The organism is Erythrobacter sp. SDW2 (assembly GCF_021431965.1).
GTDB lineage: Bacteria > Pseudomonadota > Alphaproteobacteria > Sphingomonadales > Sphingomonadaceae > Parerythrobacter.
Window position 1 is genome coordinate 1354218 of sequence record NZ_CP090370.1, and the last position, 56427, is coordinate 1410644.

Consider the following 56427-nt stretch of genomic DNA (forward strand, 5'->3'; position numbering starts at 1 on the left):
CAACCCGTCGCTGAACAAGAAGATCCGCGCTCTTGGCCTCAAGATGGCACTCAGCACCAGGGCGAAAGCCGGTCTGGTCGTCGTCGACAGCCTCGAGCTCAAGGACGCCAAGACCAAGGCGCTTGTCGAAACCTTCGGCAAGAACGGCTGGAACGGCAAGGTCCTGGTGATCGACGGTGAAACCGTGAACGAAGGCTTCCGCATGGCAGCCGGCAACATCCCGGGCGTGAATGTGCTGCCGGCGATGGGTGCCAATGTTTACGACATCCTGAAGCACGACACGCTGGTCCTGACCAAGGACGCTGTCGCCAAGCTGGAGGCGCGTTTCAATGGCTAAGTCGAAGCAGATCGATGCCCGTCATTATGACGTGATCGTTGCCCCGCACATCACCGAGAAGTCGACGCTGCTGTCCGAGCACAACGCGACGGTCTTCAAGGTGGCAGGCGACGCGACCAAGTCGCAGATCAAGGAGGCCATCGAGGCCATCTACGATCGCAAGGTCGCTGGCGTGAACACGATTGTCGTCAAGGGCAAGACCAAGCGCTGGAAGGGCAAGCCCTACAAGCGCACCGACATGAAGAAGGCGATCGTGACGCTGGCCGACGGCCAGGATCCGATCGACTTCACCAGCGCGATCTGAGGGCAGGAACCATGGCACTCAAGAACTACAACCCGACCAGCCCCGCACGCCGCGGCCTGATCCTCGTCGACAAGTCGGCGCTCTACAAGGGCAAGCCGGTCAAGGCGCTGACCGAAGGCAAGCGCAAAACGGGTGGCCGCAACAACAAGGGCCACGTGACCTCGCGCGGCATCGCCGGCGGTCACAAGCAGAAGTACCGTTTCATCGACTTCAAGCGTCGCAAGTGGGACGTCGAAGGCACTGTCGAGCGGATCGAATACGATCCCAATCGCACCGCCTTCATCGCGCTCATCAAGTACGCCGACGATGAGCTGGCCTACATCATCGCTCCGCAGCGCCTCGCTGTCGGTGACAAGGTGATCGCGGGCGAGAAGACCGACACCAAGCCGGGCAACGCCATGTTGCTGGGCCAGATGCCGGTCGGCACGATCTGCCACAATGTCGAGATGAAGCCGGGCAAGGGCGGCCAGATCGCCCGTTCGGCCGGCGCCTATGTCCAGCTCGTCGGTCGTGACCGCGGGATGGTCATCGTTCGCCTCAACTCGGGCGAGCAGCGTTACCTGCGCGCCGATTGCATGGGTACGGTTGGCGCGGTGTCGAACCCCGACAACCAGAACCAGAATTTCGGCAAGGCCGGCCGCACCCGCTGGAAGGGCCGTCGTCCGCTGACCCGCGGTGTCGCCAAGAACCCGGTCGATCACCCGCACGGTGGTGGCGAAGGCCGCACCTCGGGTGGCCGTCATCCGGTTACTCCGTGGGGCAAGCCGACCAAGGGCGCCCGGACCCGCAACAACAAGGCGACGGACAAGATGATCATCCGCTCGCGCCACGCGAAGAAGAAGAGGTAATCCGACATGGCTCGTTCCGTCTGGAAAGGTCCCTTCGTCGAACTCAGCCTTCTCAAGAAGGCCGAGACGGCACAGGAAAGCGGTGGCCGTGCGCCGATCAAGACCTGGTCGCGTCGCAGCACGATCCTGCCGCAGTTCGTTGGCCTGACGTTCAACGTCTACAACGGCCACAAGTTCATCCCCGTCTCCGTTTCGGAAGAAATGGTCGGTCACAAGCTCGGCGAGTTCGCACCCACGCGCACTTTCCCGGGTCACGCTGCCGACAAGAAGGGCAAGCGCTAATGGGCAAGGCAAAAGCACCCCGCCGCGTCGGCGATAACGAGGCTCTGGCCGTCGGCACCACGATCCGTGGTTCGGCACAGAAGCTGAACCTCGTTGCCGCGCTGATCCGTGGCAAGAAGGCCGAAGAAGCGATGAACATCCTCGCTTTCTCGAAGCGGGCGATGGCACGCGATGCGAGCAAGGTGCTCGCTTCGGCAATCGCCAATGCCGAAAACAACCACGACCTTGACGTCGACGCTCTCGTCGTCGCCGAGGCTTCGGTCGGCAAGTCGATCACCATGAAGCGGTTCCACACCCGTGGCCGCGGCAAGAGCACCCGCATCCTCAAGCCGTTCAGTCGGCTGCGGATCGTCGTGCGCGAAGTGGAAGAGGCGTAAGATGGGCCAGAAGAGCAATCCGATCGGTCTGCGCCTGCAGATCAACCGCACCTGGGACAGCCGCTGGTACGCCGAAGGGCGTGACTATGCGCAGCTGCTCAAGGAAGACATCGAGATCCGCAACTACATCATGGAAAGCCTGCCCCAGGCAGCTATCTCCAAGGTTGTGATCGAGCGTCCGGCCAAGCTGTGCCGCGTTTCCATCTATGCCGCACGCCCTGGCGTGATCATCGGCAAGAAGGGCGCCGACATCGAGAAGCTGCGTTCGAAGCTCGCCACGATGACCGCCAGCGAAGTGAAGCTGAACATCGTCGAAATCCGCAAGCCGGAAATCGATGCCAAGCTCGTCGCCCAGGGCATCGCCGACCAGCTGATCCGCCGCGTCGCCTTCCGTCGCGCCATGAAGCGCGCCGTGCAGTCGGCTCTCCGCCTTGGCGCGGAAGGCATCAAGATCGTCTGTGGCGGCCGTCTCGGCGGTGCTGAAATCGCCCGCGTCGAGTGGTACCGTGAAGGCCGCGTGCCGCTGCACACGCTGCGCGCCAACGTCGATTACGCAGAAGCTGAAGCTCTGACCGCTTATGGCATCATCGGCATCAAGTGCTGGATCTTCAAGGGCGAGATCCTCGCTCACGATCCGACCGCACAGGACCGTCTGATGATGGAAGCGCAGACTTCCGGCGTGCGTCCGGCTCGCTGATTGCAGGATTAGGAAAGAACCATGCTGCAACCGAAGAAAACCAAGTTCCGCAAGGCGTTCAAGGGCAAGATCCATGGCAACGCCAAGGGCGGCACCACGCTCAACTTCGGGTCCTATGGCCTGAAGGCGATGGAACCGGAGCGTCTGACCGCGCGTCAGATCGAAGCCGCCCGTCGTGCCATCACCCGCGCCATCAAGCGTCAGGGCCGTCTCTGGATCCGCGTCTTCCCGGACGTGCCGGTCTCGAAGAAGCCGGCCGAAGTGCGTCAGGGTAAGGGCAAGGGCTCGATCGAATACTGGGCTGCCCGCGTCAAGCCGGGTCGTATCCTGTTCGAACTCGACGGTGTTCCCGGCCCGATCGCCGCGACCGCGTTCGAACGCGCCGCGATGAAGCTGCCGATCAAGACCAAGGTCGTTGCCCGTCTCGGCGACACCTCGCACCTGGGAGGCGAATAATGGCTAAAGTCGAAGACCTGCGCCAGAAGAGCGACGACCAGCTCGCCGAAGAGCTCGTCGAGCTGAAGCGCGAGCAGTTCAACCTGCGCTTCCAGGCGGCAACCAACCAGCTGGAGAAGCCGGCCCGCATCCGCGAAGTCCGCCGCTCCATCGCCACCATCAAGACGCTGCAGGGCGAACGCGCCCGCGCCGCGAAGGCTTGAGGAGTTAGACAATGCCGAAGCGTATCCTGATCGGGACTGTCACCTCCGACAAGACCGACAAGACCGTGACCGTGCTGGTCGAACGCAAGGTGAAGCACCCGCTCTACGGGAAGATCATCCGCCGTTCGAAGAAGTACCACGCGCACGACGAGAACAACGAATACACCCTGGGCGATGTCGTCCGCATCGAAGAGACCAAGCCGATCTCGAAGACCAAGACCTGGCTCGTCAAGGACCGCGTGACCGCGGGCGGCGTGCAGGCGGTCGAGGCCGATCTCGATGTGGCCGAAGCCACCCCGGGCAACTGACCCTTCGACGGGCTCAGGACAAGTTTAGACGGTAGGAACTGCCGGGCCCCAGTCGGTTTGGGTGTCTCGGCAAGCCAGTGAGAAGGAACCGGATCGATGATCCAGATGCAATCCAATCTCGACGTCGCGGATAACAGCGGCGCCAAGCGCGTCCAGTGCATCAAAGTACTGGGTGGCTCGAAGCGTCGCACCGCGAGCGTCGGTGACGTGATCGTGGTTTCCGTCAAGGAAGCCCAGCCGCGCACCAAGGTGAAGAAGGGCGATGTCCATCGCGCTGTCATCGTGCGCACGAAGAAGGACGTCCGCCGCCCCGATGGCAGCGTGATCCGCTTCGACAGCAATGCCGCCGTGCTCGTCAACAAGAACGAAGAGCCGATCGGTACCCGTATCTTCGGCCCGGTGGTGCGCGAACTGCGCGGCCGCGGGTTCATGAAGATCATCTCGCTCGCACCGGAGGTGCTGTAATGGCTTCCGCCAAGATCAAGAAGGGTGACAGCGTCGTCGTCCTGTCCGGCAAGGACAAGGGCAAGACCGGCACCGTCGCGAAGGTCATGCCGAAAGACGGCAAGGTCGTCGTCGAAGGCGTCAATGTGATCGCCCGTCACCGCAAGCCGAGCCAGGCCAACCCGCAGGGTGGCATCGACCGCTTCGAGGCGCCGATGCACATCGCCAAGGTTGCCGTGGCTGACCCGAAGACCGGCAAGCCGACCCGCGTCCGTATCGAAGAGAAGGACGGGAAGAAGGTTCGCGTCGCCGTGAAGAGTGGGGAGACCATCGATGGCTGATAAGTCGAACGCCCCGGCCCCGCGCATGCGTGCCAAGTATGACGACCAGATCGTCAAGGCGATGACCGAGAAGTTCGGTTACAAGAACCGCATGGAAGTGCCGAAGCTGGAAAAGATCACGCTCAACATGGGTGTGGGCGAAGCCAGCCAGGACAAGAAGAAGGTCCAGACGGCTGCCGAGGAAATGGCGCTGATTGCCGGCCAGAAGCCGGTCATCACCAAGGCCAAGAAGTCGATCGCGCAGTTCAAGCTGCGTGAAGGCATGCCGATCGGTTGCAAGGTCACCCTGCGCCGCGAACGCATGTACGAATTCCTCGATCGCCTGGTGACCATCGCGATGCCGCGTATCCGCGACTTCCGTGGTCTCAACCCCAAGTCGTTCGATGGCCGTGGCAATTATGCCATGGGCCTGAAGGAACAGATCATCTTCCCGGAAATCTCGTACGACCAGATCGAGAAGGTTCGGGGCATGGATATCATCGTGACCACCACCGCCAAGACGGACGAAGAAGCGCGCGAACTGCTGCGCCTGTTCGGTTTCCCGTTCCCGGCGGAAGCGTCTGAAGAGAAGGAAGCGGCGTGAGCCGCTAACAGAGGAACTTAAGTCCAATGGCGAAACTGAGTTCGATCAATAAGAACGAAAAGCGCAAGAAGCTCGTCGCGCAGTACGCTGCCAAGTACGAGAAGCTGAAGGCAATTGCGGATGACAAGTCGCTCGACGAAACCGAGCGTCTGATTGCGCGCCTGAAGATGGCGGAACTGCCGCGGAACGCTAACCCGACCCGCGTGCGCAACCGCTGCGCCACCACCGGCCGCCCGCGCGGCTATTATCGCAAGTTCGGCATCAACCGTATCGAGCTGCGTAATCTCGGCAACAAGGGCCTGATTCCGGGCCTGACCAAGTCGAGCTGGTGAGGAATCGATAGATGGCTATGACCGATCCCCTGGGTGATATGCTCACCCGCATCCGCAACGGCCAGCGTGCGAAGAAGGACAGCGTCCTGTCGCCCGCGTCGAAGCTGCGTGCAAATGTCCTCGAAGTGCTCCAGCGCGAAGGCTACATCCGTGGCTACAGCGACGACGCTTCGGGCAAGCACCCGCAGCTGCGCATCGAGCTGAAGTATTTCGAAGGCGAGCCGGCGATCAAGCACGTCGCTCGCGTCTCCAAGCCTGGCCGCCGGGTCTACTCGGGTTCGAAGGAACTCCCGGTGATCCGCAACGGCCTCGGCATCACCATCGTCTCGACGCCCAAGGGCGTGCTTTCCGACGCGGAAGCCCGTTCGCAGAACGTCGGCGGCGAAGTGCTGGCGGAGGTGTTCTGATGAGCCGCATCGGCAAGAAGCCGGTCGCGATCCCGAGCGGGGTCGAGGCCAAGATCGAAGGCGATACGCTGACGGTCAAGGGTCCCAAGGGCACCCTGTCCATGGGCCTGACCGACCTGATCGAGTACAAGCTCGAAGACGGTGAAATCAGCGTCAAGCCGGCGAACGACACGCGCGCTGCGCGCAATCACTGGGGCATGCAGCGCACCCTGGTGTCGAACCTGGTCGAAGGCGTCACCGACGGCTTCACCAAGATCCTCGACATCAAGGGCGTCGGCTACCGCGCCAATGCGCAGGGCAAGAACCTCAAGCTGCAGCTCGGCTACAGCCACGACGTCGATCTGGCCGTTCCGGAAGGTCTCGAAGTGAAGACCCCGGACCAGACCACGATCGAGATTTCGGGGATCGACAAGCAGGCCGTCGGCCAGTTTGCCGCCGAAGTCCGTCGCTGGCGCAAGCCGGAGCCGTACAAGGGCAAGGGTATCGCCTATCGCGGCGAATACATCTTCCGCAAGGAAGGGAAGAAGAAGTAAGATGGCAAAGCTTTCTCTCTTTGAACGCCGCCGTCGCCGGGTCCGTACCGCGCTGCGCAAGCGTGCGGGCGGCAAGCTGCGGCTGTCGGTCCACCGCACCGGCAAGCACATCTATGCCCAGGTCATCGACGATGCCGACGGCAAGACCGTTGCTGCCGCTTCGACCCTTGGCTCGAAGGCCTCGGGTGCGAACGTCACTGCCGCTGCGCAGGTTGGCAAGGACATCGCCGCCGCCGCCAAGAAGGCGGGTGTGACCACTGTCGTGTTCGATCGCGGCGGGTTCCTGTTCCATGGCCGCGTCAAGGCGCTGGCCGACGCCGCCCGCGAAGGCGGGCTGGAGTTCTGATGATGCCTGAGAACGAAAACACCGAAAACAACAACACCGAAGCGCAGGTCGAAGCGACCGCCGCTGTCGAAACCCCGGCCGTTGCCGAGACCCCGTCGGAAGCTGCGGATACGCAGTCGGCCGACTCGGGCGATCCGGGCGAGCCGCGCCGCGGGCGCGGTGGTCGTGGCGGCGAACGTGGCGAAGGCGGCCGTGGCCGTGGCCGCGGTGGCCGTGACGATCGTCGCGGCAAGCGTGAGGAAGAAGACGACGGCATCATCGAGAAGCTCGTCCACATCAACCGCGTCTCGAAGACGGTGAAGGGCGGCAAGCGCTTCGGCTTCGCGGCGCTGGTCGTCGTGGGTGACGGTTCGGGCCGCGTCGGTTTCGGTCATGGCAAGGCACGCGAAGTGCCGGAAGCCATCACCAAGGCAACCGCCGCTGCGCGCAAGAAGATGATCCGCGTTCCGCTCAAGGAAGGCCGCACGCTGCACCATGACGGCAATGGCCGTTTCGGCGCCGGCAAGGTAACCGTCCGCACGGCTCCTCCGGGCACCGGTATCATCGCCGGCGGTCCGATGCGCGCCGTCTTCGAAAGCCTGGGCGTCGCCGACGTGGTGACCAAGTCGGTCGGCACTTCGAACCCCTACAACATGATCCGCGCCACCTTCGACGCGCTGACCAACCAGACTTCGCCGAAGTCGGTGGCCCAGCGTCGCGGCAAGAAGGTCGCAGACCTGCTCGGTCGCGGTGGCGCGAGCGCAGCCGAGGCGGAAGCCGACGCCGCTGCGATGGCGGAGTAACTTAGATGGCTACCATCAAGATCAAGCAGATCGGTTCGCCGATCCGTCGCCCCGAAAGCCAGCGCCAGATCCTCATCGGTCTCGGGCTGAACAAGATGCACAAGGTCGTCGAGCGCCAGGACACCCCCGAGGTGCGCGGCGCGATCGCCAAGATCCCGCATCTGGTGACGATCGTCGACTAACAATCATGGGCCCCGCTGCGGCGGGGTTCATCATTTCCAGCGCGAACAAAGCGAAAGCGAGTGCAAGACTATGAAACTCAACGACATCCGTGACAACGACGGTGCCCGGAAGGGCCGTATGCGTGTCGGCCGGGGCATCGGCTCGGGCAAGGGCAAGACCGCGGCGCGCGGCCAGAAGGGCCAGAAGAGCCGTTCGGGCGTGGCCATCAAGGGCTTCGAAGGTGGCCAGATGCCGCTGCACATGCGCCTGCCGAAGCGCGGGTTCAACAACCCGTTCGGCAAGGACTACGCCGAAGTGAACATCGGTATGGTGCAGAAGTTCATCGACGCCAAGAAGCTCGACGCCAAGGCTGACGTGACCGAAGACGCGCTGCGTGCGGCCGGTCTCGCTCGCGGCGGCAAGGACGGCATCCGCCTGCTCGGCAAGGGCGAAATCACCGCCAAGGTGAAGTTCGTCGTCACCGGCGCGACCAAGGGCGCGATTGCAGCGGTCGAAAAGGCCGGCGGCAGCGTCGAAGTGGCCGCTCCGGCCCAGCCCGAGCACGAAAAGAAGGCGGCCCGCGCCGCTGCGAACAAGGCCGCCAAGGTCAAGTAGTAGAGAAAATCGGGGAGCGGGGGTTCGACATCGGGCCACCCGCTCCCTATCTATCCGGTCTGAGCCGGGACGGGCTGGCTCCAACCCAGGATTGACAGCGTATCATGGCTTCACGCGCCGACAATATTGCGAGCAACCTTAGCCTCGCGAACTTCTCCAAGGCCACCGAGCTGCAGAACCGTATCTGGTTCACAATCGGTGCCTTGATCGTGTTCCGCTTCCTCAGCTTCGTGCCGCTCGCCGGGATCAACCCCAAGGCGCTGGCGGCGTTCAACGAGCGGACTTCGGGCACGCTGATCGACATCTTCAACACCTTCACCGGTGGCGCGCTGGCCAACATGAGCCTGATCGCGCTGGGCGTGATGCCCTATATCACGGCCTCGATCGTGGTGCAGATGGCCGCCTCGCTCCATCCGGCACTGATGGCGTTGAAGAAGGAGGGTGCCAGCGGGCGCCAGAAGCTGAACCAGTACACCCGCTACGGCACGGTGTTCCTGTGCGCGCTGCAGGGCTACTTTATCGCGCAAAACGGGATTGCGCAGAACCTGATCGTGATCCCGGAAAACCTGTTCATGGTCAGCGCCATCATCAGCCTGATCGGCGGGACGATGTTCCTGCTGTGGCTGGGCGAGCAGATCACCAGCCGCGGTATCGGCAATGGCGTGTCGCTGATCATCATGGCGGGCATCGTGGCCCAGTTCCCCGGGTTTGCCGTCAACATGTTCGAAGGCGGTCGGACCGGCTCGATCAGCGCATTCCTGATCATCGCCTTCTTGCTGATGATCGTCGGCCTGATCCTGTTCATCTGCTTCGTCGAGCGGGCCCAGCGCCGCCTGCTGATCCAGTATCCCAAGCGCGCGACCCAGCGCGGTATGATGCAGGCTGACCGTTCGCATTTGCCGCTCAAGCTCAACACGGCGGGCGTCATTCCCCCGATCTTCGCCAGCTCGCTGCTGCTGTTGCCGCTGACGATCACCCAGTTTGCCGGCAACAGTGTCGATACCACGACCCAGTCAGGTCAGATCCTCCAGTCTGTGCTGCAATATCTGCAGCACGGTCAGCCGATCTACATGACGCTCTATGCCATCGGCATCATCTTCTTCTGCTTCTTCTACACTGCGGTTGTGTTCAACCCCGAGGAGACGTCGGAGAACCTGAAGCGCAATGGCGGCTTCATTCCCGGCATCCGCCCGGGCAAGCGGACCGCCGACTATCTCGATTACGTCCTGACCCGCATTACGGTGGTTGGCGCGATCTATCTGACGATTGTCTGCGTGCTTCCGGAGTATGCCATCGCCCAGACCGGCATCCCGCTGTTCCTTGGCGGCACCAGCCTGCTGATCGTGGTCAACGTCACTGTGGATACCATCAGCCAGATCCAGTCGCACCTGCTGGCGCACCAGTACGGTGACCTTATCAAGAAGGCCAAGCTCAAGGGCCGCATGCGCTAGGCGCGCGTGCAATCTGGGGGTATTGCGCAAGTGAACATCATCCTTCTGGGGCCTCCGGGCGCGGGCAAGGGCACGCAGGCCCAGCGTCTGGTCGACAACCATGGCATGAAGCAGTTGTCGACCGGCGACATGTTGCGCGCCGCGGTCAAGAACGAGACGCCGACCGGGCTCAAGGTCAAGGCGATCATGGAAGCGGGCGAACTCGTCAGCGACGAGATCGTCTCGGCACTGATCTCCGACGAGCTGGCGTCGATGGGTCCGGAAACCGGCGCTATTTTCGACGGCTATCCGCGCACTGCGGCTCAGGCACATGCGCTGGACCAGATCCTCGAGGCGCACGGACGTACGCTCGACAAGGTGATCGAGCTCGAAGTCGATGAAGACGCGCTGGTCGACCGTATCACCGGTCGTTTCACCTGCGCCAGCTGCGGCACCGGCTACCACGACCGGCACAAGCTGCCGAAGGTCGAGGGCGTGTGCGATGTTTGCGGCGGGACCGAGTTCAAGCGCCGCCCCGACGACAATGAGGAAACCGTCCGCACGCGGATGCAGGAATATCGGTCCAAGACCGCACCGATCCTGCCGATCTACGAAGAGCGCGGCATCGTCTCGCGGGTGGACGGCATGGCGTCGATGGACGAAGTGACCTCTTCGATCGAGGCATTGCTGGCCTAGGCTCTTTCCCTCCGCGCCTGTCCGTGGAATACGGCAGGGAGTATGGAGGGACACCCATGAACCGATTGACCGCCGCCGCATTTGCGGCCGCCTGCCTGCTTGCCACCCCCGCGCAGGCCGAGATTGTCGAGCTCGCCGACGGCGGCTTTGTCACCCGCGATGCCGCCGCCGTCGGCGCTGACCCGCAAGCGGTGTGGCTGGCGCTCATTTCGCCAGGCGACTGGTGGAGCGACAACCACACCTGGTCCGGTGATTCCGCCAATATGATGATTACGCCGCAAGGCGGCGGGTGTTTCTGCGAGCGGATCCCCGCGCAGGAGAAGGACGGTGCCATCGGCCTCGATGGCAGTGTCCAGCACATGATCGTGCTCCAGGCCAACCCGCGCAAAGTGCTGCGGATGCGCGGCGCGCTGGGGCCTTTGCAGAGCGAGCCGGTCACCGGCGTCCTCACCATCACGCTCAAGCCGATCGAGAAGGGCACCCGCATCGTCTGGGAATATGTCGTAGGTGGTTTCATGCGGTACGAACCCGAGGTGATTGCCAAGGCTGTCGATGGCGTGATGTCGCAACAGCTCGCCGGCCTAGCGGGCAAGCTTGGCCGTATTCCCGATCCGGAAGCGAAGCCGGCACCCGAGCCGGCTGAAGCAGCGCCAAAGGAGGGGGCAGCTCCAGACAAGGAACCTGCGGAGAAGCCAGCGCGCGCCATCGGCGAGGATTTCCTCGATGACGGGGCCGCCGGGGAGGATGCCGAAGCCAAGGTGAGCCCGCCCAAGCCGGCGCCGAAGCCCGGCGATGGGGATGCGGGGTGATCCGGTTCATCCGCGCTGGCGTGCTTTCAACGGCATTGGCTACCGTTGCGATGGGGTTGGCATGTTTTCCCGTCGCGGCCGCCGGCACCCCGCTTTGCCGTCTGGCAACCAGCGAGGTCGATGGATATCGCGGCCAGATCGAGCTGCGCAAGGGGTCGGACGGGCTGCTGCTCGGAGGGTATCTGTCCTACCGGGTCCCCGAGACCGACGTTACCCTGCGAGAGATGGCCTTCGCCCCCAAGGTGCCGATGAAGCTCGGGGTCCTGCTCGATTTCGCGATTGACGCCGACCAGAGCGACAAGGCGCTCGATGCGCTGGGGCAGGGTGGGGTGACCGACCTGCGGATATTCGTCGGCAGGCTGACGGGAACGTCCGAGGAGGTCTCCAACAAGGGTGCCGATATCCTCGAAAGCTACAAGCTCGACTTCAGCGTTACCGGGCAGGGCAGCGCAAGCGATCGTTATGTCCCGGTGCCGCAATCACGTATCGGGGCCGATACCTACAGTTTCGGTGGAGGAGGCATCGGTATCGCGCGCCGGATCGCCGGGCCGCTTCTTGCCGGCGAAGCAGGAGGAGGCCGACAGGGCGTCTCGATAAAGTTCGTCGCTGGGGCGGCCGCCCTTGAAGCCGAAACCGAGATTACGGGTTATCGCATTGCGGCCGCACGGCTGTTCGGCGGGGCCAATGCGCTCAAGGAGCGTGCCGCTCGGGGGCAGTGCAAGGCCGTTTGAGGCGGGAGCAAGGCATCTTGCGGCAGGGAGTTTTGACACGCTCGCTGCACTGGGTTACACCCCTTGAACCAGATCGCGCGGTGCCTATCTCGGCACTCGCGTCGTTTTGCGCGTGTTACGGTTGACGGCTAGCCCGAATCTCCCTATGCGCGCCATTCATTCGACAGTTTCGGACGAGTCCGGCAGGCGGCAGCCTTCAGCGCGCGCCATCCGGACCTTTTGCTGTCATGGCATCCGACCGGCCTGTCGATTGGATTTGAGCGATGAGATAGGGGCCGCGTGGCAACACGCAATTCCCTGTGGAGCATGGAGAAGTAAGTGGCTCGTATTGCCGGGGTCAATATCCCCACCAACAAGCGCGTGATCATCGCGCTCACCTACATCCACGGGATCGGTCGCACGACTGCCGTGGAAATCGCCAACAAGCTGGGCATCGACCATGCTCGCCGCGTGCAGGATCTTTCCGACGAGGAAGTCCTTCGCCTGCGCGAGACGATCGACGCCGATTACACCGTGGAAGGCGACCTGCGTCGCAACACCGCGATGAACATCAAGCGGCTGATGGACCTCAAGTCCTATCGCGGCCTGCGCCATCGCGCCGGCCTTCCCGTCCGTGGCCAGCGCACGCACACCAATGCGCGCACCCGCAAGGGCAAGGCGAAGCCGATCGCCGGCAAGAAGAAGTAAGCAGCGGCTCAAGCCTTTCGGCACCCGCTTCTCGCTTTCTGATCTGATTTAGGGGAATACCACCATGGCACGCGAACCAGGCCGCATCCGGCGCCGCGAGCGCAAGAACATCACCAGCGGTGTTGCGCACATCAACGCCAGCTTCAACAATACCATGATCACCATCACCGACGCACAGGGCAATGCCATCAGCTGGTCCAGTGCCGGCATGATGGGCTTCAAGGGCAGCCGCAAGTCGACCCCCTATGCCGCCCAGGTTGCCGCCGATGATGCCGGTCGCAAGGCAGCCGAGCACGGCGTCCGCACCCTCGAAGTCGAAGTGAAGGGTCCGGGCTCGGGCCGCGAGAGCGCTCTGCGCGGTCTCGCTGCCGTGGGCTTCACCATCACTTCGATCCGCGACGTCACGCCGATCCCGCACAACGGGGTCCGGCCGTCGAAACGGCGCCGCGTCTGATCCGAACCTGCCCGGCGGCCCTCGGGTCGCCGACACCTCTCTCGGACCGGACGCGCTTTCAAAGGCGCTGCCGGTCCTGCCCGCATCCGAACCCCAGGGGAAATCCATGTCCGTGAACACCAAGAACTGGCAGGAACTCAAGAAACCCACTCAGCTCGAACTGAAGGACAGTGGCGACAAGGCCCGCAAGGCGACCTTCGTTGCCGAACCGCTTGAGCGCGGCTTCGGCCTCACCCTCGGCAACGCGCTGCGCCGCGTGCTGCTCTCGTCGCTCCAGGGTGCGGCGATAACCTCGATCAAGATCGAGAACGTGCTGCACGAATTCAGCTCGCTTGCCGGCGTGCGTGAAGACGTGACCGACATCGTCCTCAACGTGAAGCAGATCGCGCTGAAGATGGAAGGCGAAGGCCCCAAGCGGCTGCAGCTGTCCGCCACCGGCCCGGCTGAAGTCAAGGCCGGCGACATCGCCGTCTCGGGTGACATCGAAGTGATGAACAAGGATCTGGTGATCTGCCATCTCGACGAAGGCGCGACGCTGAACATGGAACTGACCGCCGACACCGGCAAGGGTTACGTTCCGGCCGTTCAGAACCGCCCGATCGATGCGCCGATCGGCCTGATCCCGGTCGACTCGCTCTACTCGCCGATCCGCCAGGTCAGCTACAAGGTCGAGAACGCCCGCGTCGGCCAGGAACTCGACTACGACAAGCTGAGCCTGACCGTCGAAACCGATGGCACCGTCACCCCTGAAGACGCGGTGGCCTATGCCGCGCGCATCCTGCAGGACCAGTTGACGCTGTTCGTCCACTTCGAAGACGGCATCCCGCAGCCGCAGAGCACCATGATCGGTGTCGCTGCCGAGCCGCAGGAATCGGACGCCAACCAGCTCAACCGCTACCTCCTCAAGAAGGTCGACGAGCTGGAACTGTCGGTCCGTTCGGCCAACTGCCTCAAGAACGACAACATCATCTACATCGGCGACCTGGTCCAGAAGACCGAAGCCGAGATGCTGCGCACGCCGAACTTCGGCCGCAAGTCGCTCAACGAGATCAAGGAAGTGCTCTCCAGCATGGGCCTGCGCCTCGGGATGGACATCCCGGGCTGGCCGCCGGAGAACATCGAGGAAATGGCCAAGAAGCTCGAACAGGAGCTGCTGGGCTGATGATCAACGTCGTCCCAGCGAAAGCTGGGACCTCTATCCGCCAGCACCGCGCGGGCGACCAGCGATCCCAGCTTTCGCTGGGATGACGGAACAGGCGGTCGGCCTAACCGACCAGCACTGGGCTACCTGACACGGGCCCTTTTCGAACGAAGGAAGATTTGAAATGCGTCACAAGATTTCCGGCCGCAAGCTGCAGCGCAAGACCGGTCACCGCAAGGCCCTGTTCCGCAACATGGCAGCGGCTCTCATCAAGCACGAGCAGATCCTCACCACCGCCGCCAAGGCGAAGGAACTGCGTCCCTATGTCGAAAAGCTGGTCACGCTGGCCAAGCGTGGCGGCTTGTCGAACCGCCGTCTGGCACAGGCCCGCCTGCTCGACGAAACCCAGCTCAAGAAGCTGTTCGACGTGCTGGCCGAGCGTTATGCCGACCGTGACGGCGGCTATACCCGCGTGATCAAGGCCGGCATCCGCGCCGGCGACGCTTCGCCGATGGCCGTGATCGAATTCGTCGACCGCGACGAAGACGCCAAGGGCCAGGACAGCGGCCCGGTGCAGGCCGAGGACGAACTCGAAGACGCGTAAGCCTCTTCGAAGTTAGCAAGATTGAGGGCCGCACGGAGCAATCCGGCGGCCCTTTTCTTTTGGCTGGGCGGGGCTAGGGTACACGGCATGATCCGAACCGCCCTCGCAGCGACCGCGCTGATCCTCGCCGTCCCTGCCGCAGCCCAAACAGCGCAGGACCAACTCGACCTCCGCTACGATCGCGCGCTTACGGCAGGCTACAAGGCGCTGATGCTGTGCGGGGCGATGGCTCACGGCACGCGCACGGTAGAAAGCGTCGCGGCGTGGGAACTGAACGGTATCCAGGCGCCGCTCGATGGCTTGCTGGCCGACCTTCCGCCGGCTGAAATATCCTACGTCGAAGGGACTGCCGCAGGGCCGCTGCCGATCATCCGGACTGTGGCCGTGCGTTTTGCCGACGACATGCCTCCGCGTATCGCGGCGCATACGCCGGGCAGAGGCTGCACGATCTTGCCGGTGGGGATGACAGCAGCGCCGCCGCTCCCGAAGCCCAAGCTGCTGACCGGGCGTGAGGTGTTTCAGCTCGTCTCTCCGGAGTTCGATTTCCCCGCCAACGCGCTTGGTCGGATGGGCTTTTCGACCAGCTACGGTGCGGGTGCGCGCAGCACGGGGGTGGCGATCGTCAAGGACGGCGAGCTTGTCGGCGAGGCCTATGCCGAGGGCTTCACCCAATATACGCCGCAACGCACTTGGTCGGTCGCCAAGAGCCTTGCCGCAACAGTGATCGGTGCCGCCGTGCAGCGCGGCGAGGCAGACGTGACCGGATCGGCCGGGCTGGGCGCAAGCGATGCCGACCCGCGCCGTGCGATCACTATCGACCACCTGCTGCGCATGGCGTCGGGGCGGTACTCCGACACGCCCGGCAACCGCACCGATCCGCTCTATTTCGGCGGCGCAACGGTGACTGAGGTCGCGCTCGACTGGCCGCTGATCGCCGCGCCGGGGGGCACCTATCGCTACGCCAACAACGATACGCTCGCCGCAATCGCCGCGATCGCACCGACTTTCGACGCGCACCCCCCGGCATCGTTGTTCAAGACTTTGGGGATGGAGCGCACCGTGGCCGAAACCGACTGGCAGGGGAACTACATCCTCTCCAGCCAGGTCTGGTCCACTTCCCGCGATCTGGCACGCTTCGGGCAGCTCTATCTCGACGACGGGATCGTGAACGGGAAGCGTCTGCTACCCGAAGGCTGGGTGCAGTACGTCTCCACCCCCTCCGGCCCGCAGCCCGAGGGCGAGTTCGGCTATGGTGCCGGGTTCTGGCTGCTCAACAAGTCCGAAGGCGTTCCGCCCGATACCTTCGCCGCCTTCGGCAATCGCGGGCAATATGTCGTCATCGTGCCGAGCCGCAATGTCGTGATCGTGCGCCGGGGCGAGGACCCCGTCGGCGCGCGTTTCGATATCGCCGCCTTCACCCGCGATGTTCTCGCCGCGCTGGAGGATTGAAACCGCCGCCGCGCGCGCTACACCACTGCCACACGAACCCACTGGAGAGGTTGTCCCACCATGCTTCGCAAGACCCTGCTCGCCGGCGCTGCTGCCGTGCTCGTCGCCACGCTTTCTCCCGCCGTCGGCTATGCCCAGGACCTGAGTGCCCCCGACTATCCCGAAACCCGCGCCACCGAAGTCGCCGACGAACAGTTCGGGGTGACCGTGGCCGACCCCTATCGCTGGCTCGAGAACGACGTCCGCGTCGACCCTGAAGTCGCCAAATGGGTTGAACAGCAGAATGCCGTCACCGATGCCTTCCTCGCCAGGATCCCGGGGCGCGAGGCGCTCAAGGCACGCATCACCGAGCTGACCGATTACGAACGCTTCGGCATTCCCGAGGAGGCCGGCGGGCGCTATTTCTACACCCGCAACGACGGGCTGCAGAACCAGTCGGTGCTGTTCGTCCGCGACGGTCTCGATGGCGCGCCGCGCCAGCTGATCGATCCGAACGAATGGGCGAAGGACGGCGCGACCGCGCTGGCCGAATGGGTGCCGAGCAAGGACGGCAAATTTTTGGCTTACGGAATTCAGGATGGCGGTAGCGACTGGCGCACCGTCAAGGTGATGGATGTCGCCACCGGCGAAGTGCTCGCCGACACGGTCGAGTGGGTCAAGTTCTCCGACCTCAGCTGGGCCAAGGACGGCAGCGGCTTCTACTACAGCCGCTTCCCTTCGACCGGCGAGGGCGAGACCTTCCAGGCGCTCAACACCAACCACACTGTCTATTTCCACGACATCGGCTCGCCGCAGAGCACCGATCAGTTGGTCTACGCGACCCCCGACCAGCCCGAGCTCAACCATATCGCCACTGTCAGCGACGATGGCCGCTGGGTGGTGGTGACCAGCTCCAGCGGGACCGATGACCGATATGAGGTCACGCTGATCGACCGCACCCGCGCCGATGCCCCGCCGCGGGTGATCGTGCCCGGATTCGACCACAACTATTCCTATGTCGGCAATGTCGGCAGCACTTTCTTCTTCACCACCAATGACGGTGCGCCGCTGCAGAAGGTGGTGAAGGTCGAAGTGACCGACGCGCCGGAACTGGTCTGGGCGACCGTCATCCCCGAAGCGAAGGAGAAGCTGGAGGGCGTCTCGCTGGTCGGCGGCAAGCTGGTCGCCAGCTATCTGGTCGATGCCAAAAGCAAGATCGCGGTCTACGGCCTCGATGGCAGCCCGGCGGGCGAAGTGGCGCTGCCCGGCATCGGCAGTGCCGGCGGCTTCGGCGGTTCGTCCGAGCAGTCCGAAACCTTCTATTACTTCTCCAGCTACAACCGCGCGGCGACGATCTACCGCTATGACGTCGCGACCGGCCAAAGCACGGTCTGGGCCGCGCCCGAAGTGGCCTTCGATCCCGACGATTTCGTCGTCGAGCAGAAGTTCTACGCTTCCAAGGACGGCACCCAGGTGCCCATGTTCGTCGTCCGCAGCAAGGCGGTGGCGGAAAGCGGTGAAGCGGTGCCGACGCTGCTCTACGGTTACGGCGGCTTCAACATCTCCATGACTCCCGGCTTCAGCCCCTCACGGCTGGCCTGGGTCGAGGCGGGCGGGGCCTATGTGGTCGCCAATATCCGCGGCGGCGGCGAATACGGCAAGGCCTGGCACGACGGCGGGCGGCTGCTCAACAAGCAGAATGTGTTCGACGATTTCATCGCGGCGGGCGAATTTCTGATCGCCGAGGGCATCACCGCCAAGGACGGGCTCGCCATCAATGGCGGCTCCAATGGTGGCCTGCTGGTGGGGGCAGTGGTTAACCAGCGGCCCGATCTGTTCGCGGCTGCCAGCCCGGCAGTCGGTGTGATGGACATGCTCCGCTTCGATCGCTTCACGGCCGGACGCTATTGGGTCGATGACTATGGCTATCCCGGCAAGGAAGAGGATTTCCGCAACCTGCTGGCCTACTCGCCCTATCACACGATCAAGGATGGCACGGACTATCCGGCGATCCTCGTCACCACCGCCGATACCGACGACCGTGTGGTCCCCGGTCACAGCTTCAAATACACGGCCGCCCTGCAGGCAGCAGACCTGGGCGACAAGCCGCAGCTGATCCGGATCGAGACCCGTGCCGGCCACGGCTCGGGCAAGCCGACCGACAAGGCGATCGAGGAAGCGGCCGATGTTCTGGCGTTCCTCGCCGCCTACACCGGGCTTGAAATCGACGAATAGAGCGGGATCGGCCATATTCAGGAAAGTAGGTACTTTTCTGAATATGGCCTGTAACGCCAGTTCAGCGTGATCTCACGGTCGAATCTCTAGACCCTCATCTGTCAGGGGCGCTCCCGCCCTGAAACACAGTGAGGACGAGTGACATGAAGACCGTTTCCAAAGCCCTGATCGGAACCGTCGCCGCAGGTGCGATGGCGGTTTCCGCTGCAACCCCCGCCATGGCCCGCGACCGCGACCGCGACGGCATCGATGCCGGTGACGTGATTGCCGGCGCCGTCGTCCTGGGAGGCATCGCTATCCTGGCCGGCGCGATCGGCAATGACCGTGACGATTATCGCTATCGTGACCGCTATCGTGATCGGGGCGACCGTTGGTACGGCCGTGGCAGCCCCCGAGCTGCCGTCGAACGCTGTGTCAATGCCGCCGAGCGCGATGCGCGCCGCGCAGGCTACCGTTTTGCCGATGTAACCCAGATCCGCGATGTCGACGATACCCGCTATGGCTGGCGCGTGAAGGGCAATCTGGTGGTCGATGGTGCACGCGGCTGGGGCGGTTACGATCGCTACGACCGTCGCGGTTACGACCGCTACGACCGTCGCGATTACGGGCGCTACGACCGGAGCGACCGCGGCAGCTTCAACTGCCGGATCGACCGCGGCCGGGTTGTCGATGTCGATTTCAACGGCATTCGCGGCCTGCGTTGAGGGCTTCTCGCTAGGGACGGCGGTTCAGGCTGGTGACAGTCTGGACCGTCTATCTCGTCGATCTTGGTGGGGCCTCGTTGCCTTTGACCGGGGGTAGTGGAATGACCAGTTTCCGTAGCTTCGCTGCGTCGGCGGCGCTCTTCTCGCTGGTGGCATCGCCGGCTGCCGCTGCCGAACTGTCGGCTTCCAGCCAGCGCAGCGCCTATGCGCAGAGCGCTTACGATCATGACCGGGATACTGCCGAACGACACCGCCGTTGGCGTGATCGCGATCGGGTTGATGCCGGGGATGTGATCGCCGGGGTGGCGATCATTGCCGGGATTGCGGCGATTGCCAGTGCGGTCGACAGCAGCAACAAGCGCGAGCGTGATCGTTACGAAGACCGGCGCGACACCGACTACCGCTATGACCGGCGCTACGACGAGCCGCGCCAGTATCAGTCGGGCAATCTCGACCAGGCGGTCAGTGCCTGCACCAGCGCTGTCGAGCGCGATGTGCGGGTCGACAGCGTGGATCAGGTCAGCCGCGTGGGCGAGGGCTGGGAAGTGCGCGGTCGCCTGTACAACGGCAGCGGCTTTACCTGTGCCGTCAGCGGTGACGGACGGATCGACCGGATCGACTATGGCGGCGGCTTCCAGGGCTCGTCCGATGGCTATGGCACGGAGGGATATCAGGCCGATACCTATGGTGACGGCGAGGCGGCCCCGGGTCAGTGGTCCGATGATGCCTACGCGCAAGCTCGTGCCGAGCAGGGCGGCGCCTATATAGCCCCGCCTGCTTCGGAGGATGCGCAGCCAGCCTATCCCGGCGGTCCCCTTCCCGGCGAGGAAATCGATGGCGATCTGGCCGGTTAGCCCTCCGCCTTCCCGCCATAGGCGGGGAGCGACAGATTGAACCGTATCGCGGCGCTGCGCAGGACCAATCCTGCCAGCGCTGCAATCGTCCAGACCACCGCGCGCGGACCTTCGAGCCAAGTCCCGAGCACGCAGAGGCTGGCCGAGAGGGCCGCAGCCGTGACGTAGAGTTCCGGCCGCATCAGGATCGACGGGCGGCCGGCGATAACATCGCGGATGATCCCGCCGACGGTGCCGGTGACGATCCCCATCAGGATCGCCGGGACCGGCGCGACGCCATAGGTCAGGGCCTTGGCGCTCCCGAGCACGGCATAGGCGGCCAGTCCGACCCCGTCGGCATAGTCGAGCAGCTTGCCTTCCCACCAGCGCGTCGGCGTGAGCCAGACCAGCAACGCAGTGCCCAGGCACACGGCAGCCACCCACGGATCGGTGATCCAGAACACCGGCGCGCCGATCAGCAGGTCGCGCACCGTGCCCCCGCCGACCCCGGTGACCAGAGCGAAAAAGACCACGGTGACGATGGTTTGCTTCTCCTTCGCCGCGATCAGCGCACCGGACAGCGCGAACACCGCCACCCCCAGCAGGTCGAGCCAGTCGAGCAGCGGGGTCAGGATGACCTCGGCACCGTCGATTGCCGGGTTCATGTCAAGCCGTCACCCGCGCCTTGCGGCGGCGGAACATCAGGATGCAACCCAGCGTCGCGCCGAGCACCGCCAGCGTCGAAAAGACGAGGACCCACGGGTTGGGGCCGGGCTCGCGGGTCTCCAAGTCCATCACATGCAGGCCGAACAGGAAATCGAAGAACCGCCACCAGCGGGTGCGCACGGCTTCGATCACGCCGGTTTGCCGGTTGACATAGATGCGGGTTCCGTCCTCCAACGTCACTTGCCAGACGTCGACAGGGCGGCGGAAGTCGAACGGAACTGCATCGGCATCGAAGCTTTGGACCGAAGCAACCCTGTCGCCACCCTTGATCCCCTCTCGCACGATCATCCGCGCTTCGACATCGGTGATCGGGGCGATTGCCTCACCTGCCGAGTTGTACCGCTCGATGCTATCGTCGGCATAGGTGATCGTGGTCACGACCTTGCCGCGCTCCATGGCGGTCGTCACCGATTTAACCGGGCGGGACGGATCATCGGGCAGGGCCACGGCGATATTGGTATCTGGCGGCAGCGCAGGCTCCTCCACCTCGATCCGCAAATGGTTGCCGCGCACTTCCTCGATCGGGGTGATGACCATCAGCAGGCCCGACACCAGCCACATCACCACCGGCACACCGACCAGCCAGCCCAGCCAGATATGCCAGCGGGCAAAGCGCTGCATCCATACTCCGCGTGCCATCAAACCTCCCGTCAGCCGTGGAGCAGTTGCCCTATGGCCCCGGCAGCGGCGATGCAATCATAGTCGCCCCAGCGCGGTCCCATTACCTGCATCCCGCACGGCAGGTTCCCGGTGCCACCGACGGGGACAACGGTCGAGGGCAGGTTGGGGAAGGTCGCGATCCCGGCCCAGGCCAGCGTATCGGCAAAGGCGCTGTCCCTGCCGTTGATGGTGATCCTCCGTTCCGCAATCGGCGTCGCATCGTGCGGATAGGCCAGCATCGCCAGCGGCGGGGCGAGCACGAAGTCGTAGTGCTCGAACAGCGCGGCCCAGGCATATTCGTTGCGCGCCTGTACATCGAGCAGCTGGTAGTAGTCCGCCAGCGCCATGGTCTTGCCGTCGGCAGACGGGCGCCCGCGCGCCATGGCGACATTGAGCAGGCGCAGGTATTCGGCATGCTGCTGCGCCAGATCGGGCAGCAGGTCGCTGCTGCGGTCGACAATGACCCCGGCACTGGAAAGCACCGCGAGGGCTGTTTCGATCGGGCCGCTCACCGCGACATCCACTTCGCTCACCGGATGCTCCGTCACCGCCAGCATCCGGCAGTCCTTCAGCGCCTTTCCCTTACGCCGCAGCGGGAAGGTTGCCGTCAGTTCCAGCAGTAGCGCGATATCTTCGGCTGTCCGTGCGAGCGGGCCGACGACCGACAGCGGGCCATCATGCACATCGTTGTGCCCCGCCAGCGGATGCGTATGACCGCGGCGGCTGACGAGGCCGAAGCTGGTCTTGTGGCCGTAGATGCCGTTGAAATGCGCCGGGTTGCGGATCGAGCTGCCGATGTCGCTGCCATATTCCAGCGGGACCATGCCGCTCGCCACCGCGACGGCACCGCCCCCTGACGAGCCGCCCGCGACGCGGCTGTGATCATGCGGATTGTTGGTCCGGCCATAGACCGGGTTGTTGCTTTGCAGGTCGGCAAGATCGGGCGGGACATTGGTCTTGCCGATGATGATCGCGCCCGCCGCCTTGAGCCGCTGGACGACGATCGAGTCCTGTCGTGCAATATGGTCCTTGAATTGCAGGTGCCCGAATGTCGTCGGCAGGCCGGCGATGTTGAAGCTTTCCTTGACCGTCATCGGCACGCCGAACAGCGGCTGGCTGTCCTTGATATCGAGCCCGTCCATGGCCTTGGCCATGGCGCGCGCACGGTCGAAATCCCGCACCACGACCGCGTTGAGCGGGCCGTCGAGCGCTTCGATCCGGGCAATCGCGGCATCGACCGCCTCGAGCGGTGACAGCGCACCCCCACGGATCTGCGCGGCGAGCGCGATGCCGCCCGGTTCACGGGTCAATTGCGGATAGGCCATGCTCTTCTCTCCCTCTCCCGCTTCCTGCCACGGGTGAGGGAAGGGCGCAATTACTCGCGCGTGGCGGGCATCTCCGCACCGTTCTGGAACAGCGTCAGGCCCGTAATCACTCCGCCTTCGTCGCGCTGGAAGCGGATCTTGGCATCGACCACCTTGAGGAAGAACACGTCCTCTTCCTCCTTGAACAGGGGGAACGCCTGTTGCCCGGTGGCCTGTGCAACGAGGCCGTTCTCGTCCTGAGTGATGGTGATCTTGAAAGTCGGGGCCAATGCATAGGTGCCCAGATATTCGCCAAGCGTATCGGGATCGGCTTCAACGGCCACCCGCTCGCTCGCCAGTTGCACCGCCCCGCCACGCGCGAGCGTCATCAGTCGTGCGCCGATGGTGTTGGCTGCCCCGCCGTTGAGATTGGCGAGCACCGCAACGGTGAGCTTGCGGTCGGGATCATAGCCGAGCCAGGCGTTGAATCCTTCGATGCCCCCCGAGTGCGAGTACATGGTGCCTTCGTCGCTCCGGGTCACCGCCACGCCGAGCGCGTATTTGCTGTTGTCGCCCATGTCGAATTCGGCCGGGGTGAGGTAGGCCGCGAGGCTCTCCGGCTTGAGCAGCTTGCCGCCGAATAGCCCCTGTTGCCATTTGAGCAGGTCGGCAGTGGTCGAATACATCGCCCCGGCGCCGCGCGGGATGCCCATGAAGACGTAATCGGCATTGGCGACGCCGTTCTCGGTCGGGGCATAGCCTGCCGCGCGCCGGGGCAGGATCGCAGCGCTGTGGTCGATTCCGCTATCGGCCATGCCCAGCGGATTGAGGATGCGTGAACGCAGGACATCCTCGTAGGCCTTGCCGCTCGCGGCCTCGACCACCTCGGTTAGCAGCAGGTAGCCCGAATTGGAGTAGTTCCACTTGCTCCCCGGCTCGAACTCGAGCGGCTCGCCGGCGAAACGGGCAATCATTTCCTCGGGCGTCTTGGGAAGGTATTTCTGGGTCTGGAAATCATCGAAACTGGTGACGTTGGGAATGCCCGAGGTGTGATGCAGCAGGTGGCGCACGGTGACCTTGTCCCAGCTTGCCGGACTGTCAGGCCAATAGGTCTTGATCGGGGCATCGAGCTCGACCTTGCCTTCCTCCGCCAGCAGCAGGATCAGCACGGCGGTGAACTGCTTGGTGACGGAGCCGATGCGGAACTTGGTATCGGTGGTGTTGTCGATATCCCACTCGATGTTGGCATCACCCACTGCCTTGTCGAGGATGATCTGGCCATCCTGCGCCACCAGCACCGTGCCCATGAAACTGCTCGCTTCCTCGGCGATGACCTGCTCCATTCGGCCAGTGTCCTGCGCATGCAACGCGGGTGAGGCACACAGCAGGGCGGCGGTGGCAAAGGCGCGAGTCAGCAAGGCGAGTCTCCCAGGTGAATTACTTGCATAATACACCGTGCAAGAGACGCGGCAAGCTACTTCGCGAAGAGGTTGGCCGGGTTGGCCATGGCCTTGATCTCCAGCGCATTGCCGCTGGGATCGCGGAAAAACATCGTCGCCTGCTCGCCCGGTTCGCCGGCGAAGCGGATGGTCGGCTCGATCACGAACTCGACGCCTGCGGCGGTCAGCCGGTCAGCCATAGCGCGCCAATCGTCCATGCCCAGCACCAGTCCGAAATGCGGCACAGGGACATCGTGTCCGTCGACCGGGTTGGAGGCGCGGTCGCCAGTCTCGGGGGCAAGGTGGGCGACTATCTGGTGGCCGTGGAAATCGAAATCGATCCACTCGTCGGACGAGCGCCCCTCGGGGCAACCCATCAGCCCGCCATAGAACTGCCGCGCGGCGGCAAGGTCATGCACCGGGAAGGCAAGGTGGAACGGCGGAATGCTCATACGTCGGTTCTCTCGATCAGTCCGAGGGCGAAGCCATAGCCGAGAATGGGCGCCGCGCCATAGCCGATCAACACGCTGGGATAGTTCGACAGGATCGCCATCAGCGAGAAGCCGAACAGCGATCCTGCCAGCGCGAACCGCGCATCGCGGCCGAGCTGAACAGCTTTCAGCATCAGCACAAACCCGGCCAAAAGTGTGGCAAACAGCACAAGTGCCAGCAGCGGTTGTGCCAAGGCTGCATCGACCAGCACCCGCTCGACAAAGGGCTGCGCGGGCAGCTCGCCCTTCAACGCCGCCATGATACTGGCGAGGAAGCCGACGATCACCACTCCGCCGACCTGCCAGTCGCGCATGGCGTCATGCAGGCCGACCGCTGCGCCGACGACAGCAAAGCCCAGCGCCGCATCGGGCTGGAACGAGGCAGCCAGCAGCGCCGCCAGCAGGATCGGCGCGGCATAGTCCTTTTCGCGCGCGGCCAGCACGGCGAGTGCAGGGAAGGCCAGCGCCCCGGCGTGGAGCATGAACGGCCCCAGCGGCAGCCAGCGGGCGATGCCGTTAAAATGCGGTCCTGTCATGAGCGGCACGAACAGCAGGGCCAGCAGGCCGACGATGAACACGCGTCTGGTAGTCACTGCATCGGGCATCCGCCCGAAGACTACCCACGGCAAAACCAGCCCGAGCGCCGCCGCATTGATCGCCAGATAACGCACGGGAGCGCCCATCCCCGCCATGCAGGCCAGCCCGGCCAGTACCGGCAAGGCGAGCGCCAGCAGCGCGGGGAGGTGGTCTTTCAGCGATGCCCCCCGTGTGCCCACGTGGGATCAGATGTGGATCGGCTTGCCCTGCACGCCCATCGCGGCTTCCTTGAGCGCCTCGGCATGGGTCGGGTGGGCGTGACAGGTGTAGGCGATGTCCTCGCTGGTCGCGCCGAACTCCATCGCCACGCAGGCCTCGGCGATCATCGTCCCAGCGACGCTGGCGATGGCCCAGACGCCGAGCACGCGGTCGGTCTCTGCGTCTGCGATCACCTTCACGAAGCCGTCGGGCTCGTGGTTGGTCTTGGCGCGGCTGTTGGCGGCCATGGGGAACTTGCTGACCTTGACCTTGGCCTTGTCGCCGCCCGCCTGCTCGATCGCCTGTTCGGTGGTCAGGCCGACCCCGGCGATTTCGGGCAGGGTGTAGACGACGCTGGGGATGACATCGTGGTTGACGATGCCGGTCTCGCCCGCGATCCACTCGGCCACGGCAATGCCTTCGTCCTCGGCCTTGTGGGCCAGCATCGGGCCGGGGATCACATCGCCGATCGCGCGCACACCGGCGACGCTGGTGCGGAATTCGTGATCGACCTCGATCTGGCCGCGCTGGTTAGTGGCGAGGCCGATGTTCTCGAGGCCAAGTCCGTCGGTATTGGGACGGCGCCCGATCGACACCAGCACGCAATCGGCCTCCAGTGTTTCGCTGGCACCGCCCGCGGCCGGTTCGAGGGTCAGCGTGGCCTTCTTGCCCTTGACGCTGACGCCGGTGACCTTGGTCGAGAGCCGGAATTCGATGCCCTGCTTCTTGAAGATGCGGTTCGCTTCCTTGCGCACATCGCCGTCCATGCCGGGCAGGATCTGGTCGAGGAATTCGACGCAGATCACCTCTGCGCCGAGCCGACGCCAGACCGAGCCGAGCTCCAGCCCGATCACGCCGCCGCCGATCACGACCATCTTCTTGGGTACGGCCTTGAGTTCCAGCGCACCGGTGGAATCGACCACCACGCCGGCAGCATTGTCGACCTCGACGCCCGGGAGCGGGGTGACCGAGGAACCGGTGGCAATGACCACTTCCCTGGCGGTCACAGTCTCGTCACCGACCTTGACCGTGTGCGCGTCGACGAAGCCGGCGTAACCCTTCTTCCAGTCAACCTTGTTCTTCTTGAACAGGAACTCGATGCCCTTGGTCAGCCCGTCGACCGCGTCGAGGCGCTGGCCGTGCATCTTTTCCAGGTTCAGCTTGGGCTTCACTTCGATGCCCATGCTTTCCATCGCGCCATTGGCGGCGGCGTCGTAGAATTCCGACGCGTGGAGCATCGCCTTGGAGGGGATGCAGCCGACGTTGAGACAGGTGCCGCCCAGCGTCGCGCGGCCTTCCGCGCAGGCCGTCTTCAGCCCCAGCTGCGCCGCACGGATCGCGGCGACATAGCCGCCCGGGCCGGCACCGATGACAAGGACGTCGTAATCGTAAGTTTGGTCAGCCACCGATTTCCTCCGCTGGCAAGGATTGGGTTGTGCCGGAGCCGAGCTTGGCCGCGCATTCGTTGACAATGCCTTCGATCCGCTCGCGGCTCACATCCTCGAGCGTCAGATCGGGATCGGCGACAAAGGTTTCCGCGCTGCATTCGCACACTTGCGCAACCTGCCCGGCGACGATGCCCGCTCCTTCGGCAACCTGCTGGCACTGGCTGGCGATGGCATTGCGCATTTCGCCTTCGACGGCGTCGCCGGCGATCTGTGTGGCAGCGTCGCAAGCCGTAAGGCTGCCGGCGGCTGCGAGGAGGAACAGGGTGCGGATCATCGAGTTGGGTTCCTTGTCTGCCATCAAAGGTCGATCAGCATCCGGGTCGGATCCTCGATCGCTTCCTTGATGATCTTGAGCGCGGTCACGGCTTCGCGGCCGTCGATCAGGCGGTGGTCGTAGCTGAGCGCGATATACATCATCGGGCGGATCACCACCTGGCCATCGCGGGCGACCGGGCGGTCCTCGATGCGGTGGAGGCCCAGCACCGCCGACTGCGGCGGGTTGATGATCGGGGTCGACATCAGACTGCCGAACACGCCGCCGTTGGAAATGGTGAAGGTGCCGCCCTTCATGTCGTCCATGGTCAGCGTGCCTTCCTTGGCGCGCTTGCCGAAGTCGGCGATATCCTTTTCGATTCTCGCAAAGCCCTTGGCCTGCGCATCGCGGATCACCGGCACGACGAGACCATTGGGGGCCGAAACCGCGACCGAGATATCGACGTAGTCGTGATATACGATCTCGTCGCCCTCGATATAGGCGTTGACCGCCGGGACATCCTTCAGCGCGAGGCAGGCGGCCTTGGCGAAGAAGCCCATGAAGCCGAGTCGCACATCGTGCTTCTTGGCGAACAGGTCCTTGTACTTGTCGCGCGCTTCGATCACCGCCGTCATGTCGACATCGTTGAAGGTGGTCAGCAGCGCGGCATTGTCCTGCGCGCCCTTGAGCCGCTTGGCGATGGTCTGGCGCATGCGGGTCATCTTGACGCGCTCTTCGCGGCGCTCGCCAGAGGTCGCCGAAGGCGTGGGTGCGGGTGTCGGCGACGGGGCGGGTACACTGGCAGAGGGAGCCGGAGCCGCCGTCTTGGCCTTGGCGGCGGCGAGCACGTCTTCCTTGGTCAGGCGGCCATCCTTGCCGGTGCCCTTGATCGTGGTCGGATCGACCCCGTGTTCCAGCACCGCACGGCGCACGGCGGGCGAGAGGGTGGTGGCATCGCCGCCTTCATCGTCCGATGGGGCGGGAGCAGTGGCGGGGGCAGGCGCAGGCGCTTCGCGCGGCCCGATCGGCGTCGCTTCGCCGGCACCGACGCCGTCCAGCACGGTTGCGATCACCGCCCCGACCTCGACCGTATCGCCGACCGCCGCCTTGAGCTCGCCGATGATCCCGGCCACGGGCGAGGGCACCTCGACTGCGACCTTGTCGGTTTCGAGGCTCGCGACGGGTTCGTCCACCGCCACGGCATCGCCGGGTTGTTTCAGCCATTCGCCGATGGTGCCTTCGGTGACCGATTCACCGAGCTGGGGGACCTTGATGTCGGTTGCCATGGATCAGGCCTTTTTCGTTGCGGAATCGGGGTTGGTGGTCGCGAGGCCCAGCGCGTCGGCGACCAGCGCCTCCTGCTGTTCCTGGTGCTTCCTGGCGAAGCCGGTGGCGGGCGAGGCCGAGGCATCGCGCCCGGCATAGCGCGGACGCATGCCGGCATGCCCCGCGTTGCCCAGCGCGCGCTCGATGTGTTCCTCGACGAAGAACCAGCTGCCGTTGTTGCGCGGTTCTTCCTGGCACCAGACCACCTCTTCGAGGCTCGTCATTCGCTTGAGCCGGACGGCCAGCGGTTCGCCGGGGAAAGGATAGAGCTGCTCGATCCGCACGACCGAGACATCCTCCAGCCCTGCCTCGTCGCGCTTCTGCATCAGGTCGTAGCCGACCTTGCCGCTGCACAGCACCAGCCGTTTGACCTTCTTGTCGTCGATCTCCTTGAGATCGGACTTGATGCGCATGAAGTGATGGTCGCCCATGAACTCGCTCGCCTCGCTCTTGGCCAGCGGATGACGTAGCAGGCTTTTGGGCGTCATGATCACCAGCGGCTTGCGGAACGAGCGCAGCATCTGGCGGCGCAGCACATGGAAATAGTTCGCCGGCGTGGTGATGTTGCAGACGCACATGTTGTCGTTCGCGCACAGCTGCAGGAAGCGCTCGAGCCGGGCCGAGCTGTGTTCCGGCCCCTGGCCTTCGTAGCCGTGCGGCAACAGCAGCACGAGGCCGTTCGCGCGCAGCCACTTGGCTTCGCCCGCGGCGATGAACTGGTCGATCATGATCTGCGCGCCATTGGCGAAGTCGCCGAACTGCGCTTCCCACAGCACCAGCGTCTTGGGATCGGCCATGGCAAAGCCGTATTCGAACCCGAGCACGCCATATTCCGACAGGGGGCTGTCATAGACCTCGAACTTGCCATGCGGCAGCTGGCACAGCGGAATGTATTTGGCTTCGCTGTTCTGATCGACCCAGACTGCGTGCCGCTGGCTGAAAGTGCCGCGACCCGAATCCTGACCTGACAGGCGTACGCCGTATCCTTCGGTCACGAGGCTGCCGAAAGCGAGCGCTTCCGCCGTGGCCCAGTCGAAGCCTTCGCCGCTGGCGAACATCTCGCGCTTGGCCTCGATCACGCGGCCCAGCGTCTTGTGGATGGTCACATCGTCGGGGACGGTGGTGAGCGTCTTGCCGAGGCTGTCGAACAACTTTTTCTCGATCGCGCTTTCGACATTGCGGCGCGCGGTTTCAGGATCGGCAGGCTTGTTGAGCCCGGCCCAGCGACCACCGAACCAGTCGGCCTCGTTGGGCTTGTAGTTCTTGCCGGCCTCGAATTCCTCGTCGAGCTGGGCGATGAATTCGTCGCGCAGCGCCGGGGCGGTACCCTGTTCGATTACGCCCTGCCGGATCAGCTCTTCGGAATAGAGCTCGCTCACCCGCGGATGCTTGCGGATGGCATGGTACATCAGCGGCTGGGTGAAGCTCGGTTCGTCGCCCTCGTTGTGGCCGAAGCGGCGATAGCACCACATGTCGATCACGATGTCGCGCTTGAACCGCTGGCGATAATCGATCGCCAGCTTGCAGGCGAAGGTTACCGCCTCGGGATCGTCGCCGTTCACATGCAGGATCGGGGCCTGCACACCCTTCGCCACGTCGGAGGGATAAGGCGACCCGCGCGAGAACTTGGGCGCGGTGGTGAAGCCGATCTGGTTGTTGATGATGAAGTGGAGACAGCCGCCGGTATTGTATCCCGCGACGCCGGAGAAACCGAGGCATTCCCATACGATGCCCTGGCCGGCAAAGGCGGCATCGCCGTGCAGCAGCACCGGCAGGACCTGTTCGTGCGCGGCCAGATCCTCGCGGATCGCCTGCTGCGCGCGGACCTTGCCCAGCACCACCGGGTTGACCGCTTCGAGATGCGAGGGGTTGGGGACCAGCGACATGTGGACCTTGATCCCGTCGAACTCGCGGTCGGTGCTGGTGCCGAGGTGGTACTTGACGTCGCCCGAACCGCCGACATCGTCGGGGTTGGCGCTGCCGCCGGAGAATTCGTGGAAGATCACGCGGTACGGCTTGGCCATCACATTGGCGAGCACGTTGAGCCGCCCGCGGTGGGCCATGCCATAGACGATCTCGCGCACGCCCAGCGCGCCGCCATACTTGATGACGGCTTCCAGCGCCGGGATCATCGCTTCACCGCCATCGAGGCCGAACCGTTTGGTGCCGACGTATTTCTTGGCGAGGTACTTCTCGTATTCCTCGCCCCGGATCACCGCCTGCAGGATGGCGCGCTTGCCTTCCGGGCTGAACTGGATGGTGCTTTCCGGCTTCTCGAACTTGTCCTGCAGGAAGCGGCGTTCCTCGGTGTCCGAGATATGCATGTATTCGAGGCCGACATGGCCGCAATAGGTGTCCCGCAGGGCCTTGTAGAGATTGCCGACGGTGACCCATTCGAAACCGAACACGCCGCCGACATAGACCTCGCGATCTTCCTGCCCGGCAAAGCCGTGCCACTCGAGCGTCAGGTCTTCGGGCTGTTCGCGATGCGACAGACCCAGCGGATCGAGGTCGGCGGCGAGGTGACCGCGCACGCGGTACAGCCGGACGAGCAGCATGGCACGGATCGAATCGTCCGCCGCCTGGGCGATCGCCTGGGGGTCAGTGGGCTTGCCTGCGGATTTCGCGGCAGCTTCGACCGCCAGCTTCATCTGCGTCGGATCGAGCGCGACGGTCAGGTCGGCGCCGGAATCGACGACTTCCGCCAGCCAGCGCGGATTGCCCCAGCTCGGGCCCGGCTGCGGGCCTTCCTGGTCGCCCAGTTCGGGCATGAAGTCGTGGCTCTCGTTACCCATTTGTCATTTCCCATGCGCCCCCGCGAAGGCGGGGGCCTCAGGCGGCCAGCCCGACATCAGAGTCGGTCCGCCAAATCGCGCCATTCCGGGTTCAGCCCGACAATACGATTGACCTTCCAGGCGCGTCTCCATTTCTTCATCTGCCTCTCGAACGCGCGAGCATCATGAATGTTTTCAAACCGCTCGAACCATACCAGAAGGCGGCAGTTGTAAGTCTGGGTGAAGCTCGAAACGGCACCGGACCGATGCTGTGCGATGCGCTTTGCAAGGTCATCGGTGACACCAATGTACCAGACGCCCATCGGCTTGTTGGTAAGGATGTAGACATAGCCCGGTTTCACCATGCCCCCGTCAAGCACGGGGCCTCAGGTAGCAGGCGAGGCGCTAGCAGCCTGAGGTCCCCGCCTGCGCGGGGACGCATGGAGTGATTCCCACTCACACAAGTTCCTTCAACAGCGCATCGAGCGTCGTGCCGAGTTCGCTGGGCGAGGGGCTGACGCGGATGCCAGCGGCTTCCATTGCGGCAATCTTGTCTTCCGCGCCGCCCTGGCCGCCCGAGACGATCGCGCCCGCGTGGCCCATGCGGCGGCCCGGAGGAGCGGTGCGGCCGGCGATGAAGCCGACCATCGGCTTGCTGATGCCCTGCTTCGCCTTGTGGGCGATAAACTCGGCGGCTTCCTCTTCGGCGCTGCCGCCGATTTCGCCGATCATGATGATCGACTTGGTCTCGTCGTCCTTGAGGAAGAGATCGAGCACGTCGATGAAGTTGGTGCCGTTGACCGGATCGCCGCCGATGCCGACCGCGGTGGTCTGCCCCAAGCCGACCATGGTGGTCTGGTGGACGGCTTCATAGGTCAGCGTGCCCGAGCGCGAGACGACGCCGACGCTGCCCTTCTTGAAGATGCTGCCCGGCATGATGCCGATCTTGCATTCGCCCGGGGTCAGCACGCCGGGGCAGTTGGGGCCGATCAGGCGGCTCTTGCTGCCCGAAAGCGCGCGCTTCACGCGGACCATGTCGAGCACCGGTATGCCCTCGGTAATCGCGACGATCAGCTCGATCTCGGCATCGATCGCCTCGAGGATCGAGTCGGCCGCGAAGGGCGGGGGAACGTAGATGCACGAAGCGGTCGCGCCGGTCGCGTGCTTGGCCTCGGCGACGGTGTCGTAGACCGGCAGGCCGATGTGGGTCGTGCCGCCCTTGCCGGGAGTCACGCCCGCAACCATCTGCGTCCCGTAATCGAGCGCCTGCTGGGTATGGAAGGTTCCGGTATCGCCGGTCATCCCCTGGGTGATGACCTTTGTATTCTTGTCGACGAGGATGGACATATTTCAGGCCTTAATAGTGTTGAGGAAATGAGAGGCTGCGATGCCGATGGCGCAACCGACCGAGATGAAACCGAACACCGCAACGCAGCCTAGGCCAGCTTGTTTCGACTCGCCCGATCCACCGCTGGAAATGAGACCCAGGAAAAGCATCAGTCCAACCGGTAAATAAAGCGCGGCGGCCAGATACGGGCTTGCCTGCCAAGCACCGAAGAAAATGACCGCCGGAAGCAGCACGAGCAGAGCTAGCCCGTCCCAAGTTTTCCCGCTTGGCCATTTCAATCGCGCCATGGGTCAATTGAGGGAGCTGTCCAGGCCCTTGCAGGCCACCAGCAGTTCTTCGACCGCGTCGGTCGAAACCTTGAGGTTGGCCTTTTCCTCGTCCGACAGGGCGATCTCGACCACATCCTCGATCCCGTTCGCGCCGATCACTGCGGGGACACCCACGTACAGGCCGTCGAGACCGTACTTGCCGTCGACATAGGCCGCGACGGGGAGGATGCGCTTCTGGTCGCCGAGGTAGGCTTCGGCCATGGCGATCGCGCTGGTGGCGGGCGCGTAATAGGCGCTGCCGGTCTTGAGCAGGCCGACGATCTCGCCGCCGCCGCTGCGGGTGCGCTGGACGATTTCGTCGATGCGGCCTTCGGCGACGCCCTTGATCTTGGCAAAGTCCTTGACCGGAATGCCGTTGATCGTGGTGTAGCTGGTGACCGGCACCATGGTGTCGCCGTGGCCACCGAGAACGAAAGCGTTGACGTCCTTGACCGAAACGCCGAATTCCCACGCCAGGAACGTGGCGAAGCGCGCGCTGTCGAGAACGCCGGCCATACCGACGACCTTGTTGTGCGGCAGGCCGCTGAATTCGCGCAGCGCCCAGACCATCGCATCGAGCGGGTTGGTGATGCAGATCACGAAAGCGTCGGGGCAGTTTGCCTTGATGCCTTCACCGACCGCCTTCATCACCGACAAATTGATGCCGAGCAGGTCGTCGCGGCTCATGCCCGGCTTGCGCGGAACGCCGGCGGTGACGATCACCACGTCGGCACCGGCGATGTCGGCATAATCGTTGGTGCCGGTGATCCTGGCGTCGAAGCCTTCGACCGGCCCGCACTGGCTCAGGTCGAGCGCCTTGCCCTGCGGGATCCCCTCGGCGATGTCGAACAGGACGATGTCGCCCATTTCCTTCTTCGCGGCGAGATGGGCGAGGGTGCCGCCGATCATGCCGGAGCCGATGAGGGCGATCTTCTTGCGTCCCGTGTTATTGGCCATAGGGGCAACCAGTCCTTCCAAACGCGCGGGACCGCAATGTCTCGACCGATGTGGCGCACGCTCGCGTCCCGCGAGGAAGCCGCGCCCGGAAACTCGGATTTCGCCTAGGCCCGCGCCGGAGTGATTGCAACCGGCAATATCCCGGATGTTGCAACTATTTATGCAAATAGTTCGCAATTGCAATAAGGGGCGGTGTCCCTCTCCAACTTCGGCTAGGCTCCTGACGTAGCCAAGCCTGCGTATCCTCTCCCGCAAGGGGTGAGGAGCAGTGCAATTCCATCCCTCTCCCCTTGCGGGAGAGGATAGCGGCTAGCGGAGCTTGGAGAGGGGAAAGGAAGGTCAGCCGACCTGGCGCAGCGCTTCGTCGTTTTCGCGTTCCTGCGCCAGCAGCATGGCGGCGAGGTAATCGGGCACGGCGCGGCTGAAGTAATAGCCCTGGCCCAGCGTACAGCCGGCTTCGCGCACGGCCTGTACCTGCTCGATGGTTTCGAGTCCTTCGGCCACGATCGACATGTCCAGCTGCGCGCCCATCTCGGCGACGGCGCGGATGATCGCCTCGGTCTTCTTGCCGACATCTGGGCCGGACACGAAGCTGCGGTCGATCTTGACCTTGCTGAAGGGGTATTTCTGGATGTAGCCGAGTGAAGAATAGCCCGTGCCGAAATCGTCCAGTGCAAAGCGCACGCCCTTGGCGGCGAGTTCGCTGATGAAAGCCTCCGTCGCCTCGCTGTCGTCGAGGAACAGGCTCTCTGTCACCTCCAGTTCGAGCCGTTCGGGCGCCAGCTTGGCTTCGCGCAGGGCGTTGACGATCCCGAGCGAGGCGCCAGGTGCCTTGATCTGCAGAGGAGAGAGATTGACGGCGATGGTGACGTCGTCCGGCCACTGGGCCGCAGCGCGCGCCGCCTGGACCGTGATCCAGTTCCCCAGGGTGACGATCAGGCCGCTGTCTTCGGCAACCGGGATGAACTCGTCGGGTCGCAGTTCGCCCTTTTCCGGGTGGAACCAGCGCACCAGCGCTTCGAAGGTCTTGATCCGGCCGGTTTCGAGATCGACGATCGGCTGGAAGAAGATCGACAGTTCGTCCTTCTGGATGGCGGCGCGCAGCTCGGCCTCGATCTCGCGCTTGCGGGCGAGGTTGCGGCTCATCGAATTGTCGTAGAAGCGGGTCTGCTTCCGCCCGTTGACCTTGGCATGATAGAGCGCAAGATCGGCGTTCTGCATCAGCGTATCGGCATCGGTGCCGTCTTCCGGCAACAATGCGACGCCGATCGAAGCGCCGATTTCGAGGCGGTCACCGTCGATACGGATCGGGCGCATCAGCTCGGCATGGACTTCGCTGGCGAGCCGCTCGGCCACGCGACGTTCGGCGACTTCGCAGACGATGGTGAACTCGTCACCGCCGAAACGGGCGATGATCGCGCCTTCGGGCATGACCGCATTGAGCCGCGCGGCGGTTTCCATCAGCACCCGGTCCCCGGTCTGGTGGCCGAGCAGGTCGTTGACTTCCTTGAACCGGTCGAGATCGAGCCAGAACATCGCCAGCATCTTGTCGGCCGGCACAGCCATCAGCGCTTCGACCAGCAGATGGTTGAGGCCGGCGCGGTTGGTGAGGCCGGTGACGACGTCGGTATGCGCGAGCGTTTCCATCTTGCGGGCCAGCTGCTCGCTGGTTTCCGCAGCGGCGATGGATTCGCGCAGCACGCGGTGGACGTTGTGCGTGATCGAAGCCATCGCCGGCGCGACAAGCACCATGGTGATCGCCAGCACCACCAGCGGCAGGGAGCCGATCGCAAGGCACGCGATAAGCACCGGCAGGAACGTCAGGATCAGCTGTCCGTTCGCAATGATCGGAGCGCCGGCGTTGCGCGCGGCCACGCCGATCCCATAGCACAGGGCATTGGCGACGATCAGGATCTCGACTTCCGGCCCGGGCTGATAAAGCAGGGTCAGCGCGGCAATCGCCCCGTAAAGGAAGGCGTAGCTGAAAGCGCCTGCTTCGTAGAGCAGTACCAGCTTGCGGGTGGTGTTGGCCTGGTTGTCGGGCGACAGGCGCGAGGCCATCACGAAGCGCGCGACGCCGATCAGCCCGAAGAAGATGACAAATCCGGTAAAAACCGGATCGTCGACCATCCACGCCGCAATCGACGTCGAGACGATGCCGTTGATGGCCCCGACCGCGAGGCTGGTCGGCTGGGTATAGAGGGTGCGGACGAGAATACGCCGGACGCGATCACTGATCGCGTCCCCTCCGCGCGAGCGGTCCAGCTTGCGCCGCAGCATGCTGAAAAGGGTTTGGCCCGACATATCCTGTCCGGCCTAGGCTCAAATGGTCACGATTAGGTAAACGTGCAGGTTACCATAACCACGGATGCGGGGTCGGGTTGCGACCGGCGAGAAGGTCGCGTGCGGTGCAGCCGGTCAGCTCAGCGCTGCTGGCGACGGGTTATTTCCTCGGCCATGCGCCGGTCGAGCGTCCGGCAGATGCCGAGCCACCAGTCGTACGACTGGCGATCTCCGGCAAAGAAGGCTTCCTCGGTTTGCCGGCGGGCTTCGCGCGCCGCGCCGAGGCCATGCTCGGCAAAATGGCGCAACGCCGCATGCAGCATCTGGTCGTGGGACTTCGCCTGCGCGGGATCGTGGTTGTCATTGGCCGCGCGCGCGATGGTGCGCCGCGCGAAGGCGCGAGCGAGCGGCGAGCGGGCAATGGATCGCGCAGGGGCGAAGTGGACCGTCATGTGTTGGGGCGTCCTTCTCGAGGGGGCGTCTTGTGGGGTTGCAACCTCCTGTAAGGCCAACCTCTCAAGGCTTTGCTGCGGCACAGGGTTTCGCGGGCGTTAAGGATTGCACCTCGGAGCCGTGGCTAGGGCTGCTCTTTCCACTTGCCGGCGTTGGCATATTCCTCGCGCACGCTGCCCGACTGGGGCAGCTTTTCGGCGCGGAACTGAGCGTCGCCGCCGCGGTCCTCGATGTCCTGTGTGTAGCGCGGGGCGGGCCCGGCTGTGGCGGTGCGCCCAGCGACCGGAGTGGTCGAGCGACTGTCTGCTTCGGCCTTCTTGCGCGCTTCCTCATAGGCACGGGCGAGCGCGACCGGATCGAGCGGGTCGGCTTCGCTCGGCTGGGCGAGCGAGGTCTGCGGCTTGGGCTTGGGCAGCGGTTCGCCGCCGATATAGACGGTGCGGAACGCCGAGGGCTGGCCCGCCGCGCCGCGCCAGCGATAGAAGCGGTGCGCCCCGATCACGCCGATAAAGTCGAGGCTGGGGGCCCAATAGGGGCTGATCCAGATCGTATGATAATGGGTGGCAAGGCCGACCGGTTCGTACACGTCGCCCCCCAGCGCCTCGCGCGCAACCTTTAGTGCGGTGGCCCACCCACGCGCCGAGGGCGTGCGGCGCAGGCTGCCGTCGCAAGTGAAGCTGAACTGGCACCCGGTCTTGCGCTCGCTGCCTTGGTAGACCACGCCGCAGATACTGCCCGGATAGGTCGGGTGGGCCACGCGGTTGAGCACCACCTGCGCCACGGCCTTCTGCCCGCCGATGCTTTCGCTGGCCGCCTCGTAATAGACTGCGGTCGCCAGGCATTGTAGCGCGCGGGCCATGTCGAGCCCGCTGCCGCCACCGCGGAAGGCGCGCGCCGAAGGGCCTGCGTCGTGGGTCTCGACCGCCTGGGCCGGATCGCCGTTGAGCACCGCGAGCGGGTCGAAGTATTGCCCCGCGCCAACCGTGGTATCGAGCGCGCCGTTGATGCCGCCCGCCAGTTCGTTGTCGGCCTCGACATAGTAGAAGGCCGAGCCGGGAAAGCTCCCGCCGGGCTGTTCGAACGCCATTGGAGTGACTTCGTCGGTCAGCTTTGCATCGTCGCCATTGCCGAGGTTGAAGGCGCCCCACTGGTCGGGCGCGGCCATGGCCGGGACGGTGATTGCCGCGAACAGCGCCAGCAAAGCTTTCCCGCGCTTGCCGCCCAGCCGGTCACGCCAGCGGCGCTTGCGTTGGAACGCAAAGCGGGGCGTGTCAGGGGCGGCGGGAGCGGGCAAGCGGCGTGTCCTTTGCGGGCATTCGATCGGGCAGCATGGCCCATACCCGCAAGGGTAGGGTGCAGCGACGCCGTATTCGGCGCCGTCCTATGCCGGCACAGCGTGCAAGGCGGGGTTAAACCGCATGGTTGACCCCAGATTACCGGCAGGGCGGGCGGGGCTTAATGGCTTGCCAGCCGGCGGGCGCGGGCCTATCGGGCGGCTACGTCATGGGTTGCCGGGTAACACCGGCCTAAGAGGGAAGGATGTGCGAAACATCCGCTGCCCCCGCAACTGTGACCGGGGAGCGATCCCGCCACATGCCACTGGCTCCTTGCTGGGAAGGCGACGGGCGAGCGATGATCCGGGAGCCAGGAGACCTGCCGGTGACGGTCGTTCGAGCTGCCGGGCGGGGTGTACCGATGGCAAGGCGTCAGGGCTCTCGCACTCCCGCGATGCTCCGTCATGAGCGACATCAGCTTGTGATGGAGGAAGTGTGCGTAAATTTCTGTTTTTGCTGAGTTGTGCAGTGGTTTCGGCGCCGGTGGCGGCGCAGGATTCGGCCGAACCCTTGCCTGAAGACTGGTCGGACAGTTGCTTCGGTTGCTTCCTGCCAGCACCCGCTCCAACCACCATCACCGTCACCGGTACGCCGATCGAGACGGAGGACACTGGCCAACCGGTAACCATCATCACCCGCGACGAGATCGAGCAGGTGCAGGGCGAGGACATCACCCGCATCCTCCAGCGCGCCCCGGGAGTGACCGTCAGCCGCAACGGCGGGGTCGGCAGCTTTACCGGCGTCCGCGTGCGCGGCGCCGAGGCGGAGCAATTGCTGGTTCTGGTCGACGGGGTGCGGGTCAATGATCCGTCCTCGCCATCGGGCGGCTTCGATTTCGGCAATCTGCTGCCGGGCACCATCGCGCAACTGGATTTGCTGCGCGGCTCGAACTCGACGGTCTGGGGCAGCGATGCCGTGGCCGGGGTGCTGGCGGTGAGGACACGCTCGGACAGCGGCCTTGACGGGAGCGTGGAATATGGTGCGCGCGATACGCTGAGCGCCAATCTCTCGGGCAGTATCGAGAGCGATGTCGGCTTTCTCAGCATGGCCGGGGGATATTACACCAGCGACGGTTTCTCCTCCGCCGCCAGCGGCACCGAGGCCGACGGGTTCGAGCAATTCGCGGTTACAACCCGCGGCCGGATTTTCCTGTCCGGCAGCACCGAGATCTTCGCCAGCGGCCGCTATGCTCAAGGCGATCTGGAGATCGACGGTTTCCCGGCCCCGAACTTCACCCTCGCCGACACGGCCGAGTATCAGGAAACGGTGCAATATTCGGGTGCGCTGGGCCTGTTGCACGACAACGGGCCGCTGTTCGTCCAGGCCACCTACAGTTTCGCCGATACCGAGCGGGCGAACTTCGATCCGGCTTTCGGCACGGCACCCGGCTTCGTCAGCGACGGCCATTCTGACCGGGTCGAGATCAAGGGCGAGTACCGACTGATCGGCCCGCTGCTGCTCAACTTCGGGGCCGATGGCGAATGGACCAGCTACGAGACCAATTTCTCGGCCCGGGAAGACACACGCATCATCGGCGGATATCTCCAGGCGGGCATCGAATTCGGGGGGCTATCCGGGCACTTTGGCCTGCGGCATGACGACCATGCCCGGTTCGGCGGCGCGACGAACGTAGGCGCGGACATCAGCTACGAGATCGCGCCCGATCTTCGCGTCAAGGCCAGCGTCGGCGAGGGCTTCAAGGCGCCGAGCCTGTTCCAGCTGTTCAGCGACTTTGGCAATGAGTCGCTGGTGCCGGAGAAAAGCACCAGCTTCGATCTCGGTCTCGCCTACCGCGATCGCAGCGCGCCCGCCTATGCCGCCGTCACCGTGTTCCGGCGCGACAGCGAGGATCTGATCCAGTTCGTCAGCTGCTTCGGCCAGAACACCGGGATCTGCACCAACCGTCCCTTCGGCACCTATGACAATGTCGCGCGGGCCAGGGCCCAGGGGATCGAGATCGAAGGGGGCGTCACGTTGGGCGAAGCGCTGCGCGCGCGGGTGGTTTACAGCCTGATCGAGAGCGAGGACCGGGTCAGCGGCAACACGCTGGCCCGCCGCCCAAGGCACAGCGTCAACCTGGCGCTCGATTGGGACAGCGCGGCGGGAAGAGGCACCTTGCTCCGTCCCCGGCTGGGAGCGGACCTCCGCTTCTCCTCGGATTCGTTCGACAATGCGGCCAACGCCGTCTCGCTCGACGGCTATGCAGTGGTCGACCTGCGAGCCGAACTGCCGGTGGCCGCGTTGCAGGACAACAAGCAGCTGGTCCTCTTCGCCCGGGTGGAGAACCTGTTCGACGAACGCTACCAGACCGCCGCCGGATACGGTCAGGCAGGACGCGGCGTGTTCGGCGGGGTGAGGTTCGGCTTTTGAAAGTCCTGGCAGGCTTGATCGCCTGCGCGGCGCTGGCAGGTTGCGGTTCGCCGCGACTTGCCAGTGCGCCTTCCGAAGGCCCCACCATCGTCAGCCTCAACCCCTGCGCCGACGCGATCCTCGCCGAGGTCGCCGCGCCGGGGCAGTTGCTGGCGATCAGCCACTACAGCCATGCTCCGGCAGCGACCTCGATGGACCTGGCCAAGGCGCGCACACTCCTGGCGACCGGCGGCACGGTGGAGGAAGTGCTCGCGCTCGATCCCGACGTGGTGGTCGGCTCGACCTTTATGGACCCCGCGACGGTCAAGGCGTTCGAGCGGCTGGGGATGCAGGTCGAGACGCTGGGAATTGCTTCAACCGTCGCCGACAGCAAGGCACAGGTGCAGCAGCTTGCCGCGGTGGCGGGCGAGCCAGAGAGGGGGGAGGCACTGATCGGGCGGATCGACGCCGCGCTGGCGGCCACCGCGCATGACGGCACATCGGTCTCGACAGTGTTGTGGCAGGACGGCGGAATCGTGCCGGGGGAAGGGACGCTGGTTGCAGAGCTGATGGAGCACACCGGCCTCGCCAGCCACAGCGCCGCGCGCGGGATGCGGCAGGCCGACTATCTTTCGCTCGAGCGACTGCTGTCCGATCCGCCGGAGCTGTTGCTGGTCGCCGGCAACGAGCGTGCCCAGTCGCATCCGGCCTTGGCCCAGCTCGGCGATATGCGGACCGAGCCCTTCGCCTCGAACCTGCTCTATTGCGGCGGGCCGAGCATTATCCGGGCGGTGGAGCGGCTGGCACAAGTGCGTGCCGCGCACCACCCCCAAACCCCCTCCTCTGAAGAGGAGGGGGCTTCCGCCAGGCGCGCCAATCACCCCCTCCTCTTCAGAGGAGGGGGCCGGGGGGTGGTGGAGCTACGCCAATGAACCGCGCCACGCTCACCTTTCTGGCCTTGCTCGGCCTCGCGCTGTCGCTCTCGCTGCTCGCGGGGCGGGTCTGGCTCGATCCGTGGACTACCCCCAATGCCGCCCTGATCCTGATGGAACTGCGCCTGCCGCGGGCCTTGCTGGCCATCACCATCGGCGCGGGGCTGGGTGCGGCAGGGGCGGCGATGCAAGGGTATTTGCGCAATCCGCTGGCCGATCCGGGCCTGTTCGGGATCGCGCCGGGAGCCGCGCTGGGCGCAGTGGCGAGCTTCTGGTTCGGTTACTCCGCCGCGCCTTTCCTTTTGCCGCTGTTCGCACTGATAGGCGCGGGCGGGGCTATGGCTCTGCTCGCCCTGATTGCGGGGCGGTCAGGCGGGATCGCGCTGTTCACGCTGGCAGGGTTGATGATCGCCAGCCTGGCGGGCGCTTTGACCAGCCTGGCCATCAGCATGGCCCCCAATGCCTTCGCCATGAGCCAGATCGTCACCTGGCTGATGGGTGCGCTAACCGACCGGAGCTGGCCGGACGTGTACGTCGCCGCGCCGCTGACAGTGTTCGGCATCGCCTGCCTGTGGCGGACCTCGCGCGCGCTCGATGCGCTGACGCTCGGCGAGGCGGCGGCCCGGTCGCTGGGCGTCGAGCCGGGGCGGCTGCTGGTATGGCTGATCCTCGGCATCGGGTTGACCGTGGGCAGCGGCGTCGCGGTAGCGGGGATCATCGGCTTCGTCGGGCTGATCGTGCCGCATCTGGTCCGCCCGCTGACCGATCGCCGCCCGTCGAGCCTGCTGCTGCCGAGCGCACTGGCAGGCGCGACGCTGGTGCTGGTGGCCGACAGTCTGGTGAGGATACTTCCGCTGGCGACCGAGCTGCGGCTGGGCATCGCGCTCAGCCTGATCGGCGCGCCGTTCTTCCTGTGGCTGCTGCTGCGAATGCGGAAAGGTCTGGCATGACGCTCGCGGCTCGCAATCTCACTCTCGCAGGGCGGCTGACGAATGTGTCCGGCACGCTTGCACCGGGCAAGATCACCGCGATTTGCGGCCCCAATGGCGCAGGCAAGTCGACCCTGTTGTCGGCACTTGCGGGACTGCTCAGGGTCGATGGCGGCGAAGTGTTGCTGGACGAAGCTCCGCTCGCCTCCCTGCCGCCGCGCGAGCGTGCCAAGGCGATCGGTTACCTGCCGCAGGATGGCGAAGTCGCGTGGGATGTGGCCGTGCGCAGCCTGGTGGCGCTGGGCCGCCTGCCGCATCGGGACAACGGCGAGGAGGCCGTCACCCGCGCGATAAAGGCGCTCGATCTGGAGCATTTGGCCAACCGCCCCGTCACCACGCTGTCAGGCGGAGAGAAAGCGCGCGCATTGCTCGCCCGGGTGCTGGCGGGAGAGCCGCGCTGGATCCTCGCCGACGAGCCGCTCGCTGCGCTCGATCTCGCGCACCGGTTTACCCTGATCGAACACCTTCGCACCGCCGCCGCTGCCGGGGCCGGGGTGGTGCTGGTGCTGCATGACCTTGCACTCGCCATGAACCATGCCGACCATGTGCTGGTGCTCGACCGCGGGACACTTGCTGCGGAAGGGAAACCGCCAGTCGCGCTCGCTTCCGACGTCGTGGCCCGCGTGTTCGGCGTTAACGGTGATTGGCTCGGCCCCATGGGCGCGATGGCATTTTCCTGCTATCCTACAGCCGCATAATCAAAATAGAGTCGCACTTCGATCGCATCCCACACGCTGTCACGGGAGGACACGCACGATGCCGAGTGAATTTACGGGCGACCCCACACCGCTTACCGATGCCGATTTCGAGCGTGCTGCGACCAAGCTGGGATGCAGCGTTGCCGCTGTGCGCGCAGTGGCCCAGGTCGAAAGCCTGGGTGGAGGCTATCTGTCGGACGCGCGGCCCAAGATCCTGTTCGAGCGCCACTGGTTCCACAAGCTGACCGGGGGCAAGTGGAGCAGCGGACGCTCGCACATCTCCTGGCCCAAGCCTGGCGGCTATAAAGGCGGTGCGCGCGAGTATGACCGATTGGAAGAGGCGCTGAAACTCGACCGGACAGCAGCGCTCAAGTCCGCCAGCTGGGGGGCGTTCCAGGTGATGGGATTCAATCACAAGCTGGTCGGGTACAACGATGTCGAAAGCTTCGTGAAGGCCATGGTGGCAAGCTCGGGGAAGCAGCTCGATGCCTTCGTCGGCTTCATCCAGTCGAACAAGCTCGACGACGAGTTGCGGCGGCTCGACTGGGCGGGGTTTGCGCGCGGCTACAACGGCTCGAACTACCGGATCAACAAGTACGACGAAAAGATGGCGCGGGCCTATGCCAACTTCAGCCAGGGTGGTTCGCACAGCGATAACCCGCATCCGGTGCTGCGCATGGGCGACCGGGGGCAGGCGGTGATGCATTTGCAGGAACTGCTGGGCCTGGCGGTCAAGGACGGTGATTTCGGCCCCGGGACCAAGGCTGCGGTGATCGCCGCGCAGGAGAAGGCGGGGCTCTACGCCGACGGAATCGTCGGGGCCCAGACCTGGGCGCTCCTGCTCGCCAGCACGGAGAAGAAACCGGACAGCAAGAAGGCCAAGGCCGACGAGGCCGCGCGCAGCCGACCGCCTTTGAGGCTCGGTGACCAGGGCGACGATGTCGCTTTCCTGCAGGAGAAGCTCGGCATCGTCGCCGATGGCGATTTCGGGCCGATGACGCTTGCTGCCGTGGTGAAGTTCCAGAAGGACAGGAAACTGGGTGCCGACGGCATTGTCGGTCGCAAGACCTGGGAAGCGCTGCTCGGAACCTGACGCGGGCTTGCACGGGCGTCGCTTTCGGCTAGTCCCATGGCGATGACCCGTGCTGCCGAAATTGCCGCCGATCCCGCCTGGCTGCCGCACCGGATCGATGTGCCTGCGCAGCAGGTCGAGTTCATCCTGGCGCCGCGCGAAACGCTCGGCCAGCGCGGCTTCCTGGCCGATCGTGATCCGTCAGCGGGCGAGCGCGCGCTGGTGGGCTGGGACGACCTGCGGGCGATGCAGGCTCCGGGTGGGCGATTGCACTTCATCTTCCACACTGCCTTCTGCCGCTCGACCTTGCTGGTCCGCGCGCTCGATGCGCCGGGCGTGGCGGCGGGGCTGAACGAGCCGGGGATCATCGCCAGTCTCGTCAACGCCGGGGATGCCGCCGCACCGCTGATTGCACCTCTGCTCGCCCTGCTGGCGCGCCCGCATGCGCCGGGCGAGGTGGTGGTGGTCAAGCCGACCAACCATGCCAACCGGCTGATGCCCGCGCTGCTGCGCGTTGCTCCGCAAGCCCGCGCGGTGCTGATGAGCAATGAGCTGCCGGTGTTCCTCCGCTCCGTCGCCCGCAAGGGCCTGATGGGGCGCAATTGGGGCCGCAAGCTGTTCCTCGAGCTTCAGTCCTATGCCGGGATGGATTTCGGCATGGACCCGCGCGAGACCTTTGCCATGAGCGATATGCAGGCGGCGGGGCTGGCGTGGTTGCTGAACCAGCGGTTCTTCGCCCTGCATCTGGGCGGGCAGGTGCAAGGTGTCGCACCCGACCGGCTGCGGATGCTCGATGGCGACCGCTTCGACGCGGCGCGTGCGGAGACGCTGGCAGCGGTGTTCGCGCATTTCGGGGTAGGGGTGGCAGAGGAACTGCCCGCTCAACTCGCGGCAGGTCCGGTCTTCTCACAGCATGCCAAGCTAGGCGGCGAGTTTGCCGGTGACGATTCAGCGGGCATTGACCCGAAGCTGGAGGAAGAAATCGCCCAGGTCGGCCAATGGGTCGGCCTGATCGCGCAGCAGGCGGGGCTGAGGCTTCCGCTGCCGCAAACGCTGTTCTGAAAAGGAACCTCCCCGCAGCGCTGCTTGCGGGGAGGTCCTGCAGGCTTACTCTTCGATCAGCCCGCGTGCCTCGAGCATCGGGGTGACGTCCGGCTGGCGTCCGGCAAAGTTCTCAAACATCTCGAAATAGTCCATCGTCCCACCGCGGCTGAGCACGGTCTTGCGGTAGTGATCGCCATTGGCGCGGGTCAGCCCGCCATTGTCGAGGAACCACTTGCGGCTGTCGCGGTCGAGCATCTCGGTCCACAGATAGCTGTAATAGCCCGCCGAATAGCCTGCCGGATCGCTGAAGATGTGGTTGAAATAGGTGCTGCGATAGCGCGGCGGCACCAGGTCGATTTCGAGCCCAAGCTCCTGCAGCGACTTGCGCTCGAAGGCATCGACCTCCTCCGGCGTATCGATCGCGGCGGCCTGTTCCGGCGTCAGCGCAGCCCACTTCATGTCGAGCAGAGCAGCCTCGACCACTTCGCCGAAGTCATAGCCCTGGTTGAACTTCGATGCGGCGCGCATCTTCTCGACCATCTCGGCGGGCAAGGTCTCGCCGGTCTTGTAGTGCTTGGCATAGTTCTGCAGCACTTCGGGATAGGTCGCCCACATTTCGTGCACCTGGCTGGGGTACTCGACGAAGTCGCGCGCGGTCGCGGTACCCGAAAGGCTCTCGTACTTCTGGTCGGCGAAGAAGCCGTGCAGCGCGTGGCCGAATTCGTGGAAGGTCGTCTCGACCCAGTCGAAGCTGACCAGCTGGACTTCGCCTTCCGGCGCCTTGGGGATGTTGAGCACGTTGTAGATCACCGGCTTGGTGCCCCACAGATAGCTCTGGTCGACGAAGTTCGACATCCACGCCCCGCCGCGCTTGCCGTCGCGCTGGAACGGATCGAAATAGAACAGGCCGAGTTCGCTGCCGTCCTTGTCATAGACCGTGTAGACGGTCACATCCGGGTGGTAGACCGGCAGATCGGTGCGCTGCTTGAAGGTCAGGCCATAGAGCTTTTCGGCCATGTAGAACACGCCGTCCTCGAGCACGCGGTCGAGCACGAAGTATTCCATCATCGCGTCTTCATCGAGCTGGTACTTCTCGGCCTTGATCTTGTTGGCATAGCGGTACCAGTCCCACGGCTGGACGGTGTAGTCGCCGCCATCGGCCTTGATCGCGGCGTTGAGCATCTCGGCTTCGCGCCGCTGGGTCGCGGCGAGCGCGGGGACCATGTCGGTCATGAACTTGAGCGCGGTCGCGGGCTTTTGCGCCATGCGATCGTACATGGTGTAGCTGGCCCAGTCGTCCTCGCCGAACAGCGCGGCCTTCTCCGCCCGCAGCTTGGCGATCTGGGCGACCAGCATGCGGGTGTCGAATTTCGGGTTGGTCCCGTCGGCGCGGTGCGCGCTCAGCTTGAACAGCTTCTCGCGCGTGGCGCGATTGGTGAGGCTGGGCAGCGGCGGCTGCTGCGTCGTGTTCTGCAGCGCGATGGCATACTTGCCGGGGAAGCCCTTCTCTGCCGCCAGCTTCGCCGCGGCGGCGATGTCGGTCTCGCTCAGGCCGGCGAGTTCCTCCCTGGTGTCGACGATCAGCGGCTGGTCGTTGGTGGCGGAGCGGACCTGCTGGCCGAACTGCGTGGTAAGAGTGGTCAGCTCGGTGTTGATCGCCTTGACCTGCTCGCGCTGGGCATCGGTCAGCAATGCGCCGGCATGGACCATCTGCTCGTAGGTTTCCTCCAGCAGCTTGGCATCTTCTTGCGTCATGCTCATCGCGGCGCGGTTGTCGTAGACTGCCTTCACCCGCTCGAAGAGTTCGGGGTTGAGCGTGATCCAGTCGCTATGGGCCGAAAGCTTGGGGCCCATTTCGGTATCGATGGCATCCAGCCGGTCGGTGGTGGCGGCGCCCGTCAGCGTGTAGAACACCCGCAACACCCGGCCGAGCATGCGGCCCGACTTTTCCAGCGCGACGATGGTGTTCTCGAAGGTCGGGGCGGCGGGATTGTCGATGATCGCCTGCACTTCGGCCTTCTGGATTGCCATCCCCTGTTCCATCGCCGGGACATAATCGTCCTCGGAGATCTTGGTGAAATCGGGGGCCAGGAAGGGCAGGGTGCTGTCCGACGCGAAATAGCCGGTGCCGGTGGGAATGGCAGGCGCGGCGACGGTTTCGGTTTCTGCCACTTCTTCGGCTCCCGGAGTGGTCTGGCAGCCCGCCAGCGCCAGGGCGGCAAGGGCAAGCGGGGCGGTAGTGGCCAGGATATGGGCCTTCATTCTTCTCTCCAATGGTCATGCCGCCGCGCGGTTGGGCACGGGGGCCGGATGGGCACAAGGGGCAAGGAAGGCGCGACCCGCGCTGCCCCCGCATGCGCCGGTTTATGAATGAGCGTGCTTGAACCGGAGATTGCCGGTCAATGCAAGGGGGCGACAGTTGCGCGCCTGCAGTTGGTGGAACGGAAGCGGGGGTTGGTCGATGGGGGCGGAAATCCGCCGGGCGGCGCGATCCCTAGCGCGCGCAGAATTCGCGGTGGCCGGCCTCGCACATCTTCACCGCATGGCGCCACTCGGCCATCTCGCGTTCGTAGCGCTCCATGTCGCGGCGGTATTGCTCCATGTCCTTCTCGTGCTGCTTGGTCGCTTCCCAGTCCTTGGCATATTCGGCGTCGCGCCGGGTGACATAGTCGAGCTGTTCCCGATTGAGCTGGCGGATGATCGCGCGGTCACGCTCGCGCGCTTCACGGGTCTGCATCGTCGGATCGCGCGGATCGTCGGCCGAGGCGGCGGTGGGAATGGCGGCGATGGCGGCAAGCAGCGCCAAGGCGCCGATGCGAGCGGTGATAGGCATGTGGTGCGACCCTCCTGTTGACCCGTAGCGCGAATGTATCGCGAGCGCCCGGCGCAGGGCCAGTGGCTTTGCGACGAGCCGTGTGCGGTTGGTCGCACGCGCGGGGCTGGTGGGCGTTGCTAGATATTCGAGACGGTCTTCGCCTATTCCTTTTCCCGCAGCGATCCGGTCAAAGTCAGCACAGTCACCGACAGCAGCAACATGCCTATGATTTCATACAGTGCCTTGCCAATCAGGACTCCGTTTTCGCTCGCCCACCAGGGAAGCGACACGGGATCGATCGTCAGCATGCTGTCCTGCTCCAGATCGATAATCGGGATCGCCGCGTCTACAGCAAGTACGAAGTAGTTCACGGGGTAGGGAGAAACGAGGTCAGTGCTGTTGGGCTGGATCGCGCCGGCGCTGCCAAGCAGCCATGCAAACAAGGTTCCGATGCCGAACCATACAGAAAGGCAAAGTATGGCGCGGGCGGGAGAATATCCATAGTTGCTGGTGGCTTTGAGTAACCAACCCAATCCGCGTTCAAGCAGGCTGACGCCCCCATGTTTGCGCTGCATTTCACGTTTCGAGATCAGTACCATTCGACGCGCTCGTTCGTCTCCTTCACCGGAGAAATAGTGAGCGAGTTGTTCGAACGGCTGCGACCGGAATTCCGGTTCGTCTGCATCGAATTGCATGTCGAGCCACTGCAGCCGTTCATCAACCTCGGATTTCGAAACCGAGTGCCGATTGCCTGCGATTTGGTAATCATCATTTTCCTCGCCCGGCACATCGGGCGCGGCAAGGCTCCCATACGTCAATCCATCGAGCACCAGATCACCTTGCTTGAGCCCTGACCGGGTCCACACTGCGCCGCCACGGTCAAGCACCCGCTGGATATGGGCCCCGCCAAGATCGACCATGCCGTCGAAGCGGAAGTTGCGTATGGTCAGGCTACCTTCGATCCGTCCATCAGTAAGGGACAATGCCCGGTCATAGCTATGGACTCGGCGATAGCGTTGCGATGACAAGGAACTGTCCTGATCATTTGCTGGTCGGATTGCCCGTGCGGCACCGTTCGAGAGCACCAGGTCTCCTTCAATCCGTGCTGCTGAAAGCCTTACGCACCCATCGAATTCGATAGTGTCACCGTCGACCGGGCTGGCAGTTTTCTGTCCCATAGCCAAGTCGCCGCCAATATGCGCGCGAACAAGGCTCACGCTCACGGCGAGACCTTTGGATAAGGCATAGTAACCGCTGCGACAGCGAATGGAATAGAATAGCAGATCACGCGCCAGTTGGAGGCGGTCGAGCAGAACCCCACCTTCGAAACTGCAGCCATCCCCTCCGGGCGCACTGCCGAAAAGGATGTGTTTGCGGACAGACATGTCACCAGCGCCCAAGGCCACAGCATCGGCACTGCCTCCATTGTGGCCAGCAACCTTAACTTCGATCAACTCCAGCGACTCACAGTCGGCGTAGCCGCAGGAAATACCGCCGTTGCAGCCCACCAAGTTTAGCTGCAGGACATTTTTGCAATGAGCGTTCTGCAGGCTGAGCGGGAAATTGAGCACAAGCGAACAGATGATTGTTCGCTCAAAAATGAGCTGGTTCCCGACAAAGGAATCGACATTCAGTCCTTCGCTGAAACAGCAATCTCGAAACTTGAGCGATGCTGCGCGTACACCACCAGCATAAGTGTAAAAATAGGCATCGCCGCCTGCATCTGCTGCCAGCTTGGCATAGTCTGGTGCGGTGCCAGAAATATGTGGCATTCCGCCGTTCGAGATCCGCTCCAGAGCAATGATGAATTCGGCCTTCGCGAAGGCCATGTCAAAGACGCCTGAAATACGACAATCGGTGATGCTCGCGCTGCCTGTAACGGCGCGGATCAATGTCAGCATCCGCAACTTTAGGCGCGCAAGCACCAGCATGGCTCCGAGGCTCAGGTCTTCGAGATAGAGTGCGCCGGACGGGGCATTAAGGTCGGAGAAAGTAACGTCCTGGCCTACCCTTGTTCCTTTGAAGTCAAGATAGCTGTGACTTCGGGCCGCGGGCTGGAAAGCGAATCTGTTCACCGTCAGTGTACGGCCTATTTTTGCCCCGACGGCAAGAAACGGTCCATTGAGCAGGATTCGTTCGACAAAGATCGAGCGGCGACAGTCGATTTGGCTGAGGCTCAGCCCCGATAGTCCGCCGGTTACTTGGGCAAACCGGCAATTGTCGATGTGAAGATCATCAACCGATGCCTTAAAGAGTGACAGTTGCCCTCTGAATCGGGTCTCAAAGACGGAGAGATTCCGACGCAAGTCGGCCCGCGATAGGTTCATGCTTGCGAAGGAGCAATTTTCGATTTCCACCCGCTCGTCGCAGCGTAAGGCGCGCATGTCTGCCGTCCCGCTGACCTCTAGCTTGCTCAGTCGCAACAGACCACAGAGGTGAGTTCTGTCGAGCCCGAATATACCATCGATTTCGCATCGCTCAATAATCAATGCGTCTTGGATCGTCGAACGGTCGAAGGAAAGCGCATCTGCGACGATGTCATTGCTACGCAACTGGCAATCGAACATCCTTACACCGTCAAGCTCGGAGCCGCTCAACTGGACAGGGCCCTCGAATACGCAGTTCTCGAACCGCAGTCGCGGTCCCTTCGCAGTACCGCTCGCGTCGCCGCGAATGCCCGCAACGCTCAGCCCATCAAGGATGCAAAGGTCCCTTAGCCAAAGAATACCTCCGGCGGCTGATGGAAGGCCGAACCGACCAGCAAGCAGATCGGCAAGGAAGTTACCGCTAACAGCCGGACGTGCGCCCGAGAAATCGTGCTCATTCTTGAAATCCGCCGGGCTGCCGCGCCACCAGGCCTCGAACACCAGGCGCTCGATCCGTGAGTGCCGCCACTCATTCGCTAACTTGTTCACCCATCCTCCGGGGACTGCTTCTGCAATTCGTCGGAGAAGGGAACCTACAAGCTGCAATCGCGACTGTCACCAGCTTGAGATATTGAGGAGATTGACCTGCTGAAGGAACAATGCGAACATTTGCGGAACATCGCTTGTCCCACCGGTCCCGCGCGCCATGTCCCAAAGCCCCGCTGGACTCTGATCGCAACACACCCCACTTGGAGCGCCTATGGCTCTCACTCAGATATCCGTCCGCGGTGCCCGCGAGCATAATCTCAAGGGGATCGACATCGATCTGCCGCGCGATGCGCTGATCGTCATCACCGGCCTCAGCGGCTCGGGCAAGTCTTCGCTCGCTTTCGACACGATCTATGCCGAGGGGCAGCGGCGCTATGTCGAAAGCCTTTCGGCCTATGCGCGCCAGTTTCTGGAGATGATGCAGAAGCCCGATGTCGAGCATATCGACGGGCTCTCCCCTGCGATCAGCATCGAGCAGAAGACCACCAGCCGCAACCCGCGCTCGACCGTGGCGACCGTCACCGAGATCTATGACTACATGCGCCTGCTGTGGGCCCGCGTCGGCGTGCCGTACAGCCCCGCCACCGGCCTGCCGATCGAGGCGCAGACCGTCAGCAACATGGTTGACCGGGTGATGGCGCTGCCCGAAGGGACGCGGCTCTATCTGCTCGCGCCGGTGGTGCGCGGGCGCAAGGGCGAATACCGCAAGGAGCTGGCCGAATGGCAGAAGGCCGGCTTCACCCGCGTGCGGATCGACGGCGAGATGTATGCGATCGAGGACGCGCCCGCGCTCGACAAGAAGTTCAAGCACGACATCGAGGTGGTGGTCGACCGGATCGCGGTGAAGCCGGGGATCGAGACGCGGCTGGCCGACAGCTTCGAACAGGCGCTCAAGCTGGCCGAGGGGCTGGCCTATGTCGACCTGGCGGATGCCAACGTCTCGGACGTCATCCCAGCGCAAGCTGGGATCGCTGGCGAAGACGCTCCATCGACAGAGGCCCCAGCTTCCGCTGGGGCGACGAAGGGCGGCATGAAAGGCGCCGGCATCCCCGCCAACCGCATCGTCTTCTCCGAGAAATTCGCCTGCCCGGTCAGCGGCTTCACCATCGAGGAAATCGAGCCGCGGCTGTTCAGCTTCAACGCGCCGCAGGGCGCCTGCGCCACCTGTGACGGGCTGGGCGAGAAGCAGCTGTTCGATCCGCAGCTGGTGGTGCCGAACGAAGCGCTCTCCCTCAAGCAGGGGGCGGTGGTGCCCTGGGCCAAGTCCAACCCGCCGTCGCCCTATTACATGCAGGTGCTGCAGAGCCTCGCCAAGGCTTACGAGTTCGACCTCACCACCCCGTGGAACGAGCTCGAGCGGGACCAGCGCGACATCATCCTCCATGGCACCGGCGGGCTGCCGGTGGCGCTGACCTTCAAGGACGGGCGCAAGGAATACACCGTCAACAAGGCGTTCGAGGGCGTGATCGGCAACCTCAACCGCCGCCTGCGGCAGACCGACAGCGCCTGGATGCGCGAGGAGCTGGCCAAGTTCCAGACCGCGCAGCCGTGCGAGACCTGCGGCGGCAAGCGCCTCAACGAGAAGGCGCTTTCGGTCAAGGTCGCGCAGACCGACATCGCCACCCCGGTCAAGATGAGCGTCGCCGATGCCAAGGCCTGGTTCCTCGCGCTCGAGGCGCAGCTGACCGAGACCCAGCAGCAGATCGCCCGCGCCATCCTGAAAGAGATCAACGAACGGCTCGGCTTCCTCGACAATGTCGGGCTCGATTACCTCAATCTCGACCGCACAAGCGGTACCCTCTCGGGCGGGGAGAGCCAGCGGATCCGCCTCGCGAGCCAGATCGGCTCGGGCCTCAGCGGCGTGCTCTACGTGCTCGACGAGCCCAGCATCGGCCTCCACCAGAAGGACAATGACCGGCTGCTCGAAACGCTCAAGCGCCTGCGCGATCTCGGCAACACGGTGATCGTGGTCGAGCATGACGAGGACGCGATCCGCACCGCCGACCATATCGTCGATCTCGGCCCCGGCGCCGGGGTCCACGGCGGCGAGGTGGTGGCGCAGGGCACGCTCAAGCAGATCGAGAAGGCGAAAAACTCGCTCACCGCCGATTACCTCACCGGGCGGCGCGCGATCGAGGTTCCGGCCACGCGGCGCAAGGGCAACGGGCACCAGCTCACCGTCCACGGCGCGCGGGCCAACAACCTCAAGGATGTGACCGCCTCCATCCCGCTCGGCACCTTTGCCTGCATCACCGGCGTTTCGGGCAGCGGCAAGTCCAGCTTCACCATCGACACGCTCTATGCCGCCGCCGCGCGCACGCTCAACGGCGCGCGGGTGATCGCGGGCGCGCACGACAAGGTCACCGGCCTCGAATATTGCGACAAGGTGATCGAGATCGACCAGTCGCCGATCGGCCGCACCCCGCGCTCCAACCCCGCCACCTACACCGGCGCCTTCACCCAGATTCGCGACTGGTTCGCCGGCCTGCCGGAAAGCCAGGCGCGCGGCTACAAGCCGGGCCGCTTCAGCTTCAACGTCAAGGGCGGCCGGTGCGAGGCGTGCCAGGGCGACGGGCTGATCAAGATCGAGATGCACTTCCTGCCCGACGTCTATGTCACGTGCGAGGAATGCCACGGCCGCCGCTACAACCGCGAGACGCTGGAGGTGAAGTTCAAGGGCCTCAGCATCGCCGACGTGCTCGACATGACGATCGAGGATGCGGAGGAGTTCTTCAAGGCCGTCCCCCCGATCCGCGACCGGATGCATATGCTGAACGAGGTCGGCCTCGGCTACGTCAAGGTCGGCCAGCAGGCGACCACGCTGAGCGGCGGCGAGGCGCAGCGGGTCAAACTGGCCAAGGAACTGGCCCGCCGCAGCACCGGGCAGACGCTCTATATCCTCGACGAGCCGACCACCGGCCTGCACTTCGAGGATGTGCGCAAACTGCTGGAAGTGCTGCACCGGCTGGTGGAGCAGGGGAATTCGGTCGTGGTGATCGAGCACAACCTCGATGTGATCAAGACCGCGGACTTTATCCTCGACCTGGGGCCTGAGGGCGGGGTGCGCGGGGGCGAAGTTGTGGCGTCGGGTACGCCGGAGGAGGTGGTGCGGGAGGCGCGGAGCTTTACGGGACGGTATTTGAAGCCTTTGCTCGAACGGCAGGCGGTGGCGGCGGAATAGTTCCTCCCCATCGACTTGCGATGGGAAGGGACAATCCGCAGGATGGTGGAGGGGTACCCTCGACTACTCGGATGGGTTCTTTGGGGAACCACTGCACTATTTGGTTTCACGCAGAGACCGCAGAGGAAAAGAGAGACGCTGAGAGGGTGCGCCTGCGTCAATCACCGCGCACCCCAGTACCGTCTTCCCGGACTTGCCTGCCCCTGCGAAGGCGGGGGTGATCAAGACGGCGGACTTTACTCTGGACCTCGGACCCGCGGCTGAGGGGCATCGGGCACGCCGTAGGAGGTGGTGCGGGAGCCACGACGCTTTACGGGGTGATAACTGGTGTCATTCTTAGCAAGAAAAATTCAATCAGTGGTTGGGGAATTCTTCAAATAGTACAGGGGTCATTGGGAAATAAAACAAGATATTCATGTATTAAACGCTGAGCCGTCTCCCTTGAGATTCAAGCGACGATGTAACATTGGGTGAACCGCGAATTTTGTATTAGAATCGACTATTGCAGTATTGAGTACAGGATCATTTTTGTAACTCCACTCAAATTTTGATCCCGATGATCTTTTTATCCCAACGGCACCAACAAGATACATAACTTCTATAAATGTTTTTCTTAGATGATGATAGTTGGGTTGCTCATTGTTTACTATTCCATTACAAATAGAAATGAACTTACCTGAAAGTACTCCATCACCAGCAACTAGCTCAATGCAGATATTTTCGAAAAACTTGTCTGTCAGATTTGCATAGGTAAAGCGAGCATCAAGGTGGCGGAGGCTTTCTAGAACTACTTCAAGGTCACCAAAGGCGCCTTCCCATTCCTCAACAATAGCTCTAAACCTTTTGTTCGAGTACTCTGCCTCTGCCTTCCTTACTAGGCGCGCAGATATCGAGGACGCGCCCGGCTCAGCCTCCTCAAAGCATTGGTTGACATAAGAAATGACGTCTCTTGGACGATAGAGTGAGCGATCCAACATGTAGGTTAGTGGATCATGGTCTCCGATTTTTGACGTAAAGATGTCCTCAAACCTGACCTTTCGGCCAGTATACTGATCTTTGAAAACGAAGTTTAGTCGCTCCTCTATCAACGCCTGAAGGTCGTCAGATGACCATCGAAGACGTAGCATCATGTCCTCAAATTTTTCACTTTGAAAGCCACGTCCTTCGGTCCGCGTCATAACAGTATGGAGGAGGTCTGCCCGCAAGCTGATGACAATCTTGACGTTTGATATACGCCGAAATTTTCTCAGCGTTTCGATAAGTGCTCGGATTAGCTTGAAACGGAGGGAGTCATGGACCCATCCTGTATCGAGATCATCAATGATCAGATAGTAATGAGCCTTCTTGTCGTCGAAAATATCCTCAGCTAAAAAATTCAACAGCTCAGATAGTTCTTGTATTTGAACTGCATTGACAACCTGTTGCGCCTTATTAATTATCTCCGTAGTCTCTTCCCGAGATTTTCTATCCGACGCTAGCGAAGTAGCTTCAATCTTGGCGCGCAGGGCCTCAGCTGTCATGCCGATTTTGTCCTCCATCGAGGACTCGATCTTGCTAACGACCTCTTTGACTCGCTTCTCTGTGTCTAGCCAAAACTGGCTGCTAAAGCGCGTGAGGTACTCCAATGCCGCCTGCCTCTTGGGGTTGCGGTTAAGTGCGTTGTAGATTCCTGCGAACCATTTCTTGGCGGACTCTTGATCGTAAAATTCCTTCTTTAACTTAAGAAGCTCCACGACTAAAACGTGACGCCAAAGCAATTGGTAGAAAACGTTCAGATCGACGCCTAAATCTTCAAAATAGCGGATGATGGTTGAGTTGCTTATGAAATTGAGTGAAAGATCTTCAGGATCTATCCGTGAAACATTATCGTGAGTGTCATCTATATGAAATAAAAGCGCACTTTTTCCGCTGCCTGTTCTTCCCAAGACAATCGCACAAGGATTGTCGATGTCGCTAACCTGCTCGGGTTGACCCGTCTCAATGAAGCATTCAGAAAGAAACTTTTGATCTTGTTCGGCAGACATCTGGCCGATCGACATTCCCCTTCGCAGAGTGATGGGCATTTTTTATGTGTTCCCCCAAGAGATGCGATCCTAAGGATAGAGAGAGTGTAGTTTCTTTGCAAGAAAGGCTTTCCGACGAGCGTTGCTCGCTGTGGACAATAAGTGATCTTTTGGCTCCGTTTATATTCCCCTACGACCATCATGTAGCATGCATAAGTCGGACCTGCTTCACCAGTCACGGGCTGATCGCATTTATGAGGGGACGCCCGATCAATTCCGGGGACAGTATACCTAATTCGCCGATATTAACCCCACCACCACCGCCAAACCCGGCCCCGCCAGCACACTCCCTCCCAGCGCCAGCCACCGCACCACCCTCGGCCCCGTCCCCGGCTCGACCGAACGGTCCAGCCACCAGGTC

Annotated in this window: 60 protein-coding genes and 1 riboswitch (2 of these 61 running past the window's edge); of the genes, 38 read left to right on the plus strand and 22 right to left on the minus strand. The window is 63.7% G+C overall.

Features of this window, described 5'->3' with window-relative positions:
- The 31 genes from rplD to LY632_RS06775 form a co-directional block, all read left to right on the plus strand.
- Positions 1-337, plus strand: the 3' portion of a protein-coding gene (gene rplD, locus LY632_RS06625) for a 50S ribosomal protein L4 (RefSeq protein ID WP_234093006.1). Its footprint begins 287 nt before the window's first position; the window shows 337 of its 624 coding nt (coding positions 288-624); the start codon falls outside the window, past its left edge; its stop codon occupies positions 335-337.
- The gene (locus LY632_RS06630) at positions 330-641 is read left to right on the plus strand and encodes a 50S ribosomal protein L23 (RefSeq protein ID WP_234093007.1); all 312 of its coding nucleotides are present in this window, start codon (positions 330-332) and stop codon (positions 639-641) included. Before rplD ends, LY632_RS06630 begins: the two co-directional genes overlap by 8 nt.
- An 11-nt stretch (positions 642-652) precedes the next feature.
- Positions 653-1489 carry a 50S ribosomal protein L2 gene (gene rplB, locus LY632_RS06635; protein ID WP_234093008.1) on the plus strand — a complete coding sequence of 279 codons (837 nt, stop codon included), beginning with the start codon at positions 653-655 and terminating at the stop codon, positions 1487-1489.
- Positions 1490-1495: 6 nt separating this feature from the next.
- Positions 1496-1771, plus strand: coding sequence for a 30S ribosomal protein S19 (gene rpsS, locus LY632_RS06640; RefSeq protein WP_234093009.1), 276 nt, complete (start codon positions 1496-1498; stop codon positions 1769-1771).
- Positions 1771-2148 carry a 50S ribosomal protein L22 gene (rplV, locus tag LY632_RS06645; protein ID WP_234093010.1) on the plus strand — a complete coding sequence of 126 codons (378 nt, stop codon included), beginning with the start codon at positions 1771-1773 and terminating at the stop codon, positions 2146-2148. The genes rpsS and rplV overlap by 1 nt, the downstream gene beginning before the upstream one ends.
- 1 nt (position 2149) lies before the next feature.
- Complete coding sequence (gene rpsC / locus LY632_RS06650; RefSeq protein WP_234093011.1) at positions 2150-2845, plus strand: 30S ribosomal protein S3; 696 nt, start codon at positions 2150-2152, stop codon at positions 2843-2845.
- A gap of 21 nt (positions 2846-2866) precedes the next feature.
- A complete protein-coding gene (gene rplP, locus LY632_RS06655; protein ID WP_234093012.1) occupies positions 2867-3301 on the plus strand; it encodes a 50S ribosomal protein L16 in 435 nt (144 codons plus the stop codon).
- Positions 3301-3504: a 50S ribosomal protein L29 gene (gene rpmC, locus LY632_RS06660; protein ID WP_234093013.1), complete on the plus strand. Its 204-nt coding sequence runs from the start codon at positions 3301-3303 to the stop codon at positions 3502-3504. Before rplP ends, rpmC begins: the two co-directional genes overlap by 1 nt.
- An 11-nt stretch (positions 3505-3515) precedes the next feature.
- On the plus strand, positions 3516-3812 hold the full coding sequence (gene rpsQ, locus LY632_RS06665) for a 30S ribosomal protein S17 (protein ID WP_234093014.1): 297 nt from the start codon (positions 3516-3518) through the stop codon (positions 3810-3812).
- Positions 3813-3908: 96 nt separating this feature from the next.
- Positions 3909-4277, plus strand: a complete 369-nt coding sequence (rplN, locus tag LY632_RS06670) for a 50S ribosomal protein L14 (RefSeq protein WP_006831888.1) — start codon at positions 3909-3911, stop codon at positions 4275-4277.
- A complete protein-coding gene (gene rplX / locus LY632_RS06675) occupies positions 4277-4597 on the plus strand; it encodes a 50S ribosomal protein L24 (protein ID WP_234093015.1) in 321 nt (106 codons plus the stop codon). Before rplN ends, rplX begins: the two co-directional genes overlap by 1 nt.
- Positions 4590-5180, plus strand: coding sequence for a 50S ribosomal protein L5 (rplE, locus tag LY632_RS06680; protein ID WP_234093016.1), 591 nt, complete (start codon positions 4590-4592; stop codon positions 5178-5180). The genes rplX and rplE overlap by 8 nt, the downstream gene beginning before the upstream one ends.
- Positions 5181-5206: 26 nt before the next feature.
- Positions 5207-5512 (plus strand): 30S ribosomal protein S14, encoded by a 306-nt coding sequence (rpsN, locus tag LY632_RS06685; protein ID WP_234093017.1) that lies wholly within the window; start codon positions 5207-5209, stop codon positions 5510-5512.
- A gap of 11 nt (positions 5513-5523) precedes the next feature.
- Entirely contained in the window at positions 5524-5919 is a 396-nt protein-coding gene (rpsH, locus tag LY632_RS06690) for a 30S ribosomal protein S8 (RefSeq protein ID WP_234093018.1), read from the plus strand.
- Positions 5919-6452, plus strand: a complete 534-nt coding sequence (gene rplF, locus LY632_RS06695; protein ID WP_234093019.1) for a 50S ribosomal protein L6 — start codon at positions 5919-5921, stop codon at positions 6450-6452. Before rpsH ends, rplF begins: the two co-directional genes overlap by 1 nt.
- Position 6453: 1 nt before the next feature.
- Positions 6454-6798, plus strand: a complete 345-nt coding sequence (gene rplR, locus LY632_RS06700) for a 50S ribosomal protein L18 (RefSeq protein ID WP_234093020.1) — start codon at positions 6454-6456, stop codon at positions 6796-6798.
- Positions 6798-7580 carry a 30S ribosomal protein S5 gene (gene rpsE, locus LY632_RS06705; RefSeq protein ID WP_234093021.1) on the plus strand — a complete coding sequence of 261 codons (783 nt, stop codon included), beginning with the start codon at positions 6798-6800 and terminating at the stop codon, positions 7578-7580. The genes rplR and rpsE overlap by 1 nt, the downstream gene beginning before the upstream one ends.
- A gap of 5 nt (positions 7581-7585) precedes the next feature.
- A complete protein-coding gene (gene rpmD, locus LY632_RS06710; RefSeq protein WP_234093022.1) occupies positions 7586-7762 on the plus strand; it encodes a 50S ribosomal protein L30 in 177 nt (58 codons plus the stop codon).
- A 70-nt stretch (positions 7763-7832) separates the two neighbouring features.
- Positions 7833-8357 carry a 50S ribosomal protein L15 gene (gene rplO / locus LY632_RS06715; protein WP_234093023.1) on the plus strand — a complete coding sequence of 175 codons (525 nt, stop codon included), beginning with the start codon at positions 7833-7835 and terminating at the stop codon, positions 8355-8357.
- Between the two features lie 104 nt (positions 8358-8461).
- Positions 8462-9808 (plus strand): preprotein translocase subunit SecY, encoded by a 1347-nt coding sequence (gene secY, locus LY632_RS06720; RefSeq protein ID WP_234093024.1) that lies wholly within the window; start codon positions 8462-8464, stop codon positions 9806-9808.
- Positions 9809-9838: 30 nt separating this feature from the next.
- The gene (locus LY632_RS06725; protein ID WP_234093025.1) at positions 9839-10483 is read left to right on the plus strand and encodes an adenylate kinase; all 645 of its coding nucleotides are present in this window, start codon (positions 9839-9841) and stop codon (positions 10481-10483) included.
- A gap of 56 nt (positions 10484-10539) precedes the next feature.
- Positions 10540-11292, plus strand: a complete 753-nt coding sequence (locus LY632_RS06730; RefSeq protein ID WP_234093026.1) for an SRPBCC family protein — start codon at positions 10540-10542, stop codon at positions 11290-11292.
- Entirely contained in the window at positions 11289-12023 is a 735-nt protein-coding gene (locus LY632_RS06735; protein WP_234093027.1) for a hypothetical protein, read from the plus strand. Before LY632_RS06730 ends, LY632_RS06735 begins: the two co-directional genes overlap by 4 nt.
- A gap of 318 nt (positions 12024-12341) precedes the next feature.
- Complete coding sequence (gene rpsM, locus LY632_RS06740) at positions 12342-12710, plus strand: 30S ribosomal protein S13 (protein WP_234093028.1); 369 nt, start codon at positions 12342-12344, stop codon at positions 12708-12710.
- Between the two features lie 64 nt (positions 12711-12774).
- Positions 12775-13164, plus strand: a complete 390-nt coding sequence (rpsK, locus tag LY632_RS06745; protein WP_234093029.1) for a 30S ribosomal protein S11 — start codon at positions 12775-12777, stop codon at positions 13162-13164.
- A 106-nt stretch (positions 13165-13270) separates the two neighbouring features.
- On the plus strand, positions 13271-14326 hold the full coding sequence (locus LY632_RS06750; protein WP_234093030.1) for a DNA-directed RNA polymerase subunit alpha: 1056 nt from the start codon (positions 13271-13273) through the stop codon (positions 14324-14326).
- Positions 14327-14489: 163 nt separating this feature from the next.
- Positions 14490-14909, plus strand: a complete 420-nt coding sequence (rplQ, locus tag LY632_RS06755; protein WP_234093031.1) for a 50S ribosomal protein L17 — start codon at positions 14490-14492, stop codon at positions 14907-14909.
- An 87-nt stretch (positions 14910-14996) separates the two neighbouring features.
- On the plus strand, positions 14997-16358 hold the full coding sequence (locus LY632_RS06760; protein ID WP_234093032.1) for a serine hydrolase: 1362 nt from the start codon (positions 14997-14999) through the stop codon (positions 16356-16358).
- 60 nt (positions 16359-16418) lie between these two features.
- On the plus strand, positions 16419-18572 hold the full coding sequence (locus LY632_RS06765) for a prolyl oligopeptidase family protein (RefSeq protein WP_234093033.1): 2154 nt from the start codon (positions 16419-16421) through the stop codon (positions 18570-18572).
- A gap of 143 nt (positions 18573-18715) precedes the next feature.
- Complete coding sequence (locus LY632_RS06770) at positions 18716-19276, plus strand: hypothetical protein (protein WP_234093034.1); 561 nt, start codon at positions 18716-18718, stop codon at positions 19274-19276.
- A gap of 101 nt (positions 19277-19377) precedes the next feature.
- Positions 19378-20130, plus strand: coding sequence for a hypothetical protein (locus tag LY632_RS06775; protein ID WP_234093035.1), 753 nt, complete (start codon positions 19378-19380; stop codon positions 20128-20130).
- Here LY632_RS06775 and LY632_RS06780 read toward each other — a convergent pair.
- The 17 genes from LY632_RS06780 to LY632_RS06860 all read right to left on the minus strand — a co-directional run bounded on the left by LY632_RS06780 (position 20127) and on the right by LY632_RS06860 (position 37968).
- The gene (locus LY632_RS06780) at positions 20127-20774 is read right to left on the minus strand and encodes a trimeric intracellular cation channel family protein (RefSeq protein WP_234093036.1); all 648 of its coding nucleotides are present in this window, start codon (positions 20772-20774) and stop codon (positions 20127-20129) included. The two genes, LY632_RS06775 and LY632_RS06780, sit on opposite strands and share 4 nt — an antisense overlap.
- Position 20775: 1 nt before the next feature.
- Positions 20776-21474: a PepSY domain-containing protein gene (locus LY632_RS06785; RefSeq protein WP_234093037.1), complete on the minus strand. Its 699-nt coding sequence runs from the start codon at positions 21472-21474 to the stop codon at positions 20776-20778.
- A gap of 11 nt (positions 21475-21485) precedes the next feature.
- Positions 21486-22820, minus strand: a complete 1335-nt coding sequence (locus LY632_RS06790) for an amidase family protein (protein ID WP_234093038.1) — start codon at positions 22818-22820, stop codon at positions 21486-21488.
- A 50-nt stretch (positions 22821-22870) separates the two neighbouring features.
- Positions 22871-24217, minus strand: a complete 1347-nt coding sequence (locus LY632_RS06795) for a serine hydrolase (protein ID WP_234093039.1) — start codon at positions 24215-24217, stop codon at positions 22871-22873.
- Positions 24218-24273: 56 nt separating this feature from the next.
- Positions 24274-24690 carry a VOC family protein gene (locus tag LY632_RS06800; RefSeq protein WP_234093040.1) on the minus strand — a complete coding sequence of 139 codons (417 nt, stop codon included), beginning with the start codon at positions 24688-24690 and terminating at the stop codon, positions 24274-24276.
- Positions 24687-25505: a hypothetical protein gene (locus tag LY632_RS06805; RefSeq protein ID WP_234093041.1), complete on the minus strand. Its 819-nt coding sequence runs from the start codon at positions 25503-25505 to the stop codon at positions 24687-24689. The genes LY632_RS06800 and LY632_RS06805 overlap by 4 nt, the downstream gene beginning before the upstream one ends.
- Before the next feature lie 6 nt (positions 25506-25511).
- A complete protein-coding gene (gene lpdA / locus LY632_RS06810; protein ID WP_234093042.1) occupies positions 25512-26930 on the minus strand; it encodes a dihydrolipoyl dehydrogenase in 1419 nt (472 codons plus the stop codon).
- Positions 26923-27270 (minus strand): hypothetical protein, encoded by a 348-nt coding sequence (locus tag LY632_RS06815; RefSeq protein WP_234093043.1) that lies wholly within the window; start codon positions 27268-27270, stop codon positions 26923-26925. Before LY632_RS06815 ends, lpdA begins: the two co-directional genes overlap by 8 nt.
- On the minus strand, positions 27270-28511 hold the full coding sequence (odhB, locus tag LY632_RS06820; RefSeq protein WP_234093044.1) for a 2-oxoglutarate dehydrogenase complex dihydrolipoyllysine-residue succinyltransferase: 1242 nt from the start codon (positions 28509-28511) through the stop codon (positions 27270-27272). The genes LY632_RS06815 and odhB overlap by 1 nt, the downstream gene beginning before the upstream one ends.
- A gap of 3 nt (positions 28512-28514) precedes the next feature.
- On the minus strand, positions 28515-31346 hold the full coding sequence (locus LY632_RS06825; protein WP_234093045.1) for a 2-oxoglutarate dehydrogenase E1 component: 2832 nt from the start codon (positions 31344-31346) through the stop codon (positions 28515-28517).
- A 56-nt stretch (positions 31347-31402) separates the two neighbouring features.
- Positions 31403-31690: a GIY-YIG nuclease family protein gene (locus LY632_RS06830; RefSeq protein WP_234093046.1), complete on the minus strand. Its 288-nt coding sequence runs from the start codon at positions 31688-31690 to the stop codon at positions 31403-31405.
- 91 nt (positions 31691-31781) lie between these two features.
- Complete coding sequence (sucD, locus tag LY632_RS06835; protein WP_234093047.1) at positions 31782-32672, minus strand: succinate--CoA ligase subunit alpha; 891 nt, start codon at positions 32670-32672, stop codon at positions 31782-31784.
- Between the two features lie 3 nt (positions 32673-32675).
- Positions 32676-32960 carry a hypothetical protein gene (locus tag LY632_RS06840; RefSeq protein WP_234093048.1) on the minus strand — a complete coding sequence of 95 codons (285 nt, stop codon included), beginning with the start codon at positions 32958-32960 and terminating at the stop codon, positions 32676-32678.
- 3 nt (positions 32961-32963) lie between these two features.
- Positions 32964-33938: a malate dehydrogenase gene (gene mdh, locus LY632_RS06845; protein ID WP_234093049.1), complete on the minus strand. Its 975-nt coding sequence runs from the start codon at positions 33936-33938 to the stop codon at positions 32964-32966.
- A 339-nt stretch (positions 33939-34277) separates the two neighbouring features.
- Positions 34278-36242 carry a bifunctional diguanylate cyclase/phosphodiesterase gene (locus LY632_RS06850; protein WP_234093050.1) on the minus strand — a complete coding sequence of 655 codons (1965 nt, stop codon included), beginning with the start codon at positions 36240-36242 and terminating at the stop codon, positions 34278-34280.
- A 119-nt stretch (positions 36243-36361) separates the two neighbouring features.
- On the minus strand, positions 36362-36673 hold the full coding sequence (locus LY632_RS06855; RefSeq protein ID WP_234093051.1) for a hypothetical protein: 312 nt from the start codon (positions 36671-36673) through the stop codon (positions 36362-36364).
- A gap of 125 nt (positions 36674-36798) precedes the next feature.
- A complete protein-coding gene (locus LY632_RS06860) occupies positions 36799-37968 on the minus strand; it encodes a cell wall hydrolase (protein ID WP_234093052.1) in 1170 nt (389 codons plus the stop codon).
- 194 nt (positions 37969-38162) lie between these two features.
- Positions 38163-38350: riboswitch (cobalamin riboswitch) on the plus strand.
- Positions 38351-38476: 126 nt separating this feature from the next.
- Here LY632_RS06860 and LY632_RS06865 point away from each other — a divergent pair.
- The 6 genes from LY632_RS06865 to LY632_RS06890 are packed head-to-tail and all read left to right on the plus strand — an operon-like array spanning position 38477 to position 45110.
- The gene (locus LY632_RS06865; RefSeq protein ID WP_234093053.1) at positions 38477-40378 is read left to right on the plus strand and encodes a TonB-dependent siderophore receptor; all 1902 of its coding nucleotides are present in this window, start codon (positions 38477-38479) and stop codon (positions 40376-40378) included.
- Positions 40375-41289: an ABC transporter substrate-binding protein gene (locus tag LY632_RS06870; RefSeq protein WP_234093054.1), complete on the plus strand. Its 915-nt coding sequence runs from the start codon at positions 40375-40377 to the stop codon at positions 41287-41289. The genes LY632_RS06865 and LY632_RS06870 overlap by 4 nt, the downstream gene beginning before the upstream one ends.
- Positions 41286-42239 (plus strand): iron ABC transporter permease, encoded by a 954-nt coding sequence (locus LY632_RS06875; RefSeq protein WP_234093055.1) that lies wholly within the window; start codon positions 41286-41288, stop codon positions 42237-42239. The genes LY632_RS06870 and LY632_RS06875 overlap by 4 nt, the downstream gene beginning before the upstream one ends.
- Positions 42236-42976: an ABC transporter ATP-binding protein gene (locus LY632_RS06880; RefSeq protein WP_234093056.1), complete on the plus strand. Its 741-nt coding sequence runs from the start codon at positions 42236-42238 to the stop codon at positions 42974-42976. The genes LY632_RS06875 and LY632_RS06880 overlap by 4 nt, the downstream gene beginning before the upstream one ends.
- Positions 42977-43034: 58 nt before the next feature.
- The gene (locus LY632_RS06885; protein WP_234093057.1) at positions 43035-44069 is read left to right on the plus strand and encodes an N-acetylmuramidase domain-containing protein; all 1035 of its coding nucleotides are present in this window, start codon (positions 43035-43037) and stop codon (positions 44067-44069) included.
- 42 nt (positions 44070-44111) lie between these two features.
- Positions 44112-45110, plus strand: a complete 999-nt coding sequence (locus LY632_RS06890) for a hypothetical protein (protein ID WP_234093058.1) — start codon at positions 44112-44114, stop codon at positions 45108-45110.
- 45 nt (positions 45111-45155) lie between these two features.
- Here the strand turns inward: LY632_RS06890 and LY632_RS06895 are convergent, their stop codons facing one another.
- From LY632_RS06895 to LY632_RS06905, 3 genes are all read right to left on the minus strand, one after another.
- Positions 45156-47354, minus strand: a complete 2199-nt coding sequence (locus LY632_RS06895) for a M3 family metallopeptidase (protein ID WP_234093059.1) — start codon at positions 47352-47354, stop codon at positions 45156-45158.
- Positions 47355-47586: 232 nt separating this feature from the next.
- The gene (locus LY632_RS06900; protein ID WP_234093060.1) at positions 47587-47925 is read right to left on the minus strand and encodes a hypothetical protein; all 339 of its coding nucleotides are present in this window, start codon (positions 47923-47925) and stop codon (positions 47587-47589) included.
- Positions 47926-48068: 143 nt separating this feature from the next.
- Positions 48069-50822, minus strand: coding sequence for a hypothetical protein (locus tag LY632_RS06905; RefSeq protein ID WP_234093061.1), 2754 nt, complete (start codon positions 50820-50822; stop codon positions 48069-48071).
- A 211-nt stretch (positions 50823-51033) separates the two neighbouring features.
- Between LY632_RS06905 and uvrA the strand changes: the two genes are divergently transcribed.
- Positions 51034-54003 (plus strand): excinuclease ABC subunit UvrA, encoded by a 2970-nt coding sequence (gene uvrA, locus LY632_RS06910; RefSeq protein WP_234093062.1) that lies wholly within the window; start codon positions 51034-51036, stop codon positions 54001-54003.
- Positions 54004-54416: 413 nt separating this feature from the next.
- On the opposite strand, the gene LY632_RS06915 is transcribed toward uvrA, so the two are convergent.
- Both LY632_RS06915 and LY632_RS06920 read right to left on the minus strand, forming a co-directional pair.
- The gene (locus LY632_RS06915; RefSeq protein ID WP_234093063.1) at positions 54417-56066 is read right to left on the minus strand and encodes a P-loop ATPase, Sll1717 family; all 1650 of its coding nucleotides are present in this window, start codon (positions 56064-56066) and stop codon (positions 54417-54419) included.
- 231 nt (positions 56067-56297) lie between these two features.
- On the minus strand, positions 56298-56427 hold the end of the coding sequence (locus LY632_RS06920) for a hypothetical protein (protein WP_234093064.1). It continues 536 nt past the right edge of the window; the window shows 130 of its 666 coding nt (coding positions 537-666); the start codon falls outside the window, past its right edge; its stop codon occupies positions 56298-56300.

Bases quoted from the DNA above. Each gene is read 5' to 3' on its own strand.
- LY632_RS06630 (WP_234093007.1), top strand. From the start codon at position 330: ATGGCTAAGTCGAAGCAGATCGATGCCCGTCATTATGACGTGATCGTT.
- rplB (WP_234093008.1), top strand. From the start codon at position 653: ATGGCACTCAAGAACTACAACCCGACCAGCCCCGCACGCCGCGGCCTG.
- rpsS (WP_234093009.1), top strand. From the start codon at position 1,496: ATGGCTCGTTCCGTCTGGAAAGGTCCCTTCGTCGAACTCAGCCTTCTC.
- rplV (WP_234093010.1), top strand. From the start codon at position 1,771: ATGGGCAAGGCAAAAGCACCCCGCCGCGTCGGCGATAACGAGGCTCTG.
- rpsC (WP_234093011.1), top strand. From the start codon at position 2,150: ATGGGCCAGAAGAGCAATCCGATCGGTCTGCGCCTGCAGATCAACCGC.
- rplP (WP_234093012.1), top strand. From the start codon at position 2,867: ATGCTGCAACCGAAGAAAACCAAGTTCCGCAAGGCGTTCAAGGGCAAG.
- rpmC (WP_234093013.1), top strand. From the start codon at position 3,301: ATGGCTAAAGTCGAAGACCTGCGCCAGAAGAGCGACGACCAGCTCGCC.
- rpsQ (WP_234093014.1), top strand. From the start codon at position 3,516: ATGCCGAAGCGTATCCTGATCGGGACTGTCACCTCCGACAAGACCGAC.
- rplN (WP_006831888.1), top strand. From the start codon at position 3,909: ATGATCCAGATGCAATCCAATCTCGACGTCGCGGATAACAGCGGCGCC.
- rplX (WP_234093015.1), top strand. From the start codon at position 4,277: ATGGCTTCCGCCAAGATCAAGAAGGGTGACAGCGTCGTCGTCCTGTCC.
- rplE (WP_234093016.1), top strand. From the start codon at position 4,590: ATGGCTGATAAGTCGAACGCCCCGGCCCCGCGCATGCGTGCCAAGTAT.
- rpsN (WP_234093017.1), top strand. From the start codon at position 5,207: ATGGCGAAACTGAGTTCGATCAATAAGAACGAAAAGCGCAAGAAGCTC.
- rpsH (WP_234093018.1), top strand. From the start codon at position 5,524: ATGGCTATGACCGATCCCCTGGGTGATATGCTCACCCGCATCCGCAAC.
- rplF (WP_234093019.1), top strand. From the start codon at position 5,919: ATGAGCCGCATCGGCAAGAAGCCGGTCGCGATCCCGAGCGGGGTCGAG.
- rplR (WP_234093020.1), top strand. From the start codon at position 6,454: ATGGCAAAGCTTTCTCTCTTTGAACGCCGCCGTCGCCGGGTCCGTACC.
- rpsE (WP_234093021.1), top strand. From the start codon at position 6,798: ATGATGCCTGAGAACGAAAACACCGAAAACAACAACACCGAAGCGCAG.
- rpmD (WP_234093022.1), top strand. From the start codon at position 7,586: ATGGCTACCATCAAGATCAAGCAGATCGGTTCGCCGATCCGTCGCCCC.
- rplO (WP_234093023.1), top strand. From the start codon at position 7,833: ATGAAACTCAACGACATCCGTGACAACGACGGTGCCCGGAAGGGCCGT.
- secY (WP_234093024.1), top strand. From the start codon at position 8,462: ATGGCTTCACGCGCCGACAATATTGCGAGCAACCTTAGCCTCGCGAAC.
- LY632_RS06730 (WP_234093026.1), top strand. From the start codon at position 10,540: ATGAACCGATTGACCGCCGCCGCATTTGCGGCCGCCTGCCTGCTTGCC.
- rpsK (WP_234093029.1), top strand. From the start codon at position 12,775: ATGGCACGCGAACCAGGCCGCATCCGGCGCCGCGAGCGCAAGAACATC.
- LY632_RS06750 (WP_234093030.1), top strand. From the start codon at position 13,271: ATGTCCGTGAACACCAAGAACTGGCAGGAACTCAAGAAACCCACTCAG.
- rplQ (WP_234093031.1), top strand. From the start codon at position 14,490: ATGCGTCACAAGATTTCCGGCCGCAAGCTGCAGCGCAAGACCGGTCAC.
- LY632_RS06760 (WP_234093032.1), top strand. From the start codon at position 14,997: ATGATCCGAACCGCCCTCGCAGCGACCGCGCTGATCCTCGCCGTCCCT.
- LY632_RS06765 (WP_234093033.1), top strand. From the start codon at position 16,419: ATGCTTCGCAAGACCCTGCTCGCCGGCGCTGCTGCCGTGCTCGTCGCC.
- LY632_RS06770 (WP_234093034.1), top strand. From the start codon at position 18,716: ATGAAGACCGTTTCCAAAGCCCTGATCGGAACCGTCGCCGCAGGTGCG.
- LY632_RS06775 (WP_234093035.1), top strand. From the start codon at position 19,378: ATGACCAGTTTCCGTAGCTTCGCTGCGTCGGCGGCGCTCTTCTCGCTG.
- LY632_RS06780 (WP_234093036.1), bottom strand. From the start codon at position 20,774: ATGAACCCGGCAATCGACGGTGCCGAGGTCATCCTGACCCCGCTGCTC.
- LY632_RS06785 (WP_234093037.1), bottom strand. From the start codon at position 21,474: ATGGCACGCGGAGTATGGATGCAGCGCTTTGCCCGCTGGCATATCTGG.
- LY632_RS06790 (WP_234093038.1), bottom strand. From the start codon at position 22,820: ATGGCCTATCCGCAATTGACCCGTGAACCGGGCGGCATCGCGCTCGCC.
- LY632_RS06800 (WP_234093040.1), bottom strand. From the start codon at position 24,690: ATGAGCATTCCGCCGTTCCACCTTGCCTTCCCGGTGCATGACCTTGCC.
- LY632_RS06815 (WP_234093043.1), bottom strand. From the start codon at position 27,270: ATGGCAGACAAGGAACCCAACTCGATGATCCGCACCCTGTTCCTCCTC.
- odhB (WP_234093044.1), bottom strand. From the start codon at position 28,511: ATGGCAACCGACATCAAGGTCCCCCAGCTCGGTGAATCGGTCACCGAA.
- LY632_RS06825 (WP_234093045.1), bottom strand. From the start codon at position 31,346: ATGGGTAACGAGAGCCACGACTTCATGCCCGAACTGGGCGACCAGGAA.
- LY632_RS06830 (WP_234093046.1), bottom strand. From the start codon at position 31,690: ATGGTGAAACCGGGCTATGTCTACATCCTTACCAACAAGCCGATGGGC.
- sucD (WP_234093047.1), bottom strand. From the start codon at position 32,672: ATGTCCATCCTCGTCGACAAGAATACAAAGGTCATCACCCAGGGGATG.
- LY632_RS06840 (WP_234093048.1), bottom strand. From the start codon at position 32,960: ATGGCGCGATTGAAATGGCCAAGCGGGAAAACTTGGGACGGGCTAGCT.
- mdh (WP_234093049.1), bottom strand. From the start codon at position 33,938: ATGGCCAATAACACGGGACGCAAGAAGATCGCCCTCATCGGCTCCGGC.
- LY632_RS06850 (WP_234093050.1), bottom strand. From the start codon at position 36,242: ATGTCGGGCCAAACCCTTTTCAGCATGCTGCGGCGCAAGCTGGACCGC.
- LY632_RS06855 (WP_234093051.1), bottom strand. From the start codon at position 36,673: ATGACGGTCCACTTCGCCCCTGCGCGATCCATTGCCCGCTCGCCGCTC.
- LY632_RS06875 (WP_234093055.1), top strand. From the start codon at position 41,286: ATGAACCGCGCCACGCTCACCTTTCTGGCCTTGCTCGGCCTCGCGCTG.
- LY632_RS06880 (WP_234093056.1), top strand. From the start codon at position 42,236: ATGACGCTCGCGGCTCGCAATCTCACTCTCGCAGGGCGGCTGACGAAT.
- LY632_RS06885 (WP_234093057.1), top strand. From the start codon at position 43,035: ATGCCGAGTGAATTTACGGGCGACCCCACACCGCTTACCGATGCCGAT.
- LY632_RS06890 (WP_234093058.1), top strand. From the start codon at position 44,112: ATGACCCGTGCTGCCGAAATTGCCGCCGATCCCGCCTGGCTGCCGCAC.
- LY632_RS06895 (WP_234093059.1), bottom strand. From the start codon at position 47,354: ATGAAGGCCCATATCCTGGCCACTACCGCCCCGCTTGCCCTTGCCGCC.
- LY632_RS06900 (WP_234093060.1), bottom strand. From the start codon at position 47,925: ATGCCTATCACCGCTCGCATCGGCGCCTTGGCGCTGCTTGCCGCCATC.
- uvrA (WP_234093062.1), top strand. From the start codon at position 51,034: ATGGCTCTCACTCAGATATCCGTCCGCGGTGCCCGCGAGCATAATCTC.
- LY632_RS06915 (WP_234093063.1), bottom strand. From the start codon at position 56,066: ATGCCCATCACTCTGCGAAGGGGAATGTCGATCGGCCAGATGTCTGCC.